A 49,672-nucleotide genomic window follows, 5' to 3' on the forward strand; every position below is an offset into this window, starting at 1 on the left:
GAGCCGTGTGCGTTAATTGCGCCAGCACGGTTCTGTGAGGGGGGTATGCCGCGAGGCATACCTCTACTCGACCATTAATTAAAAGGCCCTGCTTTATAAAGTAGGGCCTTTCGAAACATATTCTTATTTTGGGATCTTTCCCTGGACTCCCTCGACGAACCAGTTGAACTGGGGCATATCAGCATCGCTTATTTTCTGGCCCTCGGCGTTCCTGATTTTTTCTATATTAACCCGGTTTCCTTGAATTTCTCGAAGACCAGTTGAGGTTTCAGGGGTAACCGGTTAAAGGCTACCCCGGTAGCGTCCAGGACGGCGTTGCGAATGGCCGGGGCGACGGGGATGGTCGGCGGTTCGCCCAGGGATTTGCAGCCGAAGGGGTGGGTGGGTTCAAAGGTCTCTACAAAATCCACCCCGATCTCCGGGATATCCATAATCGTCGGTAGTTTGTAGTCCAGGAGGTTATTGTTCAGGGGCCGGCCGGTTTGTTCATCAAACAGCATCTGTTCGGATAAGGCGTAGCCCAGGCCCATGCTGACACCGCCGTGGACCTGGCCCGCAGCCAGCAGGGGGTTGATAATCTTACCGGAGTCGTGGACGTTATAGATCTCCAGGACCGCGATCTGGCCGGTCTGCAGGTCCACCTCCACCTCGGCAAAGGTGACGCCAAAGACGAAGGCGTTGACCCGGGCGTTGTTGGTGGTATCGCTAGTTAGCGGTGCCGCCAGGGCGAGATCGTAATAGCTCTGCAGGGCCACCTCGGCCAGAGGCATGACCACCTCCCCTGAGTGTTTGTAAACGATATTCTGCTCCCGGAGATCCAGGGCGTGGGTGGGGATATCGGTCATCTTCTGGACGAAATCCAGGATCTTCTTTTTGACCTCGGCTGCTGCTTTGGCTACGGCCATGCCGGTGACGTAGGTCTGCCGGGAGGCATAGGCGCCGGTGTCAAAGGGGGCGATGTCCGTATCCTGGGTGGAGATGACGTGGACCATATCAACTGGCAGGCCCAGGGTCGCGGCCACCATCTGGGCGAAGATGGTGTCGGCTCCCTGGCCGATCTCCGTAGCTCCGAGTTGCAGTTGGACGGAACCGTCCTGATTCAACATAATCCGGGCCCCGGCAATCTCTAATAAATCCGGATAGGTGCCGGAACCATAGCTGAAACAGGCCATGCCCAGGCCCCGGCGCTTGTCGCCGGTCTGGTTTTTATACCGCTCTTTCTTTTCGTCCCACTTGATAAGCTCCTTGCCCCTGGCAATGCACTCGCGCAGGCCGCAGCTCCGTACCTTGTTGCCATTCAAGGGATCGGCATAACCCTCGGTAACCAGGTTCTGCAGGCGGAACTCAATGGGATCCAGGTTGAGTTTACGGGCGATGTTGTCCAGGTGGCTCTCGACAGCGAAGGTTATCTGAGGGGAGCCGTAAGCCCGCATGGCCCCGGCCACCGGCAGGTTGGTATAGACAGTAATTGGGTCATATTTTAAAGCCTTCATAAGATAACGGATGCGAAATACGGAACCCCCGGCCATGGCAATGGAATGGCCGTGGGAGGCATAGGCCCCGGTGTTGGCGATAGCCTGAATATGCATGCCAGCCAGTTTACCATCTTTAGAAACACCCGTCTTCAGTTTAAATTTAAAGGCATGGCGGGTGCGGGTATCAATCATGCATTCTTCCCGGGATAGCTCCAGCTTGACCGGCCGGCCCCCCACGGCCAGGGTCATGGCCGCAGCTAAAGGTTCCAGACAGGCATCCTGTTTGCTGCCGAAACCGCCGCCGATATAGGGTTTAATCACCCGTACCCGGCCCCAGGGAATTCCTAAAGCCTGGCCGACGATCCGCCGCACGATATGGGGGATCTGGGTGGAGGTGATAATGACGATGCGGCCGTCGCTGTCGACGTAGGCGATGGAGATATGGTTCTCCAGCTGGCAGTGCTGGACAATACTCGTCTCCAGTTCGTCCTCAAAGATATAATCCGCTTCCTGGAAGGCCGCCTCAACGTCGCCTATTACATACCCTACAGAACTAAGGATATTTTTAGGACAGTCATCATGGATTAACGGCGCATCTTCTGCCATGGCAGCTTCCGCAGTGAGAAGGGGTGGCAGTACTTCATACTCAACTTTAATTAATTTCAGGGCTTCTACTGCTATTAACTCATCTTTAGCTACTACTGCCGCAATGGCATCCCCTACAAAACGGGCCTTTTCGGTTAAAATAGTCCGGTCGGCTTTATCCCTGTGCTTCGGGTCCAGGGCATAGGGATGCCCTGCCGTAGCAAATTTGATTTTTGGTACATCGGCATACGTTAAAACCGTTTCTACCCCTGGTAAAGCCCTCGCTGTGGTTACATCTATGTTTTTAATAAGGGCATGAGCATAAGGGCTCCTTAATATCTTGCCGACCAGCATATTCTTTTCAAAAAAATCTCCGGTATATTTAGCTTGCCCGGTAACTTTGGCAACAGCATCAACCCGATTTATATTTGTCCCCACAACGGTAAAAGCCATTCTACCCCCTCCGAAATGAGATGTACAAAAGGGGACCGAATTTCCGTACAGCTAGTCAGGGTATTGAAGAAACCCGATGGAGGAAGGGGTGGCTTATCAAGATGCGCAGCCTTCCTCCATCGGTAGACATCGCCAGTAACGGGAAGAAAAAAATGTAAATATCCTTTCCTGGGGAGCTATTTCGGTATCTCCCCCTGCACCCCCTCAACGAACCAGTTGAACTGGAGCATGTCGGCATCGCTCATTTTTTGGCCCTCGGCTATCCTGACCTTACCACTTTGATCCTTGATAGGACCGGTAAAAACATCCCATTTGCCATCGAGGATCTCCTTCTTTTTGGCCTCGACCAGCTGTTTAACATCGTCAGGTACCATAGGGCCATAAGGGGCCAGGTCGACGACGCCGTCTTTCATGGAACCCCAATAGTTGTGGTCCCATTGCTTGCCTTCCTTAACCTCCTTGACCACCTGGGTGTAGTATTTACCCCAGTGGAAAATAGGGGTCGTTAAGACAGCTTTGGGAGCGAAGGAACTCATATCGGTATTGTTGCCAATACCATAGGCACCACGTTCCTGGGCAGCGATCATGGGGCCCGGGGTATCCTGATTTTCGGCAATGACATCAGCACCAGTATCCAGAAGGCTCAGGGCAGCCTGCTTTTCGGCAGCCGGGTCGTACCAGGTGTTGGTCCAGACTACTTTGACTACAGCTTTAGGATTTACCGAGCGCACCCCCAGGGCCAGGGCATTGATCCCCCGGATTACCTCGGGGATTGGATGGGAGGCCACATAACCGATGATGTTCGATTTAGTCATCTTACCGGCAATGATGCCCGACAGGTAGCGGGGCTGGTACATCCGGCCGTAATAGTTACCAGCATTGGCGGCCGATTTGAAATGGGCGCAGTTAAGGAAAACTGTCTGAGGGTACTTTGGTGCCACTTTGAGGACATAATCCATATAACCGAAACTGGTAGCAAAGATTACTTTATTCCCCTTTTCAGCCAGTTCAGTAAGGGTCCTTTCAGCATCGGCTCCCTCAGCTACATTTTCGACAAATGAAGTCTGTACCCACGGCAATTTTTTCTCCAGTTCTTTACGGCCCTGGTCATGGGCAAAGGTCCAGCCAGCATCGCCTACCGGCCCAACGTACATAAAGGCTACCTTAAAAGGCTCTTCTTTGTTTGCCGCCGGGGCTGAGGCCTGGCTTTTATCCCCGGAAGTATCTCCGGCTTTCTTTCCCCCGCAGCCACCCAGTAAACCCAGAGCCAGAATACCGACAACCGCCATCAATACCAACAACTTGTTGATTCTGAACATCGTTTAACCCCTCCTTTTAATTTTGTTTACTACCTGGTTGAGAAATTAATCGGCAAGCAAGTCTTTCTTCACCACCTTCTTAAACTATTGTCACTTTGATTACTGTTACTTTCAGGACCATACTTGCAGTATTACTTAACTTACAAAAAAGGCGCCTTCTGCATTGGGTTTAGTGCTACTTTGCAAAAGGCGCCTGCGCCATTACAGGCCGGGTATGTGCTTGCGGCGAAGAAAGTTACGATTTAGTTGTCGTGGAGGTTTAATTAACCAGTCTGCTCTCTTTATACCGTCGTAAAAAACGTTGGCAGTAACGATCCCGTCCCAGGAGGAGTTCGGTGGCCGCCAGGGCGGCCAGCAATTCCTGGTCCAGGGGATCGATAACGGCGGCGTCCAGGCCCCGGCTAACCGCTAGAGTTAAAAAGGTACGGTTAATAAGGCGCCGCGCCGGCAGGCCAAAAGAGATATTACTTAAACCGCAGATTGTCTTGACACCAGGAAGTTTTTCTTTAATTCCTTCCAGGGTGGCCAGGAATTCTACGCCTGCCTGTTCGTTGGTACCCACCGTATGGACCAGGGGATCCAGGTAAATATTTTCCGGGTTAATGCCCTCTGCCTGGAGTTTCGCCACTAGCTCCCTGGCAATCTCCAGGCGCCTGATGGCCGTGGTCGGTATCTGCTGGCCGTCCAGGCAAAGGGCTACTACCTGACAGCCATATTCCTTTACCAGGGGAACTATGCCAGTAAACCGTGAGGTCTCCAGGGTAACAGAGTTGATCATGGCCTGACCCTTGTGGATAGGTAAAGCGGCGGCTAGGGCTGCCGGGCTGGGAGAATCGAGCACGAGGGGTATGTCCAGGGATGCTTGGATAGTTTCTACCGCCCACCTCAATGTTTCCCCCTCTCCCTCCATGAGGGTAGCAGCGTTGACGTCCAACATAGCGGCTCCAGCATCCACTTGTTCCCGGACGAGCCGGATTAGTCCCTCCTTATCCCGGCCGGCCAGGATTTCTCTGGCAGCCGGCCGGCTGCTATTAATCTTTTCGCCGACAATAAGCAAGTTCTTACTTCCCCCCTTTTAGAAGAGCGGCCGCCTTGCCGGATAAGCAAAGTAGTCTCTGCCGGTGCGCCGGCCGGCCAGGGCCAACATCTCCTCCGACACCCGGTTGGCCTGGCGGCTAATCTCCTCTTCCTCCACCCGGATCAGCCGCCCCTCCCGGACGACCACCCGGCCGTTGACAATGGTGGTGTCCACCAGCTGGCTGTCACCGCAGGTGATGATGGCTGCCACCGGGTCGTGTTGCCCGCCGGCAAAGCCCAGGTCGTTAAAATTGATGAGTATTAAGTCTGCGGCCATACCCGGGGCCAGGTAACCCAGGTCCTCCCGGCCCAGGACCCGGGCGCCGCCGACGGTGGCCAGGCGCAGGACCTCTTCCGCCGTCAGGCCGTCGTTACCATAAGTAAGTTTCTGCAATAGATAAGCTATCCGCATCTCATTCCACATATTGGAGGAATCGTTGCTGGCGCTGCCGTCCACGGCCAGGCTGACCTGCACCCCGGCTTTTAACAGATCTTTCACCCGGCAAACGCCGGAGGCGAGCTTCATATTGGAAGCCGGGCAGTGGGCGACGCCGCTTTTAGTCTCCCCCAGAAGGGCGATCTCGGCGTCGTTTAGATGGATGGCGTGGGCGAACCAGACGTCGGCACCCAGCCAGCCATGGTCGGCCATATAGGCTACCGGCCGCCGACCGAATTTCTCCAGGCAGAAGTTTTCTTCATCCAGGGTCTCGGCCAGGTGGGTGTGAAGCCTGACGCCGTAGCGGCGCGCCAGGGCGGCGCTATCACGCATTAACTCCGGGGTAACGGAAAAGGGTGAGCAGGGAGCCAGGGCGATTTGGCACATGGCGTAGGGCCCGGTTTCGTGGTACTGCCGGATCAGGCGCTCGCTGTCGGCCAGGATTTCTTCTTCGTCCTGGACGACCTCATCGGGCGGCAGCCCACCCTGGCTCCGGCCCAGGGACATGCTGCCACGGGTGGCGTGAAAGCGGATCCCCAGTTCCCGGGCCGCCTGGATTTCGGCATCAATAAGTTCCTTTCTCTGATCGCAGGGAAAGACATAGTGATGGTCGCTGGAACAGGTGCAGCCGGTCTTGAGCAATTCCCCCAGGCCGACCATGGCCCCCCAGTGCAGGCCTTCCGGCGTCAGTTCGCGCCAGATCTCGTATAGGGTCACCAGCCAGGGAAAGAGGGGGATATCCTGGGTGGCCGGGATGTTGCGGGTCAGGGTCTGGTAGAGGTGATGGTGGGTGTTGATCAGCCCCGGTAGGACAATCTTACCCCGGGCGTCAATCACCGTATCCCCCTTCCCGACCGGCAAATCGGGGCCGATGGCCTTGATGGCCGGACCGTCGACTAAAATATCGGCATGCCGGTAACGATGGCCGTCGTTATCCAGGGTAATAATCCAGTCGGCGTTTTTAAGCAACAGGGACAAGGTAGGGGCCTCCATTCATGGGTGAACTGGTACTACACGATTGAAACCTAAAACTACTAAATCACAAGCATCTTTTTCTACTGCGAAACCGTGGAGAACATAACTACGTTTACTCCCAGGTTCATCTTTCACCGCGCTATTTAAACCGTACCCCTTGCTTGAAAAGCCTTTCCTGTACCTCGTCGTAGATTTTTTGCCAGTGTTTTTTTGGACGCAGGGTTTTTAAATCGTATACTTCAGCAAAGGGTTGTCCCACCGGTTTTTTATCTAGCAAGGGTACGTAGTGCTGCTGCCATTCTTGGATCAACTCGTTGGCCTGATCCCGAGACATGCCGGCTACTGCGTGGCTAATTTCAGCATTGAAACGTGCTTCCAGGCCACTGACGTGATCTGTACAGACCCCGGCGCCGGAGCGGACGCCGTCGATACGGGCCGTGCCGGAAACGGTAGCAGTAGTGGCAATGGTGGCAGCTTCGTATAATAAGGATTCCGTCCCTGGTCCGGAAACGGGCGAGGTCATTACCGTCGTTAACAGGTGGGTATTGCGGTTCAGGGCCTGCTGGGAGGCGCTGATGGCCCAGACAATCTCCGGCGCCGTATCGGATTCGAAGAAGGGGTGGGTGGGACAAATGGAGTGGGTCGTGGACATATTGACTACCGCCATCAGGATAACCCCGGCCACGGCCACCATGGCCACCCCTTCGGCACCGCCGGCGTAACCACCGTAAATGGGGTTGCAGAAGTCATGGATAATGCAACCTGTCTGGATCAAATGGGCGACTTTAATGAGCAAGGCGTAGCTGGTTTTGAGTTCGCTGGTAAAACAGACGTGGTGCCAGTCGGCAGGCGTAAAGCCGCCGTAAGAGGTACCCGAGAGTTCGCCGATTTCCGTCACGGCGTTTTCCACGCATCCCAGGCTGATACCCGGCCGCCCGGCCCTCTGGGCCGCCGCCTTGGAGAGTTCTACCTCCCGCCAGGCCAGGAGAACCTCCCAGGGAGTATGGGTTTTAGGTGGCCGGCCGTGGATAGTGGCAAAGGTTCCATTAACTACGGCATCAATAATGGGTTCCTGGATGTAACTCTGGGTAATGTAAGTATAAAGCTCCTCGGTCAAAGGCGTGCCGTAGGGACCGCCGGTATTGGCCGGAATATGGGGATCTTCCGGAACGCGGCTTTTAATAACCACCCTGTCCAGGCCACTGCCGATTTCCAGCTCACCGGGAGCAAAACGCAGGGCGTCGCGGATTTCGGCCTCACTAAAAGTAAGGCGCCGGTGGGTAGAGGTGCAGTAAACCCCCACCCTGGCGGCCAGCTCCAGGCCGGCCTGGAAAAGCCGATCAGCCAGGTCGTCACGGAGATTAATGGCCTCCTGGCGGTCATACTTAATATCATACTTACGGGTCAGTTCCCGGACGGTGCTGGCTACTAGTTGATCGAAATCCCTTTCCTCCAGCAGGGGGCCGTTTTCTGCCCGGTCCAGGACAGTCAGCAAACGGGTGTGGCTGCGCATTTATTTTTCCTCCTTTAGTTGCTTAACCGCCGGCAAATTTCAATGGCTTCCCTGGCGTCCTTGCCATAACCATCGGCGCCAATGCTATCCGCCCATCCCGGGGAAACCGGCCCGCCACCGACAACGACTTTCCAGTTCTGCCTTTTCCCCGTCTCCTCCAGGGCTTTAATTAACTCGGCCATATAGGGCATGGAAGTAGTCAGCAGGGACGACATGGCGATTATTTGCGCCTGCTCCTTTTCGGCGGCTTTGATAAAGTCGAAGACCGGGACATTGGTTCCCAGGTCGACGACCCGGAAGCCGTTAACTTCTAACAACAGGGATACCATGTTTTTACCGATATCGTGGACATCGCCCATGACGGTCCCAATGACGATGCAGGCCCGTTCATCCCCTGAAATCGCCCTTCCTTTTATAGCCGGCTCGATTACCTGTTTTACTGCCTTGGCCACATCGGCGGCCATCATTAAATCCGGCAGGAAGATTTCCAGGCGGCCAAACTTCTCCCCGACTTCATCCATCACCGGCACCAGGTAGTTTTCAAAAATGTCTACTGGGTCCATGCCAGAAGCAAGCGCGTCTTGAGCAGCCCCGGCCGCTCCCTCCCGGTCACCACTGGCTACGGCGACCCGTAATTTTTCCAGTAAAACATCGTTCATATTAAAAACCCCCTTTTTTTATTGCTACTTAAACTTACTTCAGATCCGTCAGCAATATGACAATTATCACCCTGATGGCGTAGTTCGCAATAGTCAGCACCTAGGTGTTAAAAGCTTCACGACGCCCCTGGCACCAAAGATTGAGGTGGGCTTAATACCTGGTAGCCTGGGCCTGGCCCCTTTAATAATTGGCTTTACGGTAAAGGGTAAAGCGGACAAAGGTATCCAGATAGTATTCCTGGGTGGCCATTACTGGTTCGTTTTGTTCGTCAAAGGCTATGGTATCTAACTGTAAGAGCGGCGTTCCCGGGTTAACCTTCATAATGGCGGCCAGGCGATGGTCGGCTATAGTGGGAATGAGTTCAACGATATCGTTAACAACGTGGATGCCGCTATGTTCGGCCAGAACGGTAAAGATGGTTTCCCAATAACGGGCTTCAGGGATCGGCGTTTGGATTAATTTTTCCGGAACCCGGTCGACGCAAAAGACTGCCGGGTTGCCATCTGCCAGGAATAACTTTTCGATAACTAGTACCTGATCCCCGGCTTTTAGACCTAGCTTTTTGGCCAGCAGGGGGCCGGCTGCTTCCGACCAGCCCTTAACCCGGGCCACGCCGGGCTGGAAACCGCTTTCGGCGATAAAACGGCCGATCTCGCGGGCCGGGTCAATTCGCGCCTTAAGTTGCCGAGTGCGGTTATTGATCATCGTTCCCTTACCATGTTTGCGCAGGATGATTCCTTCCCCTTCCAGGACGGCCAGGGCTTCCCGGATGGTCAGGCGGCTGGCGCCGATTTCAGCAGCTAGTTGTTCTTCTGAAGGCAGACGGTCGACCTCATCATAAGCTCCAGAATTAATCATTTCCCGCAGGACATCCACGGTCTGTTGCACCAGGGAAAAGCGTTGAATTTTACGAGCTGGCAATTATCTGTCCTCCTAATCATAAACTCATCTGAAGAGTTGATGAATATATTCTCCCAAAAATATAAAATTCCTGCCGGCCTTAAAAAATTTTTTGCCTAATACTACAGCCTAAACTTATACCGGCAATGTGCAAGTGGTGTAGAGGGCGCACCCCAAAAAGGAGCAACTCTTCTTGTTTACCCTGTCAAGGATATTTCTGTATATCCCACCAGTTCCCGGCTAAAATAATAGTGAAGTTTCTAAAGCAGGGAGCCAGATTATCATGGCCATTGGACGTATAATCAGCCGGGGTGGAAAACTGTTAAAAAAGAAGGAACCCGCGGGCTCCAAGGAGAAATCAGGCCCTAAACAGCCCATTAGTACTTCGTTAAAGCAAAACCTGAATGTTATCCGCCAGGAGATGGATTCCGCCCCGGATGTAGTAATCCGGCCTTTTATTGCCGGCAGCCGGGAGATGGCCCTCGTTTTTATTGACGGTATGGTTAATGACGCGATTATCAACCGCGATCTTTTACCAGTTATGATGACCATCCCCCCAGCCGAACAAGGGGGAACGATTGAACCGGCTTTTATCCGGGAAAAGATCCTCAGCATCGACGAGGTGGGTATAATCTCCGATCTGATGGAGATGCTATCCGCAGTCCTGGACGGTAAGGTTGGCCTGCTGGCCGAAGGGTGGAGCCGGGGTCTGGCTATCAGCGCCCAGGGGTTTGAGAAACGCGCCGTTAGCGAACCGGAAACCGAGGCGGTGGTTCGCGGTCCCCGGGAGGGGTTTACCGAGAACCTCCGGACCAATACCACCCTGATTCGCCGTAAGATCCGCAGTACCAAACTGCGGGTCAAGAGCAGGCGCCTGGGCCGGCTGACTAATACCATGGTGAATATTATTTATTTAGAAGGCATAGCACCCCAGCAGGTGTTAGACGAACTCCAGCGCCGCCTGGAGCGCATCGACATCGACGGCGTCCTGGAGAGCGGCTATATCCAGGAATTGACCGAGGACGCCCCCTTTTCCCCCTTCCCCCAGCATATGGTTACGGAAAGACCGGATGTGACGGCCAGGAAGATCCTGGAGGGATACGTGGCCATTTTAACCGACGGCACCCCCTTTGCCCTGATTGTCCCGGGAAATTTCCCTTGCTTTATCCATTCGCCGGAGGATTATTACGAACGCTGGGGTGTTTCTATAGGTATCCGTTTTTTCCGGTTAATAGGGCTGATAAACGCCCTATTACTACCCTCCGTTTACGTCGCCCTGACTACCTTTCACCAGGAGATGCTCCCTACTCCCCTGGCGGTCTCCCTCGCCGCACAGCGGGCCCGGGTGCCCTACCCGGCCTTTATCGAGGCCCTCTTCATGCAGATAGTCTTTGAGATCCTGGTGGAGGCCGGCCTGCGCCTGCCCCGGCCCATGGGCCAGGCCATCGGCATCGTCGGCGCCCTGGTAGTCGGCGAGGCGGCCGTCCGGGCCGGGCTGATCTCGGCGGCCATGGTGATTGTTATCGCCCTGACGGCTATTTCCTCCTTTGTCGTACCGACCTTTTCTTTCTCCCTCGCCATCCGCATGCTCCGGCTACCCATGATCTTCCTGGCCGCCGCCCTGGGGATCTTCGGTATCTTCACCGGCTTCTTAATGATCCTCATTCACCTGGTAACTCTACGTTCTTTTGGCTTACCTTATTTATCCCCTATAACCCCCTTCATCTGGCCTGATCATAAAGACGTATTGGTGCGTTCCCCCTGGTGGGCCATGGTCACCCGCCCGGTGCTGCCCGGTTTTCGCAACTGGTGGCGGGCCAAACCGGGAATTAACATCCCCTTTACCCAATCCAAGCGGCGGACGGCCGGGGAACTGGAACAGGTCCTGGGCAACGGCCGGCCGCCCTCCCCACCCAAAAAAGGCGGAGGTAGAAGACGTTAAGATTTAGATACTGGTTATGAATTTGCGGTAAGCTTCGAGCAAAGGGTCGGCGGGCATTAGACTTATTTTAACGATGGGTTGTTTATATGAGCAGCAAAACCACGCCCCCTTTGGAGAAAAGCGGGGACGTGGTTGCGGTGGTTTTTATTTTAGCTTGTCGAGAATCCGATCCAGGGCGGCGGCCAGTTCCGCCCGGGTAGCCGGCTGGTCGGGACGAAAGCTGCCGTCCGGGTAGCCGGACATAATGCCGGCAGCTATAACCCGGCGGATGGCCGCCTCGGCCCAGTTACCCTGGATATCAGTGGGCAGCATAGGCACGTCCGGCGGTAATCCCAGGTAGACGGCCAGGCCCTTATATATGGCCCGGGCCAGGGTTTGGCGGGTCGCTATAGTAGCCAGGAGGGAGGCTGTGGCCGGGTTGCTGATGAAACCCATCTCCACCAAAACCGCCGGGGCGTCAGTTTGGCGCAGGATGTAAAAGTTAGCCTCCCGCACGCCGCCGTCCGGCCAGCCGGTGGCGGCCACCAGCTCGGGCTGGATAGCATTCGCTATCTTCTCCGCCTGGCCCCCGGGGGCCAGGATAAAGGTGCTGACGTAGTTTGCCGTGGTACTGGCGGCGCTGTTGACGTGCAGGCTCACTACCAGGCCGACCTGCTCCCGGTTAAAAAGCTGCGCCCGGTCGGCTAAAGAAACGTCTACATCTTCTGTTCGCGACATGATCACTTCCAGACCGGCACCCTGCAGCCTGTGCCGCAGATCCAGCCCTACGGCCAGGGTGACATCCTTCTCCTGCAGCTCGCCGGCAGCTACCGCCCCGGGGTCGCTGCCGCCGTGACCGGGATCAATCCCTATTTTCGTCATAAGAACACCCCCACCCTATGATATGCTTGCTTTTTATCATAGGCACCAGGGGTGAAGGGGGCAAGATTTGTAGCCGGTAGATTACGTTTTACCCAACTCCTGCTTTATGTCCTTGACAATACCCGGGTGGGTCATGGCCGCCGGGGTTAAGACCCTTTCCAGTTCGTCCGCGGTCAAATACCCTTTTTCTAAAACTACATCCTTTATGGGCCGGCCGGAAACCTCCGCTTCCCGGACGACCGCCGACGCCCGTTCGTAACCGATATAGGGCAGCAGAGCCGTAGCCAGGGCCGGGCTGCGGGCCAGGAGCTCCTGGCAGCGCTCCGGGTTGGCGGTGATGCCGCCTATACATGCAGTACGGAAAATCCGGGCCGTTGTCGCCAACATTTCCAGGGAAGTCAAAAGGGCGTGGGCAATAAGGGGTGCAAAGGGGTTTAGCTCCAGCTGGCCCTGGCTGGCGGCCATGGCGATGAGGGTATCGTTGGCCATGACCTGCAGGGCCACCTGGCTGACCATCTCCGGGATGACCGGGTTGACCTTGCCGGGCATAATAGAGGAGCCGGCCTGGCGTTCCGGCAGGTTAATCTCCGCCAGGCCGCCCCGTGGTCCGGAAGACAACAGGCGCAGATCGCCGGCGATTTTATGCAGGTTGACCGCTGCAGCCTTCACCAGGCCGGAGACTTCTACAAAAACATCCATATTCTGGGTGGTGTCGATCATATTCTCCGCCCGGGCCAGGCCTAAACCCGTCAAGCGGCGGAGGTAGTCGTTGACCAGGTAGATATATTTCAAGGGGGCGTTAAGGCCGGTGCCGGTGGCGGTACCACCCAGGTTGACCTGGCGCAGGCGCTCTTCCACCTTATACAGGCGCCAGCGGTCGCGGGCAATGGCCTGGGCGTAGGCGCCGAATTCCTGGCCCAGGGCCACCGGCGCGGCGTCCTGGAGCTCGGTGCGGCCGACTTTGACCACCCCGGCCAGGGCGGCCTCCTGCTCCTGGAGGGCTTCCTGGAGTTTGGCCAGCTCGTCGGCCAGGGGTAGCAGCAGGCGGATGGCCGCCACCCGCATGGCCGTGGGGTACACGTCATTGGTGGACTGGTGCAGGTTGACATGATCGTTGGGGTGGATGGTAGTATATTCGCCCTTAGGGCGACCTAGGATCTCCAGGGCGCGGTTGGCGATGACCTCGTTGACGTTCATATTGGTGGAGGTGCCGGCGCCACCTTGGTAAGCGTCGAGGAAAAACTGGTCGGCCAGTTCGCCCCGGGCCACTTCCTGGCAGGCGGTGATGATGGCCCGGCACTTGTCGGCGGGCAGGTAGCCCAGGTCTTGGTTGGCCCTGGCGGCAGCCTCTTTGACGGTGGCCAGGGCCTTGATCAATTCCGGGTGGACCCGTTCCCGGCTGACCGGGAAATTTTCCGCCGCCCGTAAGGTGTGAATACCGTAATAAGCGTCAGCGGGCACCTCCCTGGTGCCCAGCAGGTCGTGTTCCCGGCGGGTAGACATGGGTAATCACTTCTCTTGCTTTCTTCGTCTATATTATAGCAAAAAAAGGTGGCCGGAATTATTATTTATTTATAGCGGTCAGACATGCAGCTAAAGCGGCAGTTCTATTTCTCTACGTATATATGGGCGTCTTGGGGTAAGGCCAGGCCGGCGGCTACTTCGACGGCCTTGACCATGCCGGGCAGCACCGGGCAGGCGGCATGGGGGCAGTGCTGGAAAAATAGTTCCCGCAGGCGGCTGTTGCCTTTAAAGCTAATCTCGTCCAGGGGATTCAGGGTGCCCAGGTCGGCAGCTATCTTCTGGATGTTGGGACAGGTAGTATCGATGGTAAGATTGCAGGAAAACATATCCGGGGCTTCGGCCAGGATTTCGGTTTTAAAACCGCAGATGCCAGATTCGACTATTACTTTAGCCATGCTCGAACTCCTTTCCTGGTAATAGTTAAATATCATTGAACTACCTAGGTACCATCATCCCCCTACCCTCTCCGCTCCTGCTCCGTTTTTTGGACAATAGTAAGATAAAGTCATAGTTAAGTGCTTCCTGTCTTCAGGTATTGCAGGAAAATGGCTGCGGTAGCCAAGTTAGTGGCCGCCGGGACGTTGTGCACGTCGCAGATGCGTAAGAGAGCGTTAATGTCCGGCTCATGGGGTTGGGGGGTCAGAGGGTCACGCAGGAAAATGACCAGGTCCAAACGGCCCCTGGCCACCAGGGAGCCCATTTGCTGATCGCCCCCCAGGGGGCCGGACATCAGGCGGTGGACCCTAAGACCTGTGCGTTCAATTATTCTTTTGCCGGTGGTCCCGGTGGCGATTAAGCGGTGGCCGGCAAAGATTCCTTTATGTTCATCAACGAAAGCAACCAGGTCGTCTTTCTTGCGATCATGGGCAATGAGGGCGATGCGCATTTTTGTCCTCCGCATTGAGCATAGATTAGTTATTCGGCGGGAACTCGTTTTTTCCTCCTGCTATAGAAAATTTTTTCTATCTCTGCTTATAGAGCTTTTGCCAGAGTCCTGCCGGGCAGAGGTCTTTAAGGGCGACATCTTTATAACTGCGGCTGCCAGCAAAGGGGGTTGGCGGCCAGTCGGAGGGGCGAAGGCCCGGCTGCAACTCATCCTGGCTGGTTAACCAGTAGCGTACCAGCTCGTCCTCTCCCACATTAACGATTCGTTCCCGCAGCAGCCGGGCCGGCCGGGTGAGAGGGCTGCAGAAATAAGTACGGCAGATTAGGGGCCGGTGGCGGTAAATACGGCAGCGGCGCTGTTGGGGTTCCAGCAGGATACAGTAGCCCTCGGCATCGGTACGCAGGGTGATATCCACCGCCCGGCCCTGCACCTGCACCTGACAATAACTTTGCAGGACCGCTGGTAAGGGGATGTCCCGGCCGGTAAGCTCCTTTAATCCTTGCTGCAATGCGCAGAGATCAATAATAGTCAGGGGCAGGCGGCCGCCGCAGCAGTGGTCGCAACCGAGGCAATTGCCCTCCGGATTATAGGGTCTGTAAAGGAGGTCCGGTTCGAGACCTTCGATAGCCGAAATATAGTCGGCTACGGTAGCCCCCGGGCTTAAAATGTGGAGGTCATAACCACATTGATCATTAACCCGCCAGTAGTGGGCCTGGACGGGGTTTTTAACAGTCATTATTCTTCCTCCAGCCACTCCATCCGGGCCAGGGGGAAGGGCTCCAGGGCACGCTCCAACACGCCGTGGACGAAGGCCAGGAGGACGCCGTAGTTGACTATGGGAACCCCAGTTTCTTTCGCCAGCTGGATGCGGTAGAGCATCTCTCGTCGGTTAATCATGCAGCCGCCGCAATGGATTATGACCTTGTTGCTGGCCACGTCTTCCGGGAAGCCGCTGCCGGAGTACCAGCTGAATTGCAAATCGCCGCCGACATACTGGCGCAGCCAGCGGGGGATTTGCACCTTGCCGATGTCATCGGCCTGGCGGTGGTGGGTGCAGGCCTCGGCAATCAGGACCCGATCCCCGGGCTGCAGGTTTTTAACCGCCCGGGCTCCCCGCACCAGTTCCACCAGGTCGCCTTTATAGCGGGCAAAGAGAATGGAAAAGGAAGTCATGAGCACGCCGGGAGGCGTATCGGCAGCTACTTTTAAAAAAGCCTGGGAATCGGTGATGACAATCTTTGGGGGTGGAATTTTTGCCAGGGCCAGCTTCAGCTCCCGCTCTTTAACCACCAGGCCCATAGCGTCGTGATCCAGGAGGTCCCGCAGGGTCTGGACCTGGGGCAGGATCAGGCGACCCTTGGGCGCCGCCAGGTCGATGGGTACTACCAGGACGGCCATTTCCCCCGGGCCGACCAGGTCGGCGACAATATAGGGCTCTTCAAAGTCGTGGGGCGCCGCTTTAATCAACTCGCCCTTTAATTCTTCGATGCCCTGGCGGGTGAGGGCGCTCACAGGCAGGATGCGTTGCTCAAGGGTCTGCTCCAGGCTGGCCAGGAGCTCCCGTCCCCCCTGGTCGATTTTATTCAATACGATTACTGCCGGGAGTTTTTCCTCCCGTAACCGCTGCAACAGTTCCAGCTCGTAGGATCCCACCCCGACGGCCGGGTCCAGGACCAGGACGGCCAGGTCGGTACGGCGCATGACCTCCAGGGTTTTTTTGATCCTCAAGGTGCCCAGCTCACCCACGTCGTCAATCCCGGCTGTATCAATGAGGACTACCGGTCCCAGGGGCAGGATTTCCATGGACTTAAGGACCGGGTCGGTAGTCGTCCCGGGTACGCTGGAGACTACGGCCAGGTCCTGGTTGGTCAGGGCGTTGATCAGGCTGGATTTACCGGCATTGCGGCGGCCGAAGATGGCAATGTGCAGGCGGTTGCCCCGCGGCGTGGTATCCATTAGACAGAATCTCACCTCCCGGTGAAAGTCCGCAGAATAAACGTAGCTATCTCGCCACCCCCGCCGTCGAGCAAGGCTGAGCGCAAAGCTCTACCACGGCATCAGGCAGGCAAAGAGTTCCCGATCAGAAAAAAACGGGAGCCTGAACTCCCGCTTAACTGGCCTGTTTCGTAGCTTTTTCTTTATTAACCTCAGCATTGCCGCCATCATCGATTTTAGCGGCTTCTTTAATCTCATCCGTAACGGAATTGGTGGCATTCTTAAACTCTTTGATGCCCTTACCCAGGGCCCGGCCCACTTCCGGTAGTTTACCGGGACCAAAGATGATTAGAGCCAGCACTAAAATCAGGATTAACTCAGGAGCGCCTAAACCAAACATCTTCTTCACCTCCTGTTTAAGATATTGTACACCTTTCTAGACAAGATTTAAATACCTTCTTCCCTGGCCTTCGCATCCTTCTTGCGCCGCACCAGATAGGAGAGCCAGATGCTAGCTTCATAAAGTACCACCATGGGCAAAGCCATTAAGGTCTGGGAAACCATGTCCGGCGTCGGCGTCACAATGGCCGCCACAATAAAGATAATGAGAATGGCGTACTTACGGTTTTTAGCGAGGAACCTAGGGGTGACCAGACCTAGATAGGTCAGGAGGATCATCACCAGGGGCAGCTGAAAGACGGCCCCAAAGGGCAGTACAAACAGGCTTAAGAAACTAAAGTATTTGGAAATGGTGATAAAGGGTGTAAAGCCCTCACTGGCCGTAACCAGCAGGAAGCGGATGGCCGCCGGGAAAACCACCAGGTAACCAAATACTATGCCGCCGAAAAATAATATTATCGAGGCCGGCATGAGCATAAAAACCAGGCGCCTTTCGTGGCTGTGCAGGGCCGGCAGGACGAACCCCCAGACTTCCCAGAGGATAACCGGCAGGGCCAGAAAGACAGCGGCAACGATACAGATCTTGATAGTCGTAAAGAAGGCTTCCCAGGGGGTGATAAAGACCGGCTTGATCCCCAGTTCGTTCATGGGCCGCAGGATTAAAGCCAGCAATTGCTCCCGGAAACCGAAATAGACGGCGATAGTGGCTATGGTCAGGGCTATAATGGAAACTAACAGCACCCGGCGCAGGGCTTCCAGGTGTTCTGTCAGGGTCATGGATTTATCGTCCACTTCCGCCACCTCCCTTCTGGAGCTAATCCCATTATAACGCCGGCTAAAGATTAAAGCAATGTTAATTCCTGCGGGCATTACCCCGCTTTAATGCCCACGTGGACGGCGACGATACCCCCTGTCAGTTCATCATAACGGGCCTCAACCAGGCCCAGGTTCTGAAAATACCGCAGTATCTCAGCCTGATGAGGATAACCCTTAAGGGAACGGGGTAAATAGCTGTAAGGGCCTTCCCGGCCGATCCCCAGGCGGCCCAGGAGGGGTACCAGGTGGTCGAAATAAAGATAGTAGACCTGTTTAAAAAAAGGCCAGGATGGTTTAGCCAGCTCCAGGGAAACCACTCTACCTCCAGGGCGGACCACGCGCTGCATCTCCGCCAGGCCGCCCTTAACGTCCGGCAGGTTGCGTAAGCCAAAGGCAATAGTGGCACAATCGAAGGTATTATCGGCAAAGGGCAACGCCAGGGCATTGCCCTCTATCAATTCTACCGAGGGGCCATAGGGACTAGTAGCCAGGCGCTGCCGGGCCACCTGCAGCATGACCGGAGAAAAATCCAGTCCTACTACCCGCCCACCCGGAGCGACTTTTCGGGCCAGTTCCAGGGTGAGCATGCCCGTACCGCAGCAGACATCCAGGGCCTGGTCGCCCGGGCCCAGGCCTGTCCTGGCGACGGTGAAACGCCGCCAGCCCCGGTCGCAGTTAAAGCTAAGGAGGGTATTTAACAGGTCATAGCGGGGGGCAATGGTATTGAATATCCCGCGCACATAATCTTCTTTGGTCATAGAGCCATCACTTTTTTGGCCGGTTGCCGGCCGGTCAGGAATAAAAATAATTCTCCCAGGGCGTCGCGTGCCGGTCCCGACGGTAAGCCGGCAAGGATCTGATAGGATGGCGGCGTGACTGGTTTCCCACTCCATAGGTGACCGCATAGCTGGCCGATTTCCTGCCATAACCGGGTTTCCTGGGGCGAGGTTTTGCCGAGCTGGCTACCCAGGCGCGTTGCCGTCCGGGCCAGGCTGGCCCGATCGATAGTTTTCTCTGGCTCACCCGTACCGACGGTGACCGTACCGGCAAGTACTTTCTCTTGCTTCCGGGCGGACTCCAGGTGCAGGTGGCAAATCAGCTGAGATAATGGTTCCAAGAATTCCAGGTTGCCGTCGCGGCAGAGGAGATCAAAAAAACGGGTATAAAAATAATCGCCCATCAGGGTTTGCAGGGCTACACTCTGTTTTCCTTTATGGCTATGGATCAGGGAGGCCAGGAAAATAAGCTGCAGGACAACCGCTAGAGACAGGGCCCGGGGTCCAAAGTAACCCTGGCCGTGGGAGCTTAAAAGCACCAGGGCGGGTAAAAGCTCGCTGTCTATTTTGTTCAAGGCCGGCAAGGTAAATCCCGGAACTATACCCTGGCGTAAATTGGTTTCTTTAATCAGGCGCCGGTGAACAATCTCTAACTCGGGGCGTAATGAACTTAAGAAGGCCACCAAAATTACAATCCTCCCCTGAAGGCCAAAGAACTCTTGTCAACCGGAAACCCTTTATCTATTGCCGGTTTCTCATAGCATGGATATCTATAATGCCTGATGCTGGTCCATTCTCGCCCTTCCCTACTCAATTATATGGCCTGGCATGAGTATTGGGTTACCAGGTTTCATCACTTAGGCCCGGACCAGTTAAACTCGAGGCCCAGTCACATTCAGCTTGCCGGTGTTGTCCTGGGCTCCCAGGCCCCAGAGCAGCCATCACCGGGGGCTGTTCCATCCTATTTGATATTCTAGCTGAAAAGGTTTATTCCTGCTAGATCGGGGGCTAAAAATGCTACAGGCCCTGCAAGTTTTCCCCTGCAAGGCCTGTCAGTACCTACTCGCATAAAAATCTTCGGTTGTAGGTAATAAAATAAATATCCCTCCTACTGATTTACCGCTGCCGCCCGAGGAGCTTCCATGACGCCCCGTTCAATCTCAGTAGCGTGGACTTCGCCGGCCCGGAACTGCTCGGTTAAGTACCGGCAGGCATCCCAGGGATTAACCCTTTCCCCGCAAGTAAAAACATCTACGGCAGCATACCCTAACTCCGGCCACGTGTGGATTGCCAGGTGCGATTCGGAGATGACCACCACGCCGCTGACACCCTGAGGGCTGAATTTATGGAAGCAGACTTCGCGGATTTCGGCCCCTGCTTCTAAAGCAGCTTTGACCATGATTTCCTCGACTTTTTTAATGTCGTTCAGGATTTCGAAGCTGCACCCATAAACCTCAGCTAAAACATGACGGCCCAATGCGCGCAATTATCATTCCTCCTCCAGGATAAAAGTGGAGCATGACATCAATCAAATCCAATTGTAAACGCCTCACCCCTTAATGTCAACTAAAATTCGCGGTGAATGTCGGATAAAGTTGAGGGCTTGTCTGCCTACTTCAGCCTGTTCGTATCCCATTGACCCATTTAGGGAAACGTGCTATATTGGTTCCGAGGTGATAATAATGGATAACAAAACCTTTGCCGTCAACGATACCTTCTATGAAATTGATACCAGGAAAATCGATGAACGAAGCCGGGTTACCCTGGGCGATTTGTTTAAAGGGTACAAAAGGGTGCGTTTATATAAAAACGACCGGGGGGAGGTTTTACTGCAACCCGTGGTAGAAATCCCCGCCAGTGAAGTATGGTTGTATGAAAACAAAGAGTCTTTGGCAGAAGTTATGAAAGGCCTGCAGGATGCCGCTGAAGGCAGGATATCCCCCCTGGATCTTAATGAACTGTAGCAGGAGTCTGGGTATGTTTACTATATATCTTACCGAGCAAGCCCGGGAACAAATAAACAGGCTCAAAAATGATCAAAGGCTTAACAAAAGGTATAAAGCTGTAAAAAAAGCCCTTTTTATCTTAGCTGAAAATCCCCGCCATCAAAGCCTGCAGACCCATGAGTTTACCAGCTTAAAAGAACCCCGGGGAGAAAAAGTCTTTGAAGCTTATGCCGAACAAAACACCCCGGCGGCTTACCGGATCTTCTGGTGCTACGGTCCGGGGAAAGGCGAAATAACCATCCTGGCTATAACAAAGCATCCGTAAATTAACAAGCGGCCTGATACTAAACAGGTCGCTTGTTGCCTAACCACAAAAATCCGGGCTTATCTCGATTTAGCAGCTTGATTCAGTTAAATCTTCCTACCCCGGAAGCCCAGTCGTTTATCCAGTCCTTCTCTATTCTTAGCCATGTCGTGGCCGCCGAATTCGTGGCGCAGGGCGGCCACGACTTTGGTGGCGAAGCTCTCTTCCTGCTCGGAGCGGTAGCGCATCAGCAGGGCGGCCGTGATGACCGGCGCCGGTACTTTAAGGCGTAGGGCTTCCTCCACCGTCCACAGGCCCTCACCGGAGGAATAGGCGATGTCCTTGATGCCCTCCAGGGTGTTATCTTTGGCCAGGGCCTTCTCCATCAAATCCATCAGCCAGCCGCGGATGACGGAGCCGTAGCGCCAGACCCGGGCCACTTCCCTTAGATCCAGTTCGAAGGGCGCTTTAGCCAGGACCTCCATCCCTTCGCCGATGGCCTGCATCATGCCGTATTCGATGCCGTTGTGCACCATTTTAACGTAATGACCACTGCCGGTCGGGCCGGTGTGCAGGTAGCCGCCGGGAACGGTAATGTCCTTAAATAAAGGCTCCAGGTAGGCAAAGAGTTCATACTCGGCCCCTACCATGCAGCAGGCGCCGTAGCGCGCTCCCTCGATGCCGCCGCTGGTGCCGGAATCGGCAAAGCGGATGCCCCTGGTCTTGAGGGACTCATAACGCCGCAGGGTGTCCTGGTAATGGGAGTTGCCCCCGTCGACGATGCTATCTCCGGGTGCCAGTAGGGGTACCAGCTGTTCTAAAACATCGTCCACGGCTTTCCCCGCCGGGATCATCAACCATACCAGGCGTGGGACCGTGAGCTTTCCGACCAGTTCCTTCAAACTGTAAGCCCCTTTGACCCCCTGGGTGACTGCTTTATCCACTGTAGCCCGGGTGCGGGCGTTACCCACCACTTCGTGTCCGTGATCCATCATATTCAGGGCCAGGTTGAGGCCCATTCTACCGAGACCGATTAAACCGATTTGCAAAATGTATCTCCCCTTGGCATGTGAAATTATTCTTGATTTGGCAAGAAATCTGTTTGCACCTTATTATCTCCGGTATAAAGCATTATGCTTCATAAGCGCCACCAGATGCTAACTTCATCCTGGGCGGCGCTTGCTTCCCGGGGGTTCGATGGCGCCGACAAAGTTCGCTACTGGTACTTTTAGCGTAATTCCCATTTTACCGTAATAGATCGGGCAGATGATATTTACAGATCTTTCTGAGCCCCTTTTTCTTTCGGTCTGAAAAAGGAAAAATTTAAGCCCCGCTTGGACCGGGGCCTTAACTGGGAACCTGAGTATTGGAAAAAGGACGCCTTCTTAGACGTCCTGTAAAAACTGGTCGGAGCGACTGGACTTGAACCAGCGGCCTCTACCACCCCAAGGTAGCGCTCTAGCCAAACTGAGCTACGCCCCGCTATTTTCTTCATGCAAAAAAAGTATAGCACCTGACAGCAGGCATTGTCAAGGGAAAGTGGCTTAGTGATGTAAGTTGCTAAAAGGGCGCTATTCTTCATCTTGATTTCCTAACTTTGACAGGGTAAAATGGTGTCGAAAGTCAAGCCGTAAGGTGCAGAGTTACAAATCCAACCCTATAAAATTAAACCAGGGAGTGATTTTAATGGCCGCCGATTTTAACCAGCCAGTGAGTATTACCGATGGGGTTTACTGGGTAGGGGCCATCGACTGGAATATTCGTTACTTCCACGGGCCGACTTTTTCCACCCACCGGGGCACTACATACAACGCTTATTTTATTGTTGATGAAAAGACGGCTCTGGTGGATACCGTCTACGAACCCTTTAAAGAAGAGTTGATCGCCAGGCTGAAGCGAATCCAGGACCCGGTGCAAATCGATTACCTGGTGGTCAACCATACGGAGAGCGACCACGCCGGCGCCTTCCCGGCCATTATGGAACTCTGCCCGGGAGCGCACGTTCTTTGTACCCAGCGGGCCTTTGAAAGTCTTAAGGCGCACTACCCCAACCTGGACTTTAATTATACCATTGTCAAAACCGGCACTAGTATCAGCCTGGGCAAGCGTTCCCTAAACTTTATTGAAGCGCCCATGCTTCACTGGCCGGACAGCATGTTTACCTATATACCCGAAGAGTCCCTGCTCATACCCAACGATGCCTTCGGCCAACATATCGCCACTACTACCCGCTTCGATGATGAAATCGATGTCGGCCTGATTATGGACGAGGCGGCCAAGTATTACGCCAATATCCTTATGCCTTTCAACAATCTGATCGGTAAAAAGCTGGAAGAGATACAGAAAATGAATCTGGACATCAAAATCATTGCCCCTAGCCACGGTGTTATCTGGCGTAAGGATCCAGGCCGGATCGTGGCGGCTTATGCCCGCTGGGTTGAAGGCAAAGGTGACGCGAAAGCCGTCATTGCCTATGATACCATGTGGCTGGCTACGGAGAAGATGGCCCACGCCCTTATGGACGGCCTGGTGGCCGGCGGCTGCGAGGTCAAGCTCTTTAAGCTCTCCGTATCCGACCGTAGCGACGTGATCAAGGAGATCCTTGATGCCCGCGCCGTCCTGGTAGGCTCGCCGACCATCAATAACGACATCCTGCCGGTGGTTTCCCCCCTGCTGGACGAACTGGTGGGCTTAAGGCCGAAGAATAAGATTGGACTCGCCTTCGGTGCCTACGGCTGGGGCGGCGGCGCCCAGAAGATCCTGGAGGAACGTTTGAAGGCAGCTAAAATCGAACTCTTGGCCGAGCCCGGCCCGACAGTGAAGTGGGTGCCCGGGGCTGAGGACCTGCAACGCTGTTATGAACTGGGCCAGGAAATGGCCCTAAGGATAAAAGGATAATCGAGGATAATCAAAGGAGGGTTTTTATGGACACCAAGGCTCTGCACACTATCTCCTACGGGCTGTATGTGATTACCGCCAAAAAGGGCGAGCAGTTAAACGGCCAGATCGCCAATACGGTTTTCCAGATTACTTCTGAGCCACCGACCCTTGCCGTCAGCCTCAACAAGCAGAATTTAACCCATGAATTCATCCGGGACGGAGGGAGCTTCGCCGTCTCGGTCTTGAGTAAGGAGGCTTCCCTCTCCCTGATCGGTCAGTTCGGCTTCAAATCCGGCCGCGAGGTAGACAAGTTCGCCGGGGTAAACTATAAGCTGACTGCTGGCGGCCTGCCCTACCTCAGTGACCATACCCTGGCCTACCTGGAAGCCCAGGTCAAACAAATTGTTGACGCCGGTAGCCACAGCATCTTTATCGGCACCCTGACGGACGCCGCCGTTCTCCTCCAGGGCGAACCCATGACCTACGCCTACTACCACCAGGTCAAGCGCGGTACGACGCCGAAAACGGCCCCTACCTTTACCGCCGCCCGGGCTGAAGACCAACCGGCCCCTACTGCTCCTAAATACCAGTGCTCCATCTGCAACTACATCTACGACCCGGCCCAGGGCGACCCGGAACATGGCATTGCCCCGGTGACATCCTTTGCCGACTTACCGGACGACTGGACCTGCCCCATCTGCGGCGCGGGTAAGGACGCCTTTGAAAAAATCTAAGATGGCCCAGGATTACAGCCGTGGCTGCAATTCGTTTATATGTTGCAGCAGAAAAGCCACCCTCAATTGTGTGGGTGGCTTTTTATCATGCCGGATCAGTTTTAATAAGCGTACATGGTCCCATAGGGCCGCTTATTATAGGGGATCAGCTTGGTGAAGGGGCGGGCCAGGATCTTTTCGGCCTCCAGGTCGAAGTAGCGGGCGAACTCGCCGACGATCTCCCGCAGGCGTTGTTGATCGGCAGCCGTTGGCTTGACGGCCTTGACCTCTTTACCCAGGTAATAGGGATCCACCTGGCCGCGGATGAAGATCTCACCGCCGTGCATGCCGGTGGCCACGAAATTGCCGACCAGGGGCTCGCCGGGCTGCAGGTCCAGGCCCAGGAGGACCAGGGTGCCGCCGGCCATATACTCGCCAAAGAAATCCCCGGCTTTACCGCCGATGACAATCAGCGGGTTCTTCTCCCGGAAGGCCTTCATATGGATACCTACCCGGTAGCCGACGTTCCCACGGATAAAGATGCGGCCACCGCGCATGGAGTAGCCGGTAATATCGGTGGCGTTGCCGTGGATAATCACCGTACCGTCATTCATGGTATTGCCCACGCCGTCCTGGGCGTTGCCGAAGACCTCGATCTCCATACCGTCCATTAGGGCGGCCAGGTTGTTACCCGGCACGCCGAAGATCTCCAGGCGTCCCCGGCCCTTGACCCCGGCGCCGATATAGCGCTGGCCGTTGACGTCCTTTAAAACCAGTTCCTGCTGGCCGCTATCCAGGAGGGAGCGGATAGTAGCGTTCAGGTCCTGGTAGGACAGGCCCCTGGCATTCAAGATTTCCATAACCTGCACCTCACTTGGACAGCTGCTGCTGCCAGAGGGTTTCGGGGAGGCTCAACAAACCGAAATCCGGCTGTAGCAGTTGTTCTTTAAAGGGCGTTACCTCTATGCCTTCATCAATCAGGTAGCGGTAGAGGCCGGCCCGGTCGATTTTGTTGATTAGCAGCCCGCCTACCAGGCGATTGTCCTGGAGGACCAGTTTGCGGTAGATTGAGGCGGCGGGATCTACCTCTTTTAAGATTTCATAACTAGCGCCGGTGGCGGCGCTGTTGCCCAGGCTGATAAGATGCAACCCCAGGAAGCCCAGGGCGTTATAAGGCGCCGGGGGCCGGTAAGTCTCCCGGGCTCCGGCCATATTACGGCCGGCGATCTTCCCCTGGAGGGCGGCATGGGGCAATAGGGGCGGGTTGCCGGCTACCACATCTCCGGCGGCATAAACACCAGGCAGGCCGACGTTCAAGTCCGGTCCTACTACCACCCCGCGGTTCAGGGTTACGCCGGGCAGGTCCTGGAGCAGTTCGACGTTGGGCCGGACGCCGATGGCCACCACCAGGATGTCGGCTGCCAGCCGGCGGCCGGATTGGAGGGATAGGCTAAGACGATCGTTATCCCCCTGAGCGACGCTCGTTAAGGTATCATTCAAATAAATATTGATCCCTTTAGCTTCCAGGAAACCGGCCACCAGGGCTGCCGCCTCGGCGTCCAGGGCCGGGGCCCAGATGCGATCCGCCAGTTCTACCAGGGTGACGTGGACACCCCGCCGGACCAGGCTCTCCATAGCCTTCAGGCCGGTGGGTCCGGCCCCCAGGATGACTGCCTCCCGTCCTGGCTGGGCGGCAGCCTCCAGGCGACGGGCGTCGTCGTAGTTAATAAAAGTAAAGTAGTTATCCGGTGTTAAACCGTTAATCGGCGGTACGAAGGGCCAGCCGCCGGTAGCGATGAGCAGGCGGTCGTAGGGCAGGCTGGTACCGTCATCAAGGTATACTTCCATAGCCTGGGGATCCACTTTTATGGCCCGGCGTCCCAGGAGAACGCGGGCGTTATAACGGTCATAAAAGCTCGCCGGCCGGTAGGGCATCTCTTCATCCCGGACCCGTCCCTCCAGCCAGTAGGAAATGAGGGGTCGGCCGTAGGCAGGGTAGTTTTCAGCCGAGACGATGGTGACGTTCCCTTCCCGGTCGTATTCCCGGATGCCGGCTACGGCGTTGACGGCGGCTACTGAATTGCCGATCAGGACGTAATTCATGCCCCTGCCCTCCTCTCTTCCCAAACCAGGGCCCGGTTGGGGCAGCCGGCCACGCAGGCCGGTTCGTCTTCCTCCCGGCAGAGGTCGCACTTCAGGGGCACCGAGCGGCCGTTTTTCTCGCCGGGCCGGATGGCCCCGAAGGGACAGCTGGCGATACACGTCCAGCAGCCCACACACTTCTCCTCCTGGCAGTAGACAATCCCGGTAACCGGGTCTTTGACCATGGCGCCGGCGATGCAACCGGCAACACAGGCGGGGTCGTCGCAGTGGCGGCACTGGACGGCCACCGAGAGGGGCAGGCGCTCTTCCACCAGCACCCGGTTGGTATCCCTTAAATTTTCGCATTTATAAGCCCGGAAGAGATCGTGGCTCCGGGAATGGGCGACAATGCAGTTGACTTCGCACAGGTGGCAGTTCATACAGTAGGCCGGCCGGGCATAGACTTTCTTCACAGGTTCTCCCTCCCCCGTTAGATGGCTTCGCCGGCGTGCTTGACACCCAGGAGCCGCAGTTCGACTTCGTTCAAACCTACGCCCCGCAGGTGCAGGCGGTTGCCGCGCAGGCTCTCGATGGAGTTGATGCCCATGCCGCCCAGCATTTCCTTAATCTCGTGGGACCAGCCCCGCAGCAAGTTATAGAGGCGTTCGGCGCCGATCTCCGGGTTGATCCGCCGGGTCTTATAGGGGTCCTGGGTAGCGATACCCCAGCTGCACTTGCCGGTGTAGCACTTCTGGCAGAGGTGGCAGCCCAGGGCAATGAGGGCCGCCGTGGCGATATAAACGGCGTCGGCCCCCAGGGCAATGGCTTTAACGATATCGGCGCTGCTGCGGAAACCGCCGGCCGCCACCAGGGAGACATGATTGCGGATACCTTCGTCCCGGAGCCGCTGGTCGACGGCGGCAATGGCCAGCTCAATAGGGATGCCGACATGGTCGCGGATCATGGTCGGGGCAGCGCCAGTGCCGCCACGGAAGCCGTCGACGGTGATAATGTCGGCCCCGGCCCGGGCGATGCCGCTGGCGATGGCGGCCACGTTGTGGACGGCCGATACCTTGACTGAGACCGGCTTCTGGTAGCGGGTGGCCTCTTTTAACGTATAGATTAACTGTTTCAGGTCCTCAATGGAATAGATATCATGATGGGGCGCCGGCGACAGGGCGTCGGTGCCCTCGGGAATCATCCTTGTCGCCGATACGGCGGCGGTGATCTTTTCTCCGGGCAGGTGACCGCCGATACCCGGCTTGGCGCCCTGGCCGATCTTAATCTCCACCACCCGGCCGGCATTCAGGTAGTCGGCATGGACACCGAAACGGCCGGAGGCTACCTGGACCACGGCATGGTCGGCGTACTGGTAGAGATCCTCGGGGAGGCCCCCCTCGCCGGTGTTGAAGAGAGTGCCGAATTCTTTAGCCGCCCGGGCCAGGGATTCGAAGGCCGTATGGCTGATGGACCCGTAGGACATGGCCGAGAACATGATAGGTGTCGCCAGGGGGACCAGGGGGGTCCGGGTTTTGTCCTGGCGCTCCTTCAGGGACACTGGTTCGGTACGGCTGCCCAGGTAGGTCCGCAGTTCCATGGGTTCCCGCAAGGGGTCAATGGATGGGTTGGTCACCTGGCTGGCATTTAATAATAACCGGTCAAAATAGGTGGGATAGGGCTGGTCGTTGCCCATCCCCGTCAGCAGCACCCCGCCGGTTTCCGCCTGCTTCATAATGTTGCGCAGGTGCCCCTCGCTCCAATAGGCATTGGGCCGCATGGGCGGCGGGTTCTTGTAGATCGTCAGGGCCCCGGCCGGGCAGATGCTGACGCACCGCTGGCAGTTGACGCAGTTGGCGTCAAGGGTGTACAGGCGGTCGTCGGCAGCGTCATACTGCTGGGCGTCAAAGCCGCACTGGCGCACGCAGGCCAGGCACTTGACGCATTTATTCTCATCGCGGACGATGCTGAACTCGGGGGGCATCAGGCTGAGAGTCGGCATTGAGCTTCCTCCTCCAGGCGGCCGACAACCGGCTCGCCGCCCCGCGGGTACCAGACCTGTTCCACGTCAGGGCAAATCTCCCGGATGGCCGCTTCTTCACTAGCCACATAAAGGGTACTGGCTTGAGCACCGGCCACTAGGGGCCGCAGTTTCAGGCGGTCATTCAAAGCCATGATGCCCCCGCTAAAGCCGACAATGATGGAAAAGGGGCCATTCAGCAGGAGACTGCCGTAGACCACCCGCAGGCGGGTGTAGAGGTCGCGCTCCCCGGCCGGCAGGCGGTCGATTTCCTGCCAGAAGGGGGCCGCCAGGACCCGGGCTGCCAGCTCCAGGGGTAGCTTGTGGCGGCGGACCAGGAGGTCAATGGCGTAGGCGATGACCTCCGTATCCGTCTGCAGGGTGATTTTATAGTCGTACATCTCCAGGAAACGACGGTTGGCGCCGTAGGACGAGACCTCGCCGTTGTGAACGACGGACCAGTCCAGCAGGGTGAAGGGATGGGCCCCGCCCCACCACCCGGGGGTATTGGTGGGAAAACGCCCGTGGGCGATCCAGCTGTAGGCCTGGTATTCATCGAGGCGGAAGAACTCACCGATGTCCTCAGGGTAACCGACCCCTTTAAAGGCGCCCATGTTTTTGCCGCTGGAGACCACATAGGCGCCGTTGACCTGGGCGTTGATGCGCATGACCAGCCGGGTCATGAAGTTCTCTTCCGTCTCCTGGGATTCATCAATTTTCGACACCCTGGGGGTGACAAAATAGCGCCAGAGCAGGGGCGCCTTGCCGATGGATTTGACATGCCGGGTGGGGATACGGTCCTCGGCTTCAATATAAAAATTTTCTTTAATGAGATCCTCAACCTGGTTGCGGCTTAATTTGTCTTCAAAGAGCAGGTGCAGGGCGTAATAATCCTTGTATTCCGGGTAAATGCCGTAGGCGGCGAAACCGCCTCCCAGGCCGTTAGATCGCTCTTGCATCAAAGCGATGGATTTGATGATGGCCTGGCCGTCGACCCGGCGGCCGTCTTTATTGATGAAACCGCTAATGGCGCATCCCGCTGGGATCCGGTAATCTCCCTCCCTGAGCATCGTTGCTCACCTCCGTATATGGGATGTGAGAGGTGAGAAGGGGGAAGTGAGATCTGAGGTGGAAACTGGCTACGCCAGTTTCAAATTAGAGCCTCTCAACCTCTCGTTGATTGCTGTTCGGGTTAAATTACGTCAGCCCGCTGGTGTAGGTTGTTTTTCGCTTGCTCAAACGTTAGCCTCTATGGAGGTTTTCCTAGAATTTGGTCAGGTACTGTTCGATCTCCCACTGGTGGACCCGGGTGCGATATTCATCACACTCCAGTTTCTGGGCCAGGGTCAGGCGTTCGTAGATATGGGGTCCCAAGGCGGCGCGGATAACTTCGTCCTGCTCCAGAGCACTTATAGCTTCCTCCAGGCTGCCGGGCAAGATGCCGATGCCCTCGGCTTCCAGTTCCGCCGGGGCCATGGCAAAAATGTTTTTATCCGTCGGCGGCGGCGGTGTCAGACCCTTTCTGATACCGTCCAGGCCGGCCTGCAGGAGGACAGCCAGGGCTAGGTAGGGGTTGCAGGAGGGATCCGGGTGGCGCACCTCAATCCGGGTGGAGGCTCCCCGTTTGGCCGGCACGCGAATTAGGGGGCTGCGGTTGCGTGGCGACCAGGCAATATAGACCGGTGCTTCGTAACCCGGCACCAGGCGCTTATAGGAGTTAATCGTAGGGTTGGTGACGGCCGTCATGGCCCGGGCGTGGGTCATGACACCGGCGATAAAGTTGTAAGCCACCTTGCTTAAGCCCAGCTCGCCGGACGGGTCGTCGAAGGCATTCTTGCCATCTTTTGATAACGAGAGGTTGGCGTGCATGCCGGAACCATTGATGCCAAAGATGGGCTTGGGCATAAAGGTGGCGTGGAGGCCGTGCCGCTGGGCAATGGTGCGGACCACAAATTTAAAGGTGGCAATGCGGTCGGCGGTAGTCAGGGCCTCGGCGTATTTAAAATCGATCTCGTGCTGGCCGGGAGCCACCTCGTGGTGGGAGGCTTCGATTTCAAAGCCCATCTGCTCCAGGGTCAGGACCATGTCCCGGCGGGCGTCTTCACCCAGATCCACCGGGGTCAGGTCAAAGTAACCGGCGCGGTCCTGGGTCTCCAGGGTCGGCCGGCCGTCGGCATCAGTATGGAAAAGGAAGAATTCGGCTTCCGGACCGGCATTCATGGTAAAGCCCATTGCTGCCGCCTCAGCCATTACCCTTTTTAAAGTGCAACGAGGGCAACCGGCGAAGGGCGTGCCGTCCGGGTTGTAGACGTCGCAGATAAGGCGGGCCACCGAGCCCTCGTGGGGCCGCCAGGGGAAGACGACGAAAGTGTCGGGATCCGGACGCAGGTACATATCGGATTCCTCGATGCGGACAAAGCCTTCAATGGAGGAGCCGTCGAACATGAGCTCGTTATTAAGGGCTTTGGGGAGCTGATCTACCGGAATAGCGACGTTTTTCAGCACCCCGAAAATATCGGTAAACTGGAGGCGAACAAACTTGACGCCCCATTCCTCAGCCCGTTGCAGTACTGCGGCTCTCTTTTCCTTATCATCCATCGAAATTTTTCCTCCTCAAAATAGGGTTCTCGCCTATAAAATAGCGCCCAGAGGGGTAGAAGTAGCCTGCCCCCTTCAGGACGCCGTTGCCCTCAAGTAGCCCCATTGAACTATGTTTTTATCTAAGGTCCTTATGCTTTACCGGAATTCCCGCCTTTATCTTTGGCCGCCGGGCCGCCCTGCTGGAGTTCATGGGCGACAATAATGGCTTCGGCGATGGTCTTCATGGGTACGCAGCGATCCATACTCTGGCGCTGCAGGCGCCGGTAGGCCTCGGCCTCCGTTAAACCCATGGTATCCATTAATATCCCCTTGGCCCGCTCCACGACTTTGCGGGAGGCCAGGGTTTCCTTTAACTTACTGATCTCCTGTTCCAGGCGGGTTACCCGGCGAAAATTGGCCAGGGCCGCTTCTATTGCCGGGATAAGGGTACTTTCCTGGACCGGTTTGATAAGATAGGCAAAAACAGGAGGATCCTGGGTATGAATAAGCAAATTGCGGCGCCAAGTAGAGGCCAGGAGGATCACCGGCGCTACCCGGTCCTCATCAATGATCCGGGCTATTTCCAGGGCGCTGGTACCCTGGAGATCGCTATCCAGAATCACCAGACCGGGCTGCAGGGTACGGATCATTCGCAGGGCCTGGCTGCCATCCGGGGCTTCCCCGGCGATAAGGTAACCTTCGCGTACCAGCATGTACTTCAGGTTTTGCCGGGCAGACGAGTCGGCACAGGCAATAAAAATTTTAGCTTGCTCCATGGACTTTGGTCACTGCCCCCCTCGCGCTACGTCGTTGTAGCTATGTCGAGGACGCCGTTGCCCCGCGAAATTGTTTTTCATTTATTGTTGACCATATTATAAGGGATGAAGGGGGAAATGGCAATAGGTTGGCGATGTGTATTATGTATTTTAAAAGGAGTTTTCGCATTATGGAATGGACTTTCTGCATTCTGGCAGGCAAGTTTGGCCTGGGCGAGCATAAAGATTAAGTAAGCCATTTCAAAGGAGGATAAAGCCATGGGCCAAGGCAAGTTGAAGAAGGTCTTTCCCGGAGGCAATACCTGCGAAGGTTTCTACTCCTTTTATGACTACATTATCGAACCCGACGCTACCCGCATCTTTATCGCTAAGGGCGGCCCGGGGGTAGGTAAATCCACCTTTATGCGGAAGATTGGCGAGGCCATGCTCGCCAGGGGGTATGATGTTGAGTTCCATTGTTGTTCCTCGGATAACGGCTCCTTGGATGCCGTGGTAATCCCGGCCATTAAGGTGGCCATCATCGACGGCACAGCGCCCCATGTCGTCGACCCGAAAAACCCCGGCGCCGTTGATGAGATTATTCACCTGGGCGACTACTGGGACGAGGCCTTGATGCGCGCCCATAAGGAAGAGATCCTTACGGCCAACGCCCGGGTGGGGCGCCTCTTTCGCATTGCCTACAGCGCCCTGCGGGAGGCCAAGGTTATCCGGGACGAATGGGAGAGTTATGTCTCGGAATGTATGCAGGAAAGCCAGGTCAATAAAGCTGTAGCAGGTTTACTGCAGGCCATCTTCAGCGGCGTCGCCCCCCGCTATGACCGGCCGGCTAAAGTACGCCACCTCTTTGCTACCGCCATTACTCCTGATGGGATCATCACCGGTCATGTCGAATCTCTGCTCCAGGATGTTCAGCAACTCTATACCCTGGCCGGGGAGCCGGGGAGCGGTGTGCCCCAGGTCTTAGGCCGGATAGCCGATCTCGCCCATGAAAAGGGCCTGCATACGGAGGTTTATCACTGCCCCTTCAATCCTAAGAATATTGACCTGGTAATCATGCCGGAGATCAAGGTGGCGGCCATGAATGTCCAACCGCCCCATACTTATGATCCCTCCTCTCTGCCGGATCTGACGGCTATGAAGCTCAACTTGTCTTCTTTTATCGATAGGGAAAAACTGGCTGGCTACGCCCACGAACTCAGCAGTGCCGCCTACCGTTATCAGGCTTGCCTGGACCGGGCTGTGGCCTACATCCGCCAGGCCAAGCTGACCCATGATTATATGGAAAACTTCTATATTCCGGCCATGAACTTCGCGGCTATAAACGCGAAACGCCAGGAAATCCTGCAACGTATCCTGAACTACGCTGCCGAATTTCCCGGCGTCCTTGATGCAGCCAGTTAATAGTTTAAGACCTTAACGGCAGGACGTTTAGCCTGAAAAAGGACCCCTCTGCTATTTTAATCATTACTGTTTCCCTCTGGCAGCGGCAGCCCTTGACTATCGACATAGCCACTGACAAGCCTTAAAACATAGTCAAGTATTGCTGTACTTCCCAGGGATGGACTTGCAGGCGGTATTCATCCCATTCCTTCTGTTTGGCTTCGACAAAACGTGCGTAGATATGCTCGCCCAGGGCTTCCCGGATAACTTCATCTTTAGCCAGTTCCGCCAGGGCTTCCTTTAAATCTCCCGGCAAACTACCGATGCCCAGATCGCGGCGTTCAGCAGCAGTCATTTCATAAATATTACGCTCGGTGGGCGCCGGGGGCTGGAGCTTATTTTTAATCCCGTCCAGGCCGGCTTTGAGCATCACGGCCAGGGCCAGGTAAGGGTTACAGGCCGGGTCGGGATTGCGTAATTCTATTCTAGTTGAGGCCCCGCGCTTGGCCGGTACGCGAATCAAGGGGCTGCGATTGCGGGGGGACCAGGCGATATACACCGGGGCCTCAAAACCTGGTACCAGGCGTTTGTAAGAATTGATGGTCGGGTTGGTAACGGCGGCAAAAGCCCGGGCGTGGTGCATCAGACCGCCGATATAGTGATAAGCTATCTCGCTTAGTTGCAGGGGTGCGTCGGGGTCATAAAAAGCGTTTTTCCCGTCTTTAAATAACGATTGGTGGGTATGCATGCCGGAACCGTTGATGCCGGCCACAGGTTTGGGCATGAAGGTGGCATGCAGGCCATGGCGCTGGGCAATGGTGCGGACAACGAATTTAAAGGTGGCTATCTTGTCGGCCGTAGCTAGGGCGTTGTCGTACTTGAAGTCAATCTCGTGTTGACCGGGAGCCACTTCATGGTGAGAGGCTTCAATCTCAAAGCCCATGGCTTCCAGGGAGAGAACCATATCCCGGCGGGCGTCTTCCCCCAGATCCACCGGCGACAGGTCGAAGTACCCGGCCTGGTCTTGGGTTTCCAGGGTCGGTTTTTTACCGTCAGTGTGGAAGAGGAAAAACTCCGCCTCCGGGCCAGCGTACATGGTATACCCCATGGCATCGGCTTCAGCTAGAGCTTTTTTTAGAACTCCCCGCGGGCAGCCGGCAAAGGGGGTGCCGTCGGGGTTATAAACGTCGCAGATTAACCGGGCCACAGCACCGTCCATGGGCCGCCAGGGAAAAATGGCGAAAGTAGAAGGATCGGGCCGCAGGTACATGTCCGATTCCTCGATGCGGACGAAACCGTGGATGGAAGAGCCGTCGAACATTAATTCCCCGTCCAGGGCTTTTTCTAATTCGCCCGGGGTAATGGCCACATTTTTCAGCACTCCGAAGATGTCGGTGAATTGGAGCCGGATAAAACGGACATTCATTTCTTTAACGCGTTGCAGGACATCTTCCTTAGTCAGCTGTTCGTTCACTTTTTTCCCTCCTGGCATAAAGCAGAAAAGCCCACCCCGACTACATTTCCTGTAGCTGGAGCGGGCTTCTTTGCCCGTGGTGCGGGAACGACCTTGCTCCCGGCAATTTTGCTGGCGCCAAGCTTTTTTATCATTATAACATACTCTTACCGGCCGTCAAGACCTGTTTTGTGTTAAAATGGTTAAAACTAAAACCGAGGTGAGATTAAATGCTTTGGCCGTTATTGTTCCTGTTTTTATTTATCCCTATGCTCCTGGCCTCCTTCTTCCTGAATCTGGCTGTTTTTTCTTTCTCCCGGTTAGGGCTTTCCCCGGCCGGGGCAATGTTATTACTGTCGGCTTCAATCATCGGCGGCCTGATTAACATCCCCATTTCCCGCCGCCGGCTTTTCCTTCAGGAGCGCCGTTGTGGGCCCTTCCCCTTTTTCTTCTACTACCCACCCCAGGTGAGCTATCAGCTCCTGTGCATTAATGTCGGTGGGGCGGTGATCCCCATTCTCTTTTCCCTGCACCTCCTGACTACCAGAGCCCCCTTGGTACCCTCCCTGCTGGCTACCTTGATTGTTACCGTCGTCGCCAAACTCCTGGCCCGAGTAGTCCCTGGAGTTGGTATCTCCATCCCTACCTTTATCCCGCCCATAGTAGCCGCCCTGGCGGCCGTTATCGTCGCTCCCCATCACGCTGCCCCTGTGGCCTATATCGCCGGGGCTATCGGAACCCTCCTGGGAGCGGACATCCTCAACCTGGGGGCCATTCGCCGGCTCCAGTCCCAGGTAGTCAGCATTGGCGGCGCCGGCGTCTTTGACGGCATCTTCCTGGTGGCCCTGGCCGCTTCGCTGCTAAGTTAAACTTACCGGAACTGGGACAGGGGCATGCAGCCCTTGAAAGCTGATTACGGGGGCACTTTTTCCCGCCGGCGGCATAAGATCATGATGGAACCCGGCTGCAACGGGGTTGCAAGGGCGTGACCCCCGCGGGCAACGGCGTCCGGTGAGGGGCGGGTTTCAATTAAAGGCATTTCCGCTATGCCTGCTGGGGGGGAGCGCTATGTGCGGAATTACCGGCTGGGTGGACTGGGAACAGGACCTCACCAGGCAGGTCCCCATCCTGGAAGCCATGACCGCCACCTTGGCCTACCGGGGGCCTGATGCCGCCGGAACCTGGATTTCAGCCCGGGCGGCCTTGGGGCACCGCCGCTTAATTGTCGTTGACCCTGCCGGGGGCGGCCAGCCTATGGTGCGCTGCCGGGGCGAGGAAAAGTTTGTTGTTTCATATAATGGGGAGCTTTATAACACCGAGGATATCCGCCGGGACCTCCTGGCCCGGGGGTATACCTTCCGCGGCCATTCGGACACGGAGGTTTTGCTGACGGCCTATATGGAATGGGGATCGGACTGTGTCGAGCATTTCAATGGCATCTTTGCCTTTGCCATCTGGGAAGCGGCCAGGGAACGCCTATTTTTGGCTCGGGACCGCCTGGGGGTTAAACCCCTTTTCTACACCTGCTTGAATAACTCCTTTCTCTTTGGCTCGGAATTGAAGGCCCTCCTGGCCCACCCGGCAGTGAAGGCGGAGGTGAGTGCCGAAGGCCTGGCTGAGGTCTTGGTCCTGGGACCGGCCCGGACGCCGGGGCACGGGGTATTTCATAATGTAGACGAATTGAAGCCCGGCTACTACATGATCTATGACCGGCGGGGCCTGCGTTTACATCAGTACTGGTCCCTGCGGAGCAGCCCCCACCCTGATGATCTGGAGACAACCGTCGCTAAAGTGCGCCAGCTACTGGAGGATACCGTGGAACGGCAGCTGGTAGCCGACGTACCCGTCTGCACCCTCCTTTCCGGCGGGCTGGACTCCAGTGCCGTGACCGCCTTCACCGCCCGGGCCTTTCAGGCCCGGGGTCAGGGTCCTGTGCATACCTGGTCGGTAGACTATGTCGATAATAACCGCTACTTTCAGCCCAGCCACTTCCAGCCCAACCCGGATGCCCCCTGGGTGCAGATGGTTTCAGCATACCTGGGAACCACCCACCACTACGTTTACATTGATACCCCGGAACTGGTCAACTCCTTGAAGGCGGCCATGCGGGCCCGGGACCTGCCGGGGATGGCCGACGTCGATTCCTCCCTGCTCCTCTTCTGTCGGGAGGTAAAAAAAGAAGCCACCGTCGCCCTGTCTGGAGAGGCTGCCGATGAAGTCTTCGGCGGTTATCCCTGGTTCCGGAGTGAGAAGGCCTTAGCGGCCGACACCTTCCCCTGGAACCGGGCCGGCCAGGAGCGGCTGCGTCTCCTATCCCCAGAGTTGAAAGATCTGGTCCGGCCAGAGGAGTACGTAGCTCAGCGTTACCGGGAAGCCCTGGCGGAAGTACCTCGCCTGCCGGGGGAGGAGGACCGGGCGGCCCGGCTGCGGGAGATCTCCTACCTGAGCCTTACCCGCTTTATGCCGGTGTTGCTGGATCGCAAGGACCGTATGAGCATGGCCGTGGGCCTGGAGGTCCGGGTGCCCTACTGCGACCATCGCCTGGTAGAGTATGTCTGGAATATCCCTTGGGAGATGAAATTCGCCGGCCAAATGGAAAAGGGCATCCTGCGCCGGGCCCTGGAAGACCTCCTGCCGGCGGCGGTGATCACCAGGCGCAAGAGCCCCTACCCCAAGACCTACAACCCGGCCTACTTGGAAGCCGTCCGTAGTTGGCTACTGGAGATCCTGGCGGATACCGCTTCGCCCCTGCTGCCTTTTATTGATGTACCGGCAGTCAAAGCCCTGGCCCTGTCCCGGGAGGTCTTTAACCTGCCCTGGTTCGGCCAGCTCATGAGCGGGCCCCAGCTCTTCGCCTACCTGGCCCAGGTTGACACCTGGATGCGGGAGTACCGGGTGACGGTACGGTAAAATCACAGTTTTTAACTAAAAAAACCTTGACAACCGGCGGGGTAACAGTATAATTTATTTCAAGCAAGCAAGGTTGTTTGCCCAAGCGGGTAATGAAGCCCCCGTACCTGATGGTACGGGGGCTTCTCTTTTACGCCGCTGGAGTAAAGGCGCTCCTGGCCGGCAATCTGGTCGGCCGGGAGCCTTTGTTTCAAGGTGGTGATGCCATCGTCAAATTAACCGGCATTCGTTCTTTGTATTTTTATCTCTTTGTGTCCGGGGTTCCCGGTAAAGACTTTCTCACCTTTCCGTAACCGCACACCGTGCCGGGAAACCCCTGTCTTTCTTTTTTGTGGGCAATGCCGTCCAAAGAATATCACTGCAGAAGGAGGCTCCCACATGAGGAATTTTGAGTTGCAGAAGTCTGTCCTAATTTATGGTTTAATCCTGGCTGCCGTGCTCATCCTCTACCTGGCCCTGCCGGCCTGGGCCGGGGATCCCACCGGAGTAAATACCGGCGGCGCTGCGGATATTGCGGCGGCCCAGAGCGGTGCCCCGACCCTGGAAGAATTGGCGACGGCAGCAGGCAAGTTGAAAATAGGTCTTAATTTCGTCTGGACCCTCCTGGCTGGTTTCCTGGTGTTCTTTATGCAGGCCGGTTTTGCCCTGGTGGAGACCGGTTTCACCCGCGCCAAGAGTGCCGCCCATACTATGGCTATGAACCTCATGGTCTTCTTGGTCGGTGCGGTAGGTTTCTTCGTCCTGGGTTTCGGCCTGATGTTCGGCGGCCTGGGGGCGGTAGCCAACCTGGGCGGCACGCCGCCCCTGGTCCATGAGTTGACTGCCGGCGGCTGGGGACTCTTAGGCTTCAAGGGCTTTTTCCTCAACGGCGATGCCTATGATGTCGGTGTCTTTGCCCTCTTCCTTTTCCAAATGGTCTTTATGGATACGGCCGTCACCATTCCTACCGGCGCCATGGCCGAAAGAGTAAAATTCGGCGCCGTTGTTCTGGGCTCCTTCTTCATTGCCATGCTCCTCTACCCCGTCTTCGGTAACTGGGTCTGGGGCGGCGGTTGGCTGGCCCAGCTGGGAACCAAACTGGGCCTGGGCCATGGGGCCGTCGATTTCGCCGGTTCCGGTGTCGTTCACTCCATCGGCGGGGCGGCCGGCCTGGCGGGAGCCATGATCCTGGGACCGCGCCTGGGGAAATACCGGGACGGAAAACCGGCGGCCATTCCCGGCCACGACATCCCGATGGCTATCCTGGGAACCATCATTCTCTTCTTTGGCTGGTTCGGTTTCAACCCCGGCAGCACCCTGTCCGGCAACGACCTGCGCATCGCCGTGGTGGCGGTCAACACTATGATGGCCGGGGCCGTCGGCGGCCTGACTTCTATGCTTTATACCTGGTGGCGCCAGGGCAAACCGGATCCCTCCATGATGTGTAACGGTGTCCTGGCTGGGTTGGTGGCCATTACTGCTCCTAGCGCCTTTGTCAATGGGCCGGTAGCCTGCCTGATTGGTGCTGTGGCCGGTGTCCTGGTAGTCTGGAGCGTCTATTTCTTCGATCATGTCGCCAAGATCGATGACCCGGTGGGCGCTATCTCCGTCCACCTGGTGAACGGCCTCTGGGGGCTCCTGGCGGTAGGTCTCTTTGCCGACGGTACCTACGGTACCGGCTGGAACGGCGTCGGCGCCGACAGCTATCTGGGGGCAGCCGGCCGGGGGGTTACCGGTCTCTTTTACGGCGACCCTACCCAGCTAGTGGCCCAGCTGATCAACATGGTGGTAGTTTTTATCTGGGGCTTCGGCGCTACCTATGTTTTTTACAAGCTACTCGACCGCGTTATGGGTATCCGCGTTAAACCCGAGGCCGAAGAAGCGGGCCTGGATATTCCCGAAATGGGCGCCCTGGCCTATCCTGACTTCATGCTGACCTTTGGTGACGCCTATAGCCCCGAACTGGCCCCGGTCGGGCAAATTGCATACGCCCCCCGGCGGCAGGAAGTTCCGGCACGAAATTAGGCGGTCAGGTAGGCATTACCGGGAATGGCAATAAAAAATAAGTTATAAAGAAGCTGGGAGGGTAGTTTAGTGAAGAAGATTGAGGCTATTATCCGTTCCTCCCGTTTGGAGACCGTTAAAGAAGCCCTGGGCAAATACGGTATCCACGGCATGACCGTAACCCATGTCCTGGGTTGCGGCCTGCAGCGCGGTCAGACGGAGTATTATCGCGGCAACCTTTATACGGTCAACCTGTTACCTAAAGTTAAAGTGGAGATTATCGCCCTGGACCACCGGGTGCCGGAAATTGTCGACATCATCTCCCGGGAAGCCCGGACCGGCGAGATCGGCGACGGGAAAATCTTTATCTATCCGGTGGAAACCGCCATCCGCATCCGCACGGGTGAACAGGGCGAAGACGCTATTTAGCTTATCATCCAGCGACCGCAGCATAAGTTCTATTTAACCCTATTAAAGCCGTTCCTCCTTCATATACCATGGGTCCGGGCCACCGGGCCCCTTTTATATGGCCGGGATTTGCTGCCGGGACTTGTCAAATGCGGGCGAGCTTAATATAATACAGGCGGGTTTAATGTTAAGGAGATGGCTTGCATGTTTTCCCTGTTAATCAAGGGCGGCACGGTGGTTGATGGTACCGGCCGCCCCCCTTTTCGCGCCGATGTAGGTCTACAGGGGGCCAGGGTCGCCGCCCTGGGCCGGCTGGAGCAGGCCCCGGCAGCCAGGATGATTGACGCCGGCGGCCTGGTGGTTGCCCCCGGGTTTATTGACTTTCATAGCCATGCCGATGCCGAACTCCTGCGGGACCCGGAGGACCGGGCCAAACTGGCCCAGGGCGTCACTACCGAGGTCGTCGGCAACTGCGGTATGTCCCTGGTGCCCAGCCACGAGGAGAGCTTGCCCCTGCTGGCTGCCTATGCCAGCCCGGTACTGGGGGGGATTCCTGCCAAGTTCCGGGCCGGTAGTGTAGCAGGGTATTTCACCCAGCTAAAACGCCAGGGCATAGCCGTCAATGTAGCTACTTATACTGGCCACGGTTCTATCCGTCTGGCGGTCATAGGGATGGATGACCGCCGGGCCGGCAAGAATGAGCTGGATGCCATGGCTGCCCTGCTGGATCGGGCTATGCAAGAGGGGGCCATGGGACTATCCAGCGGCCTCCTCTACCCGCCGGGGTGTTATGCCCCGACCGGGGAACTGATTGCCCTCTGTCGAGTAGCCCGCCAGTATGGAGGGATCTACGTCAGCCATATCCGCAACGAATCCGACGGCGTTCTGGAAGCTATCGAGGAAGCCCTGGAGATCGGGCGCCAGGCCGGTATTCCCGTCCATATCTCCCACCTTAAAGCCTGCGGTCCCCGCAACTGGCCGCAAATACCCCGGGCCCTGGCCCTGCTGGCGGCAGCCCGGGAACAAGGCCAGGACGTTACCTGGGATACCTATCCCTACATCGCCGGTTCGACTACGGCCGCCTCCCTCCTACCCCCCTGGGCTGTTGCCGGCGGCACCGCCGCCCTCCAGGAACGCCTGCATTCCCTGGAAATTTGCGCCAGAATAAAAAAAGCCTGGCAAGAAGGCCTGCCCGGCTGGGATAATATGGTGAGTTCCTTGGGCTATGACCGGCTGGTAATTAACGCCGTAGCCCATGGGGAGAACGAAGATTGCGTTGGCCTGAATTTGGCGGAGATCGGGAGCAAACGTAGTTGTGAGCCGGCCGACGCCCTCCTCGACCTGCTCCGGACCGAAGGTGGCAGCCTGGCCATCGAGACCTACCACGCCAGCGAGGAAACCTTAAGCCTTATTCTCCACCACCCGGTGACAACTATCGGTAGCGATGGCATCTATTCCGGCGACCAGACCCATCCCCGTCTGTATGGCACCTTCGTCCGGGTCCTGGGCCGCTATGTCCGGGAGCGAAAACTCCTGACCCTGGAAGAGGCGGTGGCGAAGATGACTTCGCGACCAGCGGCCAGGCTCGGCCTGCGGGGGCGGGGCAAGGTGACGGCCGGCTACTACGCTGACCTGGTGCTCTTCGACCCGGAGACGATCGCCGACCGGGCCACCTTCCAGGAACCGGCCCGGACACCAGCCGGCATCAAGGCGGTTATCGTCAACGGCCGGCTGGCCTACCAGGACGGCCAGTTTACCGGCGAACTGGCCGGGGTTGCTCTAACCAGTAACGCCGCTGGTGCTCAGGCTTAAAAAGAAAGGGCGACAGGTTGTACCTATCGCCCTTTAATCTTTCCCTTTACCCCGGCAGGCAGATATTCTGGCCGACCTGGAGGTTATAGGGATCGATATGGGGGTTAAGTTCCAAAAGCCTGGCGACGGTTGTACCCGTAGCCCGGGCAATGCTGTACAGGGTATCCCCCGGAGCCACCTGCCAGTAAACCCCCGAAGGGCAGGGTTGTTCCGCCGGCAGGCAAAGGACCTGGCCGATTTGGAGGTTATAGGGGTCGACGCCGGGATTCAAGCGTTCCAGTTCGGCTACGGTAGTCCCTGTGCGTAATGCTATTAGGTAGAGGGTATCCCCTGCTGCTACCCGCCAGTAGCGGCCGGAAGGGCAGGGTATCTGGTTCTGGCCCACGCATAATCACCCCCTGCAGGTTTTCTCCCTGCATCTTATGCGCGGGTTGGCAGAAAGGTACTTAAGCCCTCCAGCTATTCTTTATCCAGGCCAAAGTGCCGGTGCAGGGACTGCATGGCCCGGGTCAGGTGTTCTTCGTCGATGATGCACGAAACCTTGATTTCCGAGGTACTGATCATGTGAATATTTATTTCTTCCTGCGCCAGGCAGGCGAACATGGCGGCGGCTACGCCGGGATTGGTGATCATGCCGGCGCCGACAATGGAGACCTTGGCCACCCGGTCGTTAAATGTCACCCTGCTGGCGCCGATTTCCTCCTTGACCCGTTCGGTAACTGCCAGGGCCTGGTGGAGGTCATCGCGGGTTACGGTAAAGGCAATGTCGTTGACTTCATCACGCATGGCGCTCTGGACGATCATATCAACATTGATGCCCTCCCGGGCCAGGGCTACAAAAAGGGATTTGGCGATACCCGGCCGGTCGGGGACATCATAAAGAGCGATCCGGGCAACGTTACGATCACCAGCGATGCCGCTGACGACCATTTTTCTTTCCATTTCCGTCACCTCTTTAACCAGGGTTCCTTCGTGATCGTTAAAGCTGGAGCGTACCTCCAGGACGACATGATTTAATTTACCGAACTCTACCGACCGGGGCTGAAGTACCTGGGCGCCCAGGCTGGCCAGTTCCAACATTTCATCATAGGAGATTACTGCCAGTTTCCTGGCCTCCGGTACCACCCGGGGGTCGGCTGTATAGACGCCGTCCACATCGGTGTAGATCTGGCAGACGTCGGCCTGCAGGGCAGCGGCTACCGCTACGGCGGTGGTATCCGAGCCGCCCCGGCCCAGGGTTGTTATCTCGTCTGCGCAGGTCTTTCCTTGGAAGCCGGCGACAATGACAATCCGACCTTGTTCCAATTCCCGGCGCAGGCGGTCACAGCCTACTTCCAGGATGCGGGCTTTGGAGTGGACGTTGTCCGTCAAGATGCCCACCTGGGGTCCTGTCAGGGAGATAACCGGTTCCCCTAGGGCATGGATGGCCATGGCCAGCAGGGCGATGGATGTCTGTTCTCCGGTGGCCAGGAGCATGTCCATTTCCCGGGCCGGCGGGTCGGGATTGATGGCGTGGGCCAGAGCAATGAGGTCGTCGGTCATATCGCCCGGGGCCGACACAATAACGATCACGTCGTTCCCGGTGCGGCGGGTATTGACCACCCGGCGGGCCACGTTTTTGACCCGTTCTGGCCCGTTAACGGAGGTGCCGCCGTATTTTTGGACTATGAGGGCCATGATATCTCCTCCATAATCTCAAATAACTACTGCCCCGTGGTTACATGGCGCCAGTTCTTTGATGGTGCAGGTTACTCCCTGGCGGGCAAAAGCCGCGGCCATGGCCGGCCCTACCTCCGGCTGGGAGCCCCGGCAAAAGGCGATTACTGAAGGGCCGGAACCGCTCAGGGTCACGGCGAGGGCGCCGGCTGACCGGGCTGCCGCAAAAACCCCGGCCATTCCCGGCACCAGGGGCAAGCGATAGGGCTGGTGCAGCCTGTCGACCATCATCTTGCCCATGAGTTCCAGGTCGCCGCCGGTAACAGCCGCCAGGAAAACGGCTACCCGGCTGATATTAAAGACGGCGTCTTCCAGGGTAACGCTGGCTGGTAGAACTCCCCGGGAGACCCGGGTCGACAGGCTGAACTGGGGGATGGCGACGACGGTCATTAAACCCGGTGGCAGGTCCAGGCGCCGGCAAACAACCTGATCCCCCTCCCTGGCGGAGGCCACCAGACCGCCTAAAAAAGCCGGGGCGACGTTATCCGGGTGCCCTTCCAGGGAGGTGGCCAGGTTGAGTAATTCGGGCGGACCCAGGGGTTCCCCCAGAAGGGCATTGGCCCCGACGATGGCCCCTACCAGGGCTGCGGCGCTGGAGCCCAGGCCCCGGGCGACGGGAATAGAGTTATGCATCTCCAGCTTCAAAGGTACCGGGGGCACCCCCGCCCTGGTAAAGACAGCCCGGGCGGCCCGGTAGGCAATGTTCTCCGGACCCCGGGGTATGCTGGCCTCTCCTTCACCGGAGATGATAATCTGTGGCGCGGTAGCTTGCTCAATTAGCAGTTCATCAAAAAGCTCCAGGGCCATCCCTAGGGTATCAAAACCCGGCCCCAGGTTGGCCGTCGTAGCTGGTACCCGTACCAGCGGCATATTTCCCCTGCCCCTTTAGCCCCTTTGGATTATAAAAGTGACTCCCGGCAGCGCAGCCGGCTTAGTCAATCGTGCGAAACCTGTCTGCTTGCTCCCTCTACCAGTCGGAAATGATAACTACAATTTTACAGCACAATTTCCAGGATGCGGTCTTCCTTAGGCGGCAGGGAGACAGGTTCGGCCACTTGCTTGATGGCGATGTTGGGGTCCTTCAGCCCGTGCCCCGTTAAGACGCAGACAACCCGGTCGCCCTGGCGGAAGTAACCTTTCTTAACATATTTGAGGACTCCAGCCAAGGAAGCAGCCGAGGCCGGTTCGGCGAAGATGCCTTCGGCAGTGGCTAGCTTATGTTGGGCGGCCAGGATCTCGTCATCGCTGACGCAGTCGATAAAGCCGCCGGAGTCCCTGGCCGCTCGGACGGCCGGTTGCCAGCTGGCCGGATTGCCGATGCGAATGGCCGTGGCCACGGTCTCGGGATTCGGGACCACTTCGTCCCGGACAATGGGGGCGGCCCCTTCGGCCTGGAAGCCGATCATCTTCGGCAGGGCATGGCTGCGCCCGGCCTGGTAATACTCGTTGAAGCCCTTCCAGTAGGCGGTGATATTGCCGGCGTTGCCCACCGGGATGGCCAGGTAGTCCGGCGCTTCCCCCAGGACGTCACAGACCTCGAAGGCGGCCGTTTTTTGCCCTTCAATGCGGAAGGGATTGATGGAATTGACCAGGGTAATAGGGTGCTTGGCGGTGATGCTCCGGACCAGGGCCAGGGCATCGTCAAAATTGCCCTGGATAGCTATGACCCTGGCCCCGTAAAAGAGGGCCTGGGCGAGTTTCCCCAGGGCGATATTACCCTCGGGGATGAGGACACTACACTTTAAGCCGCACCGGGCGGCGTAGGCCGCCGCTGAGGCCGAGGTGTTGCCCGTGGAAGCGCACATGATGGCCCGGGAACCGGCCTCCATGGCCTTGGCTACAGCCATGACCATGCCCCGGTCCTTAAAGGAACCGCTGGGGTTGAGCCCCTCGTATTTAAAGTAAAGTTTCAGGCCCAACTCCCGGGAGAGATTCCCGGCGGCGATAAGGGGGGTATTCCCCTCTTGTAAAGTAATCAAGGGAGTCTCCTCCGTCACCGGCAGAAACTCCCGGTAAGCACGAATAACCCCGGGCCAGTTCACCTGGCGTCTCCTCCTTCAACCCGTATTACACTGGCTATTTCTTTGACTACCGGCAGGCTACCCAGGGCCTGCAGGGCCTCCTGGACATTCTTCTCGCGCACGCGGTGGGTGATGAGCACCAGCTCCGCCAGGTCGCCGAGCATGCGCTCCTGGATGACCGAGGCCAGGCTAACCTCCCGCTCACCAAAAATCCCGGCGATGGTGGCCAGGACCCCCGGCCGGTCGACAACTATCAGACGCAGGTAATATTTCGTAATTATGGCTCCCCTGGGTTTCAGGGGTTTATCATAAAAACAGGTACAGGAAATGCGGCCCCGGTTGTGATGCTGAAGGTTGCGGGCCGCTTCTATAACGTCACCCACCACGGCGCTGGCAGTAGGCAGGGAACCGGCACCCCGGCCATAAAACATGGCTTCGCCGACGGCGTCGCCCTCGACAAAGATGGCGTTAAAGACATCGCTGACGGCAGCCAGGGGGTGATGCAAGGGAACCAGGGCCGGGTGAACCCGGACCTCGATCCCTTCTTCGTCTTCCCGGGCGATACCCAGGAGCTTGATGGCGTAACCCATATCCCGGGCATAATCAATGTCGTGGGAGGAAAGGTTACTAATGCCCTCCCGGTAGACCTCCGGGTAGGTAATGCGCGTGCTGAAGGCGATAGAAGCCAGGATGGCCATTTTGCGGGCGGCATCGTCGCCCTCAATATCAGCCGTAGGGTCGGCTTCGGCGTAGCCCAGGGATTGGGCTTCCTGCAGGACGTCAGCAAAATCTCTGCCCTCGCGGCTCATTTTGGTCAAGATATAATTGGTGGTACCATTAACAATCCCCATGACCTGGCGGATACGGTTACCGGCCAGGCACTCCTTTAAGGGGCGGATAATGGGTATACCGCCGCCAACGCTGGCTTCAAAAAGGAGATCGGCACCGTGGGTTTCGGCGGCATCAAAAAGCTCCTTGCCATGAAGGGCGAGGAGGTCCTTGTTGGCCGTTACTACACTCTTTCCCCGGCGCAAGGCCTGGAGAATATACTCCCGGGCAGCTCCGGTGCCGCCCATAACCTCGACGATGATAGTAATGTCCGGATCATTCAAGATGGTTTCCACTTCGGTGGTAAGTAGGTCCAGAGCAACATCCACCTGGCGGGGACGCTTTAAATCCCGGACCAGGATGCGTTTTATATTCAGGGGCTGGCCCAGCTTCTGGGTAATAAGGGCTTTATTCTGTTCCAGCAGTTGGACGACACCGCTGCCGACGGTGCCCAGCCCCAAGAGGCCCAGGTTGATTGGTCCCAACTCAGCTTCACTCCTCTTATACTCCTCAATTTTACCGTATACCCGCCGGATGGGCAATACTTTTTTCAGCAGCCAGGTCCGGGCGCAGTTTTTGGAGAAAAGGTTGGATAATGGCTGCCAGCTGGTTAAATTCGATCAGGAAGGCATCGTGGCCGTAGGGGGAATCAATCTCCGCGTAACAGGCCTGGCCGCCGCCGGCGTTAATCAGCTGGACAATCTCCCGTACCTGGTAGGGAGGAAAGAGAAAATCGCTGGAGATGCCTATTCCCAGGCAGGGGCAGGAGAAGCCCTGCCAGACTTCTTGATAGCTCCCCCGGCCCTGGCTGACGTCATGGAGGTCCACGGCCTTGGTCAGGTACAGATAAGAATTGGCGTCAAAACGCTCCACCAACTTTTTACCCTGGTAGGCCAGGTAGCTCTCAACTTCAAACTGCCCTTCTAGATCAAAAAACTTTTGCGGGTCCGCCAGGGTGCGACCAAACTTCAGAGTCCAGGCAGGGTCGCTTTTATAGGTAATAATGCCGATGCGCCGGGCCAGGGCCAGCCCCAGCCTGGGACCGCTGCTCTCGTAGTAATTACCCCCCTGCCAGTGAGGGTCGGCGTAAATGGCCTCCCGCTGGACATTATGAAAGGCGATCTGCATGGGGGTTGTTCGACCGCAGGCGGCAATGGGGATAATAGAATCCAGCATCTGGGGATAGAGGAAGCCCCATTCCAGGACCTGCATCCCGCCCATGGAACCGCCGATGGCGGTCACCAGGCGCTTTACTCCCAGGTAATCCAGGAGGATTTTTTGCGCCCGCACCATATCACGAATGGTAACAGCCGGGAAATCTATACCATAGGGTTTGCCGGTGGCCGGGTTAATGCTGGCCGGTCCGGTGGTGCCATAGCAACTACCCAGGACGTTGGCGCAGACGACAAAGTAACGCCGGGTGTCGAGGGCTCGCCCAGGTCCTACCAGGGGGTCCCACCAGCCTGGCTGCCGCTCTTCCGGAAGGTTGCGACCGGCAATATGGGCGTTACCGGTGAGGGCGTGCAGGACCAGGATGGCGTTATCCCCCCGGTCATTGAGCTCCCCATAGGTCTCATAGGCAATGGTAAGGGGGCCCAAGGAGGCCCCGCTTTCCAATTGCAAGGATTCCGGCCACTGGTATAACCGGGTTGTGACGATACCGACGCCATCCATCCGGCTACCGGCTCCTGTTTAAGGCCTGGTCCAGGTCGGCAATAAGGTCTTCCACGTCCTCCAGGCCGATGGAGAGACGGACCAGGTCCTCGGTAACCCCGGAAGCCAGCTGTTCCTCCGGCGTCAGCTGCTGGTGGGTGGTACTGGCCGGGTGGATGACCAGGGAGTGAGCGTCACCAACATTGGCCAGGAGGGAGAAGAGTTTCAGGCTATTGATAAGCTTCTTCCCTGCTTCTTTGCCGCCTTTGATCCCGAAGGTCAAGATGGCGCCCGCCCCCCGGGGCAGGTATTTCTGGGCCCGGGCGTAGGAGGGATGGCCGGGCAGGCCCGGGTAACTCACCCAAGCCACGGCCGGATGCTCGGCCAGCCAGCCGGCGACCTTCGTGGCATTGGCGACATGGCGCTCCATGCGCAGGTGCAGGGTCTCCAAGCCCTGGAGGAAAAGGAAGGCGTTAAAGGGACTTAAGGCCGGTCCCAGGTCCCGCAGGAGCTGTACCCGGGCCTTGACGATATAGGCTGCCGGGCCAAAGGTCTGGACATAACTGATACCGTGATAACTGGGGTCGGGTTCTACCAGTTCCGGGAATTTGCCGTTCGCCCAGTTGAATTTGCCGGCATCGACGATTACGCCGCCGATGGAGGTGCCGTGGCCGCCGATAAACTTGGTCGCCGAGTGGACGACGATATCGGCCCCGGAGTCAAAGGGCCGGCACAGGTACGGGGTGGCAAAGGTGTTGTCGACGATTAAAGGAATACCCGCCTCGTGGGCTATGGCCGCTACTGCTTCCAAATCCGGCACATCCAGCTTGGGGTTGCCGATACTCTCCACATAGAGGGCCCGGGTCCGGTCAGTAATGGCGGCCCGGAAGTTTTCCGGCTCGGCGCTATCGACAAAACGGGTTTTAATACCAAACTTGGGTAAAGTAGAATTAAAGAGGCTGAAGGTGCCGCCGTAGAGGCTGGTGGAAGCTACCATCTCCTGACCGGCGGTGACAATATTGGTTACAGCCAGGGTTATGGCCGCCTGGCCGGAGGCCGTAGCCAGGGCTCCCACACCACCCTCCAGGGCGGCGACTCTTTTTTCCAAGACGTCAGTAGTTGGGTTCATCATGCGGGTGTAAATATTGCCTTCTTCCTGCAGAGCGAAAAGGGCGGCGGCGTGATCAGCGTCACGGAAAACATAGGAGCTGGTCTGGTAAATAGGTACGGCCCGAGCTCCCGTCGCCGGGTCGGGTTCCTGCCCGGCCTGGACGGCTAGGGTGGCAAAACGGTACTGCTGGTTAGTGGTCATTTTTCTTCCCCTCTTTCTGAATATACTTGCTGGCCCCGGGGGAATAAAAAAACCTCTCCGATAAGAAGAGGCAGTCGCTTTCTTACCCCCCTTATCTCTCAGGGCTTTTAGCCCTGCAGGAATTGGCACCTGTCGCCCTCGTAAAAAAGGAGGGGGCGGGTTGCCGGGCTTCATCGGGCCAGTCCCTCCACCGCTCTTGATAAGAGTTTAATTCCTTATTAAGTTCCAGCCAGCTTATTATACAATATACCCCTTGGAGAAATCCCTGTCAAGGGGGTTTTTTTATGCTCAGTGCTGACACATGATTTTATTTCAAAACTGGGTTCAGGTACACAAATCAGGTGAACGAGCAGTAAAAGCAAAAAT

General features: G+C 57.0%; 46 protein-coding genes, 1 tRNA gene and 1 riboswitch. Of the genes, 12 read left to right on the plus strand and 35 right to left on the minus strand.

Going from position 1 to position 49,672, the window contains the following annotated elements; genetic code table 11:
• Positions 1 to 221: 221 nt before the first annotated feature.
• From xdhA to SDD30_RS13045, 7 genes are all read right to left on the minus strand, one after another.
• Positions 222 to 2,513 (minus strand): xanthine dehydrogenase molybdenum-binding subunit XdhA, encoded by a 2,292-nt coding sequence (gene xdhA / locus SDD30_RS13015; protein WP_434075357.1) that lies wholly within the window; start codon positions 2,511 to 2,513, stop codon positions 222 to 224.
• A 176-nt stretch (positions 2,514 to 2,689) separates the two neighbouring features.
• Positions 2,690 to 3,832, minus strand: coding sequence for a BMP family ABC transporter substrate-binding protein (locus SDD30_RS13020; protein WP_434075358.1), 1,143 nt, complete (start codon positions 3,830 to 3,832; stop codon positions 2,690 to 2,692).
• A 259-nt stretch (positions 3,833 to 4,091) separates the two neighbouring features.
• Positions 4,092 to 4,889 carry a dihydropteroate synthase gene (locus tag SDD30_RS13025; protein WP_434075359.1) on the minus strand — a complete coding sequence of 266 codons (798 nt, stop codon included), beginning with the start codon at positions 4,887 to 4,889 and terminating at the stop codon, positions 4,092 to 4,094.
• Between the two features lie 18 nt (positions 4,890 to 4,907).
• Positions 4,908 to 6,323: an 8-oxoguanine deaminase gene (locus SDD30_RS13030; RefSeq protein ID WP_434075360.1), complete on the minus strand. Its 1,416-nt coding sequence runs from the start codon at positions 6,321 to 6,323 to the stop codon at positions 4,908 to 4,910.
• A gap of 136 nt (positions 6,324 to 6,459) precedes the next feature.
• Entirely contained in the window at positions 6,460 to 7,833 is a 1,374-nt protein-coding gene (locus SDD30_RS13035; RefSeq protein ID WP_434075361.1) for a monomethylamine:corrinoid methyltransferase, read from the minus strand.
• A 14-nt stretch (positions 7,834 to 7,847) separates the two neighbouring features.
• Positions 7,848 to 8,492, minus strand: a complete 645-nt coding sequence (locus tag SDD30_RS13040; protein ID WP_434075362.1) for a cobalamin B12-binding domain-containing protein — start codon at positions 8,490 to 8,492, stop codon at positions 7,848 to 7,850.
• 181 nt (positions 8,493 to 8,673) lie between these two features.
• Entirely contained in the window at positions 8,674 to 9,414 is a 741-nt protein-coding gene (locus SDD30_RS13045) for a GntR family transcriptional regulator (RefSeq protein ID WP_434075363.1), read from the minus strand.
• Between the two features lie 262 nt (positions 9,415 to 9,676).
• On the opposite strand from SDD30_RS13045, the gene SDD30_RS13050 reads away from it, so the two are divergent.
• Positions 9,677 to 11,335, plus strand: a complete 1,659-nt coding sequence (locus tag SDD30_RS13050) for a spore germination protein (protein ID WP_434075364.1) — start codon at positions 9,677 to 9,679, stop codon at positions 11,333 to 11,335.
• Between the two features lie 144 nt (positions 11,336 to 11,479).
• On the opposite strand, the gene SDD30_RS13055 is transcribed toward SDD30_RS13050, so the two are convergent.
• The 11 genes from SDD30_RS13055 to speD all read right to left on the minus strand — a co-directional run bounded on the left by SDD30_RS13055 (position 11,480) and on the right by speD (position 20,018).
• A complete protein-coding gene (locus SDD30_RS13055; protein ID WP_434075365.1) occupies positions 11,480 to 12,196 on the minus strand; it encodes an N-acetylmuramoyl-L-alanine amidase in 717 nt (238 codons plus the stop codon).
• An 81-nt stretch (positions 12,197 to 12,277) separates the two neighbouring features.
• A complete protein-coding gene (locus SDD30_RS13060; RefSeq protein WP_434075366.1) occupies positions 12,278 to 13,699 on the minus strand; it encodes an aspartate ammonia-lyase in 1,422 nt (473 codons plus the stop codon).
• A 104-nt stretch (positions 13,700 to 13,803) separates the two neighbouring features.
• On the minus strand, positions 13,804 to 14,115 hold the full coding sequence (locus SDD30_RS13065) for a DUF6951 family protein (RefSeq protein WP_434075367.1): 312 nt from the start codon (positions 14,113 to 14,115) through the stop codon (positions 13,804 to 13,806).
• Positions 14,116 to 14,231: 116 nt separating this feature from the next.
• Positions 14,232 to 14,606: a methylglyoxal synthase gene (locus tag SDD30_RS13070; protein ID WP_434075368.1), complete on the minus strand. Its 375-nt coding sequence runs from the start codon at positions 14,604 to 14,606 to the stop codon at positions 14,232 to 14,234.
• A 76-nt stretch (positions 14,607 to 14,682) separates the two neighbouring features.
• Positions 14,683 to 15,342, minus strand: a complete 660-nt coding sequence (locus SDD30_RS13075) for a YkgJ family cysteine cluster protein (protein ID WP_434075369.1) — start codon at positions 15,340 to 15,342, stop codon at positions 14,683 to 14,685.
• Positions 15,342 to 16,562: a [FeFe] hydrogenase H-cluster maturation GTPase HydF gene (hydF, locus tag SDD30_RS13080; protein ID WP_434075370.1), complete on the minus strand. Its 1,221-nt coding sequence runs from the start codon at positions 16,560 to 16,562 to the stop codon at positions 15,342 to 15,344. The genes SDD30_RS13075 and hydF overlap by 1 nt, the downstream gene beginning before the upstream one ends.
• 154 nt (positions 16,563 to 16,716) lie before the next feature.
• Positions 16,717 to 16,941, minus strand: coding sequence for a Sec-independent protein translocase subunit TatA/TatB (locus SDD30_RS13085; protein WP_434075371.1), 225 nt, complete (start codon positions 16,939 to 16,941; stop codon positions 16,717 to 16,719).
• A gap of 47 nt (positions 16,942 to 16,988) precedes the next feature.
• Positions 16,989 to 17,732 carry a twin-arginine translocase subunit TatC gene (gene tatC / locus SDD30_RS13090; RefSeq protein WP_434075372.1) on the minus strand — a complete coding sequence of 248 codons (744 nt, stop codon included), beginning with the start codon at positions 17,730 to 17,732 and terminating at the stop codon, positions 16,989 to 16,991.
• A gap of 77 nt (positions 17,733 to 17,809) precedes the next feature.
• Positions 17,810 to 18,514 (minus strand): bifunctional demethylmenaquinone methyltransferase/2-methoxy-6-polyprenyl-1,4-benzoquinol methylase UbiE, encoded by a 705-nt coding sequence (gene ubiE / locus SDD30_RS13095; protein ID WP_434075373.1) that lies wholly within the window; start codon positions 18,512 to 18,514, stop codon positions 17,810 to 17,812.
• Positions 18,511 to 19,215, minus strand: coding sequence for a polyprenyl synthetase family protein (locus tag SDD30_RS13100; RefSeq protein ID WP_434075374.1), 705 nt, complete (start codon positions 19,213 to 19,215; stop codon positions 18,511 to 18,513). Before SDD30_RS13100 ends, ubiE begins: the two co-directional genes overlap by 4 nt.
• Positions 19,216 to 19,640: 425 nt before the next feature.
• Entirely contained in the window at positions 19,641 to 20,018 is a 378-nt protein-coding gene (gene speD, locus SDD30_RS13105) for an adenosylmethionine decarboxylase (protein ID WP_434075375.1), read from the minus strand.
• Positions 20,019 to 20,214: 196 nt separating this feature from the next.
• Between speD and SDD30_RS13110 the strand changes: the two genes are divergently transcribed.
• The gene (locus SDD30_RS13110) at positions 20,215 to 20,496 is read left to right on the plus strand and encodes a hypothetical protein (RefSeq protein WP_434075376.1); all 282 of its coding nucleotides are present in this window, start codon (positions 20,215 to 20,217) and stop codon (positions 20,494 to 20,496) included.
• A gap of 13 nt (positions 20,497 to 20,509) precedes the next feature.
• Positions 20,510 to 20,803, plus strand: coding sequence for a type II toxin-antitoxin system RelE family toxin (locus SDD30_RS13115; protein ID WP_434075377.1), 294 nt, complete (start codon positions 20,510 to 20,512; stop codon positions 20,801 to 20,803).
• A gap of 86 nt (positions 20,804 to 20,889) precedes the next feature.
• Here the strand turns inward: SDD30_RS13115 and gnd are convergent, their stop codons facing one another.
• Positions 20,890 to 21,831, minus strand: a complete 942-nt coding sequence (gnd, locus tag SDD30_RS13120; protein WP_434075378.1) for a phosphogluconate dehydrogenase (NAD(+)-dependent, decarboxylating) — start codon at positions 21,829 to 21,831, stop codon at positions 20,890 to 20,892.
• Between the two features lie 355 nt (positions 21,832 to 22,186).
• A tRNA-Pro gene (locus tag SDD30_RS13125) sits at positions 22,187 to 22,264 on the minus strand.
• A 204-nt stretch (positions 22,265 to 22,468) separates the two neighbouring features.
• Here SDD30_RS13125 and fprA point away from each other — a divergent pair.
• Positions 22,469 to 23,680 (plus strand): nitric oxide reductase FrpA, encoded by a 1,212-nt coding sequence (fprA, locus tag SDD30_RS13130; protein WP_434075379.1) that lies wholly within the window; start codon positions 22,469 to 22,471, stop codon positions 23,678 to 23,680.
• Positions 23,681 to 23,706: 26 nt separating this feature from the next.
• Positions 23,707 to 24,396: a flavin reductase gene (locus tag SDD30_RS13135; protein WP_434075380.1), complete on the plus strand. Its 690-nt coding sequence runs from the start codon at positions 23,707 to 23,709 to the stop codon at positions 24,394 to 24,396.
• Positions 24,397 to 24,497: 101 nt separating this feature from the next.
• On the opposite strand, the gene SDD30_RS13140 is transcribed toward SDD30_RS13135, so the two are convergent.
• From SDD30_RS13140 to SDD30_RS13170, 7 genes are all read right to left on the minus strand, one after another.
• Positions 24,498 to 25,235 (minus strand): GltB/FmdC/FwdC-like GXGXG domain-containing protein, encoded by a 738-nt coding sequence (locus tag SDD30_RS13140; RefSeq protein ID WP_434075381.1) that lies wholly within the window; start codon positions 25,233 to 25,235, stop codon positions 24,498 to 24,500.
• Between the two features lie 10 nt (positions 25,236 to 25,245).
• Positions 25,246 to 26,478 (minus strand): NAD(P)/FAD-dependent oxidoreductase, encoded by a 1,233-nt coding sequence (locus tag SDD30_RS13145; protein ID WP_434075382.1) that lies wholly within the window; start codon positions 26,476 to 26,478, stop codon positions 25,246 to 25,248.
• Positions 26,475 to 26,930: a 4Fe-4S dicluster domain-containing protein gene (locus SDD30_RS13150; protein WP_434075383.1), complete on the minus strand. Its 456-nt coding sequence runs from the start codon at positions 26,928 to 26,930 to the stop codon at positions 26,475 to 26,477. The genes SDD30_RS13145 and SDD30_RS13150 overlap by 4 nt, the downstream gene beginning before the upstream one ends.
• 17 nt (positions 26,931 to 26,947) lie before the next feature.
• Complete coding sequence (locus SDD30_RS13155) at positions 26,948 to 28,456, minus strand: glutamate synthase-related protein (protein ID WP_434075384.1); 1,509 nt, start codon at positions 28,454 to 28,456, stop codon at positions 26,948 to 26,950.
• On the minus strand, positions 28,438 to 29,544 hold the full coding sequence (locus SDD30_RS13160) for a class II glutamine amidotransferase (protein ID WP_434075385.1): 1,107 nt from the start codon (positions 29,542 to 29,544) through the stop codon (positions 28,438 to 28,440). Before SDD30_RS13160 ends, SDD30_RS13155 begins: the two co-directional genes overlap by 19 nt.
• A gap of 193 nt (positions 29,545 to 29,737) precedes the next feature.
• Positions 29,738 to 31,072, minus strand: coding sequence for a type I glutamate--ammonia ligase (glnA, locus tag SDD30_RS13165; RefSeq protein WP_434075386.1), 1,335 nt, complete (start codon positions 31,070 to 31,072; stop codon positions 29,738 to 29,740).
• A gap of 131 nt (positions 31,073 to 31,203) precedes the next feature.
• The gene (locus tag SDD30_RS13170) at positions 31,204 to 31,830 is read right to left on the minus strand and encodes an ANTAR domain-containing response regulator (protein WP_434075387.1); all 627 of its coding nucleotides are present in this window, start codon (positions 31,828 to 31,830) and stop codon (positions 31,204 to 31,206) included.
• A gap of 258 nt (positions 31,831 to 32,088) precedes the next feature.
• Here SDD30_RS13170 and SDD30_RS13175 point away from each other — a divergent pair, with 258 nt between their 5' ends.
• Complete coding sequence (locus SDD30_RS13175; RefSeq protein WP_434075388.1) at positions 32,089 to 33,231, plus strand: PRK06851 family protein; 1,143 nt, start codon at positions 32,089 to 32,091, stop codon at positions 33,229 to 33,231.
• Between the two features lie 121 nt (positions 33,232 to 33,352).
• On the opposite strand, the gene glnA (SDD30_RS13180) is transcribed toward SDD30_RS13175, so the two are convergent.
• Complete coding sequence (glnA, locus tag SDD30_RS13180) at positions 33,353 to 34,684, minus strand: type I glutamate--ammonia ligase (RefSeq protein WP_434075389.1); 1,332 nt, start codon at positions 34,682 to 34,684, stop codon at positions 33,353 to 33,355.
• Positions 34,685 to 34,893: 209 nt separating this feature from the next.
• On the opposite strand from glnA (SDD30_RS13180), the gene SDD30_RS13185 reads away from it, so the two are divergent.
• The 6 genes from SDD30_RS13185 (at position 34,894) to SDD30_RS13210 (ending at position 41,776) form a co-directional block, all read left to right on the plus strand.
• Positions 34,894 to 35,532, plus strand: coding sequence for a DUF1614 domain-containing protein (locus SDD30_RS13185; protein ID WP_434075390.1), 639 nt, complete (start codon positions 34,894 to 34,896; stop codon positions 35,530 to 35,532).
• 199 nt (positions 35,533 to 35,731) lie between these two features.
• A complete protein-coding gene (gene asnB, locus SDD30_RS13190; RefSeq protein ID WP_434075391.1) occupies positions 35,732 to 37,573 on the plus strand; it encodes an asparagine synthase (glutamine-hydrolyzing) in 1,842 nt (613 codons plus the stop codon).
• A 77-nt stretch (positions 37,574 to 37,650) separates the two neighbouring features.
• Positions 37,651 to 37,866, plus strand: a complete 216-nt coding sequence (locus SDD30_RS13195) for a hypothetical protein (protein WP_434075392.1) — start codon at positions 37,651 to 37,653, stop codon at positions 37,864 to 37,866.
• Between the two features lie 85 nt (positions 37,867 to 37,951).
• A complete protein-coding gene (locus tag SDD30_RS13200; RefSeq protein WP_434075393.1) occupies positions 37,952 to 39,577 on the plus strand; it encodes an ammonium transporter in 1,626 nt (541 codons plus the stop codon).
• Positions 39,578 to 39,646: 69 nt separating this feature from the next.
• Entirely contained in the window at positions 39,647 to 39,985 is a 339-nt protein-coding gene (locus SDD30_RS13205) for a P-II family nitrogen regulator (protein ID WP_434075394.1), read from the plus strand.
• A 183-nt stretch (positions 39,986 to 40,168) separates the two neighbouring features.
• The gene (locus tag SDD30_RS13210; protein WP_434075395.1) at positions 40,169 to 41,776 is read left to right on the plus strand and encodes an N-acyl-D-amino-acid deacylase family protein; all 1,608 of its coding nucleotides are present in this window, start codon (positions 40,169 to 40,171) and stop codon (positions 41,774 to 41,776) included.
• 46 nt (positions 41,777 to 41,822) lie between these two features.
• Here SDD30_RS13210 and SDD30_RS13215 read toward each other — a convergent pair whose 3' ends face one another.
• The 7 genes from SDD30_RS13215 to SDD30_RS13245 all read right to left on the minus strand — a co-directional run bounded on the left by SDD30_RS13215 (position 41,823) and on the right by SDD30_RS13245 (position 49,306).
• On the minus strand, positions 41,823 to 42,161 hold the full coding sequence (locus SDD30_RS13215; protein ID WP_434075396.1) for a LysM peptidoglycan-binding domain-containing protein: 339 nt from the start codon (positions 42,159 to 42,161) through the stop codon (positions 41,823 to 41,825).
• Between the two features lie 74 nt (positions 42,162 to 42,235).
• Positions 42,236 to 43,453 carry an aspartate kinase gene (locus SDD30_RS13220; RefSeq protein ID WP_434075397.1) on the minus strand — a complete coding sequence of 406 codons (1,218 nt, stop codon included), beginning with the start codon at positions 43,451 to 43,453 and terminating at the stop codon, positions 42,236 to 42,238.
• Between the two features lie 18 nt (positions 43,454 to 43,471).
• Positions 43,472 to 44,362 carry a homoserine kinase gene (gene thrB / locus SDD30_RS13225; protein ID WP_434075398.1) on the minus strand — a complete coding sequence of 297 codons (891 nt, stop codon included), beginning with the start codon at positions 44,360 to 44,362 and terminating at the stop codon, positions 43,472 to 43,474.
• A 125-nt stretch (positions 44,363 to 44,487) separates the two neighbouring features.
• On the minus strand, positions 44,488 to 45,534 hold the full coding sequence (gene thrC, locus SDD30_RS13230) for a threonine synthase (protein ID WP_434075399.1): 1,047 nt from the start codon (positions 45,532 to 45,534) through the stop codon (positions 44,488 to 44,490).
• Complete coding sequence (locus SDD30_RS13235; RefSeq protein WP_434075400.1) at positions 45,531 to 46,826, minus strand: homoserine dehydrogenase; 1,296 nt, start codon at positions 46,824 to 46,826, stop codon at positions 45,531 to 45,533. Before SDD30_RS13235 ends, thrC begins: the two co-directional genes overlap by 4 nt.
• 31 nt (positions 46,827 to 46,857) lie before the next feature.
• On the minus strand, positions 46,858 to 48,015 hold the full coding sequence (gene metX / locus SDD30_RS13240) for a homoserine O-acetyltransferase MetX (protein WP_434075401.1): 1,158 nt from the start codon (positions 48,013 to 48,015) through the stop codon (positions 46,858 to 46,860).
• 4 nt (positions 48,016 to 48,019) lie between these two features.
• On the minus strand, positions 48,020 to 49,306 hold the full coding sequence (locus SDD30_RS13245; RefSeq protein WP_434075402.1) for a homocysteine synthase: 1,287 nt from the start codon (positions 49,304 to 49,306) through the stop codon (positions 48,020 to 48,022).
• Between the two features lie 88 nt (positions 49,307 to 49,394).
• Positions 49,395 to 49,512, minus strand: a riboswitch (SAM riboswitch).
• Positions 49,513 to 49,672 lie beyond the last annotated feature (160 nt).

Origin of the sequence: Moorella naiadis (nom. illeg.) (genome assembly GCF_051020825.1) — a bacterium.
GTDB classification, from domain to species: domain Bacteria; phylum Bacillota; class DSM-521; order Neomoorellales; family Neomoorellaceae; genus Neomoorella; species Neomoorella naiadis.

Bases quoted from the DNA above. Each gene is read 5' to 3' on its own strand.
- hydF (WP_434075370.1), bottom strand. From the start codon at position 16,562: ATGGATACCACGCCGCGGGGCAACCGCCTGCACATTGCCATCTTCGGC.
- SDD30_RS13055 (WP_434075365.1), bottom strand. From the start codon at position 12,196: ATGACGAAAATAGGGATTGATCCCGGTCACGGCGGCAGCGACCCCGGG.
- SDD30_RS13075 (WP_434075369.1), bottom strand. From the start codon at position 15,342: ATGACTGTTAAAAACCCCGTCCAGGCCCACTACTGGCGGGTTAATGAT.
- SDD30_RS13245 (WP_434075402.1), bottom strand. From the start codon at position 49,306: ATGACCACTAACCAGCAGTACCGTTTTGCCACCCTAGCCGTCCAGGCC.
- SDD30_RS13145 (WP_434075382.1), bottom strand. From the start codon at position 26,478: ATGAATTACGTCCTGATCGGCAATTCAGTAGCCGCCGTCAACGCCGTA.
- metX (WP_434075401.1), bottom strand. From the start codon at position 48,015: ATGGATGGCGTCGGTATCGTCACAACCCGGTTATACCAGTGGCCGGAA.
- SDD30_RS13050 (WP_434075364.1), top strand. From the start codon at position 9,677: ATGGCCATTGGACGTATAATCAGCCGGGGTGGAAAACTGTTAAAAAAG.
- SDD30_RS13040 (WP_434075362.1), bottom strand. From the start codon at position 8,492: ATGAACGATGTTTTACTGGAAAAATTACGGGTCGCCGTAGCCAGTGGT.
- SDD30_RS13175 (WP_434075388.1), top strand. From the start codon at position 32,089: ATGGGCCAAGGCAAGTTGAAGAAGGTCTTTCCCGGAGGCAATACCTGC.
- SDD30_RS13185 (WP_434075390.1), top strand. From the start codon at position 34,894: ATGCTTTGGCCGTTATTGTTCCTGTTTTTATTTATCCCTATGCTCCTG.
- asnB (WP_434075391.1), top strand. From the start codon at position 35,732: ATGTGCGGAATTACCGGCTGGGTGGACTGGGAACAGGACCTCACCAGG.
- SDD30_RS13110 (WP_434075376.1), top strand. From the start codon at position 20,215: ATGGATAACAAAACCTTTGCCGTCAACGATACCTTCTATGAAATTGAT.
- SDD30_RS13200 (WP_434075393.1), top strand. From the start codon at position 37,952: ATGAGGAATTTTGAGTTGCAGAAGTCTGTCCTAATTTATGGTTTAATC.
- SDD30_RS13085 (WP_434075371.1), bottom strand. From the start codon at position 16,941: ATGTTTGGTTTAGGCGCTCCTGAGTTAATCCTGATTTTAGTGCTGGCT.
- xdhA (WP_434075357.1), bottom strand. From the start codon at position 2,513: ATGGCTTTTACCGTTGTGGGGACAAATATAAATCGGGTTGATGCTGTT.
- ubiE (WP_434075373.1), bottom strand. From the start codon at position 18,514: ATGACCAAAGAAGATTATGTGCGCGGGATATTCAATACCATTGCCCCC.
- SDD30_RS13135 (WP_434075380.1), top strand. From the start codon at position 23,707: ATGGACACCAAGGCTCTGCACACTATCTCCTACGGGCTGTATGTGATT.
- SDD30_RS13170 (WP_434075387.1), bottom strand. From the start codon at position 31,830: ATGGAGCAAGCTAAAATTTTTATTGCCTGTGCCGACTCGTCTGCCCGG.
- fprA (WP_434075379.1), top strand. From the start codon at position 22,469: ATGGCCGCCGATTTTAACCAGCCAGTGAGTATTACCGATGGGGTTTAC.
- SDD30_RS13210 (WP_434075395.1), top strand. From the start codon at position 40,169: ATGTTTTCCCTGTTAATCAAGGGCGGCACGGTGGTTGATGGTACCGGC.
- thrB (WP_434075398.1), bottom strand. From the start codon at position 44,362: ATGCCGCTGGTACGGGTACCAGCTACGACGGCCAACCTGGGGCCGGGT.
- glnA (WP_434075386.1), bottom strand. From the start codon at position 31,072: ATGGATGATAAGGAAAAGAGAGCCGCAGTACTGCAACGGGCTGAGGAA.
- SDD30_RS13140 (WP_434075381.1), bottom strand. From the start codon at position 25,235: ATGGAAATCTTGAATGCCAGGGGCCTGTCCTACCAGGACCTGAACGCT.
- SDD30_RS13060 (WP_434075366.1), bottom strand. From the start codon at position 13,699: ATGTCTACCCGCCGGGAACACGACCTGCTGGGCACCAGGGAGGTGCCC.
- SDD30_RS13035 (WP_434075361.1), bottom strand. From the start codon at position 7,833: ATGCGCAGCCACACCCGTTTGCTGACTGTCCTGGACCGGGCAGAAAAC.
- SDD30_RS13160 (WP_434075385.1), bottom strand. From the start codon at position 29,544: ATGCTCAGGGAGGGAGATTACCGGATCCCAGCGGGATGCGCCATTAGC.
- SDD30_RS13020 (WP_434075358.1), bottom strand. From the start codon at position 3,832: ATGTTCAGAATCAACAAGTTGTTGGTATTGATGGCGGTTGTCGGTATT.
- SDD30_RS13070 (WP_434075368.1), bottom strand. From the start codon at position 14,606: ATGCGCATCGCCCTCATTGCCCATGATCGCAAGAAAGACGACCTGGTT.
- SDD30_RS13115 (WP_434075377.1), top strand. From the start codon at position 20,510: ATGTTTACTATATATCTTACCGAGCAAGCCCGGGAACAAATAAACAGG.
- SDD30_RS13065 (WP_434075367.1), bottom strand. From the start codon at position 14,115: ATGGCTAAAGTAATAGTCGAATCTGGCATCTGCGGTTTTAAAACCGAA.
- SDD30_RS13220 (WP_434075397.1), bottom strand. From the start codon at position 43,453: ATGGCCCTCATAGTCCAAAAATACGGCGGCACCTCCGTTAACGGGCCA.
- SDD30_RS13155 (WP_434075384.1), bottom strand. From the start codon at position 28,456: ATGCCGACTCTCAGCCTGATGCCCCCCGAGTTCAGCATCGTCCGCGAT.